The 57,671-nt window shown below is 51.8% G+C and carries 56 protein-coding genes (2 of these 56 only partly in view); 13 read left to right on the top strand and 43 right to left on the bottom strand.

All coding sequences use genetic code 11. From position 1 onward, the window contains the following. Together rbn and OGX98_RS16875 are read left to right on the top strand one after the other, a co-directional pair. Positions 1-796, top strand: partial view of a ribonuclease BN gene (gene rbn / locus OGX98_RS16870; protein ID WP_200010207.1) — the 3' portion only. 122 nt of this gene lie to the left of the window's left edge; only the last 796 of its 918 coding nucleotides appear in the window; its start codon lies beyond the left edge, outside the window; it ends in the stop codon at positions 794-796. 63 nt (positions 797-859) lie between these two features. Then, a complete protein-coding gene (locus tag OGX98_RS16875; RefSeq protein WP_286595620.1) occupies positions 860-1,864 on the top strand; it encodes a chemotaxis protein in 1,005 nt (334 codons plus the stop codon). 55 nt (positions 1,865-1,919) lie between these two features. Here the strand turns inward: OGX98_RS16875 and nuoN are convergent, their stop codons facing one another. From nuoN to lrhA, 14 genes are all read right to left on the bottom strand, one after another. Further along, positions 1,920-3,377, bottom strand: a complete 1,458-nt coding sequence (nuoN, locus tag OGX98_RS16880; RefSeq protein ID WP_045445559.1) for an NADH-quinone oxidoreductase subunit NuoN — start codon at positions 3,375-3,377, stop codon at positions 1,920-1,922. Between the two features lie 6 nt (positions 3,378-3,383). After that, positions 3,384-4,913 (bottom strand): NADH-quinone oxidoreductase subunit M, encoded by a 1,530-nt coding sequence (gene nuoM / locus OGX98_RS16885; RefSeq protein WP_045445562.1) that lies wholly within the window; start codon positions 4,911-4,913, stop codon positions 3,384-3,386. 123 nt (positions 4,914-5,036) lie between these two features. Further along, positions 5,037-6,878 carry an NADH-quinone oxidoreductase subunit L gene (gene nuoL, locus OGX98_RS16890; protein ID WP_045445564.1) on the bottom strand — a complete coding sequence of 614 codons (1,842 nt, stop codon included), beginning with the start codon at positions 6,876-6,878 and terminating at the stop codon, positions 5,037-5,039. Continuing rightward, the gene (nuoK, locus tag OGX98_RS16895) at positions 6,875-7,177 is read right to left on the bottom strand and encodes an NADH-quinone oxidoreductase subunit NuoK (RefSeq protein ID WP_000612644.1); all 303 of its coding nucleotides are present in this window, start codon (positions 7,175-7,177) and stop codon (positions 6,875-6,877) included. The genes nuoL and nuoK overlap by 4 nt, the downstream gene beginning before the upstream one ends. Beyond that, complete coding sequence (gene nuoJ, locus OGX98_RS16900) at positions 7,174-7,728, bottom strand: NADH-quinone oxidoreductase subunit J (RefSeq protein WP_045445570.1); 555 nt, start codon at positions 7,726-7,728, stop codon at positions 7,174-7,176. The genes nuoK and nuoJ overlap by 4 nt, the downstream gene beginning before the upstream one ends. Before the next feature lie 11 nt (positions 7,729-7,739). After that, on the bottom strand, positions 7,740-8,282 hold the full coding sequence (nuoI, locus tag OGX98_RS16905; RefSeq protein WP_005129470.1) for an NADH-quinone oxidoreductase subunit NuoI: 543 nt from the start codon (positions 8,280-8,282) through the stop codon (positions 7,740-7,742). 14 nt (positions 8,283-8,296) lie between these two features. After that, positions 8,297-9,274, bottom strand: a complete 978-nt coding sequence (gene nuoH, locus OGX98_RS16910) for an NADH-quinone oxidoreductase subunit NuoH (protein ID WP_003028063.1) — start codon at positions 9,272-9,274, stop codon at positions 8,297-8,299. Beyond that, a complete protein-coding gene (gene nuoG, locus OGX98_RS16915; RefSeq protein WP_045449731.1) occupies positions 9,271-11,997 on the bottom strand; it encodes an NADH-quinone oxidoreductase subunit NuoG in 2,727 nt (908 codons plus the stop codon). Before nuoG ends, nuoH begins: the two co-directional genes overlap by 4 nt. Before the next feature lie 204 nt (positions 11,998-12,201). After that, positions 12,202-13,539 (bottom strand): NADH-quinone oxidoreductase subunit NuoF, encoded by a 1,338-nt coding sequence (nuoF, locus tag OGX98_RS16920; RefSeq protein WP_003839356.1) that lies wholly within the window; start codon positions 13,537-13,539, stop codon positions 12,202-12,204. Further along, positions 13,536-14,036 (bottom strand): NADH-quinone oxidoreductase subunit NuoE, encoded by a 501-nt coding sequence (nuoE, locus tag OGX98_RS16925; protein WP_003028069.1) that lies wholly within the window; start codon positions 14,034-14,036, stop codon positions 13,536-13,538. The genes nuoF and nuoE overlap by 4 nt, the downstream gene beginning before the upstream one ends. A gap of 2 nt (positions 14,037-14,038) precedes the next feature. After that, positions 14,039-15,841 carry an NADH-quinone oxidoreductase subunit C/D gene (gene nuoC / locus OGX98_RS16930; protein WP_075261760.1) on the bottom strand — a complete coding sequence of 601 codons (1,803 nt, stop codon included), beginning with the start codon at positions 15,839-15,841 and terminating at the stop codon, positions 14,039-14,041. Between the two features lie 85 nt (positions 15,842-15,926). Beyond that, positions 15,927-16,589, bottom strand: a complete 663-nt coding sequence (gene nuoB / locus OGX98_RS16935; protein WP_003028075.1) for an NADH-quinone oxidoreductase subunit NuoB — start codon at positions 16,587-16,589, stop codon at positions 15,927-15,929. A 15-nt stretch (positions 16,590-16,604) separates the two neighbouring features. Continuing rightward, on the bottom strand, positions 16,605-17,048 hold the full coding sequence (gene nuoA, locus OGX98_RS16940; RefSeq protein WP_003028077.1) for an NADH-quinone oxidoreductase subunit NuoA: 444 nt from the start codon (positions 17,046-17,048) through the stop codon (positions 16,605-16,607). A gap of 626 nt (positions 17,049-17,674) precedes the next feature. Then, positions 17,675-18,613, bottom strand: coding sequence for a transcriptional regulator LrhA (lrhA, locus tag OGX98_RS16945; protein WP_045445582.1), 939 nt, complete (start codon positions 18,611-18,613; stop codon positions 17,675-17,677). 926 nt (positions 18,614-19,539) lie between these two features. On the opposite strand from lrhA, the gene alaA reads away from it, so the two are divergent. After that, on the top strand, positions 19,540-20,757 hold the full coding sequence (alaA, locus tag OGX98_RS16950) for an alanine transaminase AlaA (protein WP_003028082.1): 1,218 nt from the start codon (positions 19,540-19,542) through the stop codon (positions 20,755-20,757). 84 nt (positions 20,758-20,841) lie between these two features. Then, positions 20,842-21,441: a 5'-deoxynucleotidase gene (yfbR, locus tag OGX98_RS16955; protein WP_045445585.1), complete on the top strand. Its 600-nt coding sequence runs from the start codon at positions 20,842-20,844 to the stop codon at positions 21,439-21,441. Positions 21,442-21,532: 91 nt separating this feature from the next. Here the strand turns inward: yfbR and OGX98_RS16960 are convergent, their stop codons facing one another. The 4 genes from OGX98_RS16960 to yfbV all read right to left on the bottom strand — a co-directional run bounded on the left by OGX98_RS16960 (position 21,533) and on the right by yfbV (position 25,145). After that, positions 21,533-23,365: an SLC13 family permease gene (locus OGX98_RS16960; RefSeq protein WP_286595623.1), complete on the bottom strand. Its 1,833-nt coding sequence runs from the start codon at positions 23,363-23,365 to the stop codon at positions 21,533-21,535. 77 nt (positions 23,366-23,442) lie between these two features. After that, positions 23,443-24,120 (bottom strand): sugar phosphatase, encoded by a 678-nt coding sequence (locus OGX98_RS16965; RefSeq protein ID WP_075261759.1) that lies wholly within the window; start codon positions 24,118-24,120, stop codon positions 23,443-23,445. After that, a complete protein-coding gene (locus tag OGX98_RS16970; RefSeq protein ID WP_045445594.1) occupies positions 24,113-24,607 on the bottom strand; it encodes a YfbU family protein in 495 nt (164 codons plus the stop codon). The genes OGX98_RS16965 and OGX98_RS16970 overlap by 8 nt, the downstream gene beginning before the upstream one ends. A gap of 82 nt (positions 24,608-24,689) precedes the next feature. Further along, positions 24,690-25,145, bottom strand: coding sequence for a terminus macrodomain insulation protein YfbV (yfbV, locus tag OGX98_RS16975; RefSeq protein ID WP_045445597.1), 456 nt, complete (start codon positions 25,143-25,145; stop codon positions 24,690-24,692). Positions 25,146-25,484: 339 nt separating this feature from the next. Here yfbV and ackA point away from each other — a divergent pair, with 339 nt between their 5' ends. The 3 genes from ackA to yfcC all read left to right on the top strand — a co-directional run bounded on the left by ackA (position 25,485) and on the right by yfcC (position 30,645). Beyond that, on the top strand, positions 25,485-26,687 hold the full coding sequence (gene ackA / locus OGX98_RS16980; protein ID WP_045445600.1) for an acetate kinase: 1,203 nt from the start codon (positions 25,485-25,487) through the stop codon (positions 26,685-26,687). A 76-nt stretch (positions 26,688-26,763) separates the two neighbouring features. Continuing rightward, on the top strand, positions 26,764-28,908 hold the full coding sequence (gene pta / locus OGX98_RS16985; RefSeq protein WP_045445603.1) for a phosphate acetyltransferase: 2,145 nt from the start codon (positions 26,764-26,766) through the stop codon (positions 28,906-28,908). A gap of 216 nt (positions 28,909-29,124) precedes the next feature. After that, on the top strand, positions 29,125-30,645 hold the full coding sequence (yfcC, locus tag OGX98_RS16990; RefSeq protein WP_286595624.1) for a putative basic amino acid antiporter YfcC: 1,521 nt from the start codon (positions 29,125-29,127) through the stop codon (positions 30,643-30,645). Between the two features lie 38 nt (positions 30,646-30,683). On the opposite strand, the gene OGX98_RS16995 is transcribed toward yfcC, so the two are convergent. The 5 genes from OGX98_RS16995 to OGX98_RS17015 all read right to left on the bottom strand — a co-directional run bounded on the left by OGX98_RS16995 (position 30,684) and on the right by OGX98_RS17015 (position 34,714). Beyond that, positions 30,684-31,637, bottom strand: coding sequence for a transketolase family protein (locus OGX98_RS16995; protein WP_045445608.1), 954 nt, complete (start codon positions 31,635-31,637; stop codon positions 30,684-30,686). Further along, positions 31,630-32,460, bottom strand: coding sequence for a transketolase (locus OGX98_RS17000; protein ID WP_048220984.1), 831 nt, complete (start codon positions 32,458-32,460; stop codon positions 31,630-31,632). The genes OGX98_RS16995 and OGX98_RS17000 overlap by 8 nt, the downstream gene beginning before the upstream one ends. Further along, positions 32,457-33,848: a PTS ascorbate transporter subunit IIC gene (locus OGX98_RS17005; RefSeq protein WP_048220983.1), complete on the bottom strand. Its 1,392-nt coding sequence runs from the start codon at positions 33,846-33,848 to the stop codon at positions 32,457-32,459. Before OGX98_RS17005 ends, OGX98_RS17000 begins: the two co-directional genes overlap by 4 nt. A 72-nt stretch (positions 33,849-33,920) precedes the next feature. Beyond that, entirely contained in the window at positions 33,921-34,193 is a 273-nt protein-coding gene (locus tag OGX98_RS17010; protein WP_045445618.1) for a PTS sugar transporter subunit IIB, read from the bottom strand. A 77-nt stretch (positions 34,194-34,270) separates the two neighbouring features. Then, the gene (locus tag OGX98_RS17015) at positions 34,271-34,714 is read right to left on the bottom strand and encodes a PTS sugar transporter subunit IIA (protein WP_045445621.1); all 444 of its coding nucleotides are present in this window, start codon (positions 34,712-34,714) and stop codon (positions 34,271-34,273) included. A gap of 249 nt (positions 34,715-34,963) precedes the next feature. On the opposite strand from OGX98_RS17015, the gene OGX98_RS17020 reads away from it, so the two are divergent. Further along, positions 34,964-35,983, top strand: a complete 1,020-nt coding sequence (locus OGX98_RS17020; RefSeq protein WP_045445624.1) for a LacI family DNA-binding transcriptional regulator — start codon at positions 34,964-34,966, stop codon at positions 35,981-35,983. A 4-nt stretch (positions 35,984-35,987) separates the two neighbouring features. Here OGX98_RS17020 and yfcD read toward each other — a convergent pair whose 3' ends face one another. The 3 genes from yfcD to yfcF are packed head-to-tail and all read right to left on the bottom strand — an operon-like array spanning position 35,988 to position 37,868. Then, positions 35,988-36,560: an NUDIX hydrolase YfcD gene (gene yfcD, locus OGX98_RS17025; RefSeq protein WP_045445627.1), complete on the bottom strand. Its 573-nt coding sequence runs from the start codon at positions 36,558-36,560 to the stop codon at positions 35,988-35,990. A gap of 56 nt (positions 36,561-36,616) precedes the next feature. Beyond that, a complete protein-coding gene (gene yfcE, locus OGX98_RS17030) occupies positions 36,617-37,168 on the bottom strand; it encodes a phosphodiesterase (protein WP_045445630.1) in 552 nt (183 codons plus the stop codon). 55 nt (positions 37,169-37,223) lie between these two features. Continuing rightward, complete coding sequence (gene yfcF, locus OGX98_RS17035) at positions 37,224-37,868, bottom strand: glutathione transferase (protein WP_286595627.1); 645 nt, start codon at positions 37,866-37,868, stop codon at positions 37,224-37,226. A gap of 130 nt (positions 37,869-37,998) precedes the next feature. Between yfcF and yfcG the strand changes: the two genes are divergently transcribed. The 4 genes from yfcG to OGX98_RS17055 all read left to right on the top strand — a co-directional run bounded on the left by yfcG (position 37,999) and on the right by OGX98_RS17055 (position 40,565). Then, a complete protein-coding gene (gene yfcG, locus OGX98_RS17040; protein ID WP_045445636.1) occupies positions 37,999-38,625 on the top strand; it encodes a GSH-dependent disulfide bond oxidoreductase in 627 nt (208 codons plus the stop codon). Positions 38,626-38,689: 64 nt separating this feature from the next. Next, entirely contained in the window at positions 38,690-39,052 is a 363-nt protein-coding gene (gene folX, locus OGX98_RS17045) for a dihydroneopterin triphosphate 2'-epimerase (RefSeq protein WP_284096341.1), read from the top strand. 19 nt (positions 39,053-39,071) lie between these two features. Continuing rightward, positions 39,072-39,965, top strand: coding sequence for a TIGR01777 family oxidoreductase (locus tag OGX98_RS17050; protein ID WP_286595628.1), 894 nt, complete (start codon positions 39,072-39,074; stop codon positions 39,963-39,965). An 84-nt stretch (positions 39,966-40,049) separates the two neighbouring features. Further along, complete coding sequence (locus OGX98_RS17055; protein ID WP_286595677.1) at positions 40,050-40,565, top strand: GNAT family N-acetyltransferase; 516 nt, start codon at positions 40,050-40,052, stop codon at positions 40,563-40,565. Between the two features lie 46 nt (positions 40,566-40,611). On the opposite strand, the gene hisP is transcribed toward OGX98_RS17055, so the two are convergent. From hisP to pdxB, 15 genes are all read right to left on the bottom strand, one after another. Beyond that, entirely contained in the window at positions 40,612-41,385 is a 774-nt protein-coding gene (gene hisP / locus OGX98_RS17060) for a histidine ABC transporter ATP-binding protein HisP (RefSeq protein WP_003028114.1), read from the bottom strand. Positions 41,386-41,398: 13 nt separating this feature from the next. Beyond that, on the bottom strand, positions 41,399-42,106 hold the full coding sequence (hisM, locus tag OGX98_RS17065) for a histidine ABC transporter permease HisM (RefSeq protein WP_045445661.1): 708 nt from the start codon (positions 42,104-42,106) through the stop codon (positions 41,399-41,401). Then, positions 42,103-42,789, bottom strand: a complete 687-nt coding sequence (locus OGX98_RS17070; protein ID WP_045445664.1) for a histidine ABC transporter permease HisQ — start codon at positions 42,787-42,789, stop codon at positions 42,103-42,105. The genes hisM and OGX98_RS17070 overlap by 4 nt, the downstream gene beginning before the upstream one ends. A 187-nt stretch (positions 42,790-42,976) precedes the next feature. Then, positions 42,977-43,759 (bottom strand): histidine ABC transporter substrate-binding protein HisJ, encoded by a 783-nt coding sequence (gene hisJ, locus OGX98_RS17075; RefSeq protein WP_045445667.1) that lies wholly within the window; start codon positions 43,757-43,759, stop codon positions 42,977-42,979. 246 nt (positions 43,760-44,005) lie between these two features. Continuing rightward, on the bottom strand, positions 44,006-44,788 hold the full coding sequence (gene argT / locus OGX98_RS17080) for a lysine/arginine/ornithine ABC transporter substrate-binding protein ArgT (RefSeq protein WP_045445670.1): 783 nt from the start codon (positions 44,786-44,788) through the stop codon (positions 44,006-44,008). A 287-nt stretch (positions 44,789-45,075) separates the two neighbouring features. Continuing rightward, positions 45,076-45,645: a UbiX family flavin prenyltransferase gene (locus OGX98_RS17085; RefSeq protein WP_045445673.1), complete on the bottom strand. Its 570-nt coding sequence runs from the start codon at positions 45,643-45,645 to the stop codon at positions 45,076-45,078. Between the two features lie 95 nt (positions 45,646-45,740). Then, positions 45,741-47,258, bottom strand: coding sequence for an amidophosphoribosyltransferase (purF, locus tag OGX98_RS17090; RefSeq protein WP_045445676.1), 1,518 nt, complete (start codon positions 47,256-47,258; stop codon positions 45,741-45,743). A 35-nt stretch (positions 47,259-47,293) separates the two neighbouring features. Then, on the bottom strand, positions 47,294-47,782 hold the full coding sequence (cvpA, locus tag OGX98_RS17095; protein ID WP_045445679.1) for a colicin V production protein: 489 nt from the start codon (positions 47,780-47,782) through the stop codon (positions 47,294-47,296). A gap of 269 nt (positions 47,783-48,051) precedes the next feature. Then, positions 48,052-48,720, bottom strand: a complete 669-nt coding sequence (gene dedD, locus OGX98_RS17100) for a cell division protein DedD (RefSeq protein WP_286595629.1) — start codon at positions 48,718-48,720, stop codon at positions 48,052-48,054. Next, on the bottom strand, positions 48,710-49,978 hold the full coding sequence (gene folC, locus OGX98_RS17105; protein WP_286595630.1) for a bifunctional tetrahydrofolate synthase/dihydrofolate synthase: 1,269 nt from the start codon (positions 49,976-49,978) through the stop codon (positions 48,710-48,712). Before folC ends, dedD begins: the two co-directional genes overlap by 11 nt. Positions 49,979-50,169: 191 nt before the next feature. Next, a complete protein-coding gene (accD, locus tag OGX98_RS17110) occupies positions 50,170-51,084 on the bottom strand; it encodes an acetyl-CoA carboxylase, carboxyltransferase subunit beta (protein WP_045445687.1) in 915 nt (304 codons plus the stop codon). A 149-nt stretch (positions 51,085-51,233) separates the two neighbouring features. Continuing rightward, complete coding sequence (locus OGX98_RS17115; protein ID WP_045445690.1) at positions 51,234-51,893, bottom strand: DedA family protein; 660 nt, start codon at positions 51,891-51,893, stop codon at positions 51,234-51,236. A gap of 23 nt (positions 51,894-51,916) precedes the next feature. Further along, entirely contained in the window at positions 51,917-52,729 is an 813-nt protein-coding gene (gene truA / locus OGX98_RS17120) for a tRNA pseudouridine(38-40) synthase TruA (protein ID WP_045445694.1), read from the bottom strand. Beyond that, positions 52,729-53,742 (bottom strand): aspartate-semialdehyde dehydrogenase, encoded by a 1,014-nt coding sequence (locus OGX98_RS17125; protein ID WP_045445697.1) that lies wholly within the window; start codon positions 53,740-53,742, stop codon positions 52,729-52,731. Before OGX98_RS17125 ends, truA begins: the two co-directional genes overlap by 1 nt. Positions 53,743-53,809: 67 nt before the next feature. Beyond that, a complete protein-coding gene (gene pdxB, locus OGX98_RS17130) occupies positions 53,810-54,946 on the bottom strand; it encodes a 4-phosphoerythronate dehydrogenase PdxB (RefSeq protein ID WP_286595632.1) in 1,137 nt (378 codons plus the stop codon). Between the two features lie 108 nt (positions 54,947-55,054). Here pdxB and flk point away from each other — a divergent pair, with 108 nt between their 5' ends. Beyond that, positions 55,055-56,056, top strand: coding sequence for a flagella biosynthesis regulator Flk (flk, locus tag OGX98_RS17135; RefSeq protein ID WP_045449733.1), 1,002 nt, complete (start codon positions 55,055-55,057; stop codon positions 56,054-56,056). Here the strand turns inward: flk and OGX98_RS17140 are convergent. Both OGX98_RS17140 and fabB read right to left on the bottom strand, forming a co-directional pair. Then, on the bottom strand, positions 56,053-57,231 hold the full coding sequence (locus OGX98_RS17140) for an MFS transporter (RefSeq protein ID WP_045445703.1): 1,179 nt from the start codon (positions 57,229-57,231) through the stop codon (positions 56,053-56,055). The genes flk and OGX98_RS17140 overlap by 4 nt on opposite strands. A gap of 240 nt (positions 57,232-57,471) precedes the next feature. Beyond that, positions 57,472-57,671: the final stretch of a beta-ketoacyl-ACP synthase I gene (fabB, locus tag OGX98_RS17145; RefSeq protein ID WP_045445705.1), read on the bottom strand. The gene runs 1,021 nt beyond the window's last position; 200 of the gene's 1,221 nt are visible here — the last part of the coding sequence; the start codon falls outside the window, past its right edge; the stop codon is at positions 57,472-57,474.

Consider the following 57,671-nt stretch of genomic DNA (forward strand, 5'->3'; position numbering starts at 1 on the left):
AGGGACGCAGCACCAGATGCTTAGTACACCGTTTAATCCGGGAAAGCTCGAGCGAATTTTTATCAGCCATCTGCATGGCGATCACCTCTTTGGCTTACCCGGGCTATTGTGTAGCCGTTCGATGGCCGGAAACGTTCAGCCACTGACACTCTACGGTCCGAAAGGATTACGGGAGTTTACCGAGACCGCATTACGCCTTAGCGGCTCCTGGACCGATTATCCGCTGGAGATTGTGGAAGTTACCGCGGGTGAAATTCTGGATGATGGCTTGCGGAAAGTTACCGCGTTCGCACTGGAACACCCTGTGGAGTGTTACGGCTATCGGGTCGAAGAACATGACAAACCCGGCGCGCTTGACGCTAAAGCACTAAAGGCTGCGGGTGTGAAACCGGGTCCCTGGTTTCAGGAACTGAAAGCCGGAAAGAGCATCGTGCTGGAAGATGGCCGCTCGATTAACGGTGCAGATTTTCTCGCGCCGGCAATACCGGGCAAATCTGTTGCTATTTTCGGCGATACCGCACCGTGTGCTACCGCCATCGAGCTGGCAAAAGGTGTGGATGTCATGATTCATGAAACCACGCTGGATTCGTCGATGGAGGAAAAAGCCAACAGCCGTGGGCACAGCTCTACCCGACAAGCCGCTCAGTTGGCTCTGGAGGCCGGAGTGAGCCGTTTGATAATAACCCACGTCAGCTCACGCTACGATGAAAAAGGCTGCCAGCGTTTGCTCGAAGAGTGCAGAACCCTGTTTCCGGCGACCGAACTGGCTCACGATTTCGCCATTTTCACGGTTTAGTGCTCTATTTTTTCGCCTCAGTGCCGATAACAGAGAAAAGCTGGCTTTCACACTGAGGACAGGATGAACAATTTTCAAAAAGACATCGACGACAGGACAAACCTAACCCTGTCTAACCGCTTTGAACTGTTGCTGTTTCGTCTGGGCACATCACTGGATGAGCAAAAATCGGAGCTGTTTGGCATCAACGTATTCAAGCTGCGTGAAATCGTCCCGATGCCCACGTTTACGCGTCCGGCTGGCATGAAAGCCCCGCTGTTAGGTATGGTGAATATCCGTGATCAGGTGATCCCGGTAATTGACCTGCCAGCCGTTGCCGGATGTAAACCAGAAACCGGTCTTAATATCCTGTTGATTACTGAATACGCCCGCAGCGTGCAGGCATTTGCGGTGGAATCCGTGGAAAACATTATGCGCCTGGACTGGCAGCAGGTGCATACTGCGGAGAAAGCTGTTAACGGTCGCTATATCACCAGTATCGCCTGTCTGGACGACAATAAAGAGACCAACAACCTGGCGCTGGTACTCGACGTTGAACAAATCCTGTATGACATCGTGCCGTCAAATCACGATCTGCGTGCCACCAATCTTAAAACCAGTAAGTTCAATATCACACCGGGTGCGGTAGCGATTGTTGCAGAAGACTCAAAAGTCGCCCGCGCGATGCTGGAGAAAGGGCTTAATGCCATGGAAATCCCCCATCTGATGCATGTGACGGGCAAAGACGCGTGGGAAAAAATACAGCAACTGTCTCAGGAGGCCCTGGCGGAAGGTAAACCCATCAGCGAGAAAATCGCCCTGGTGCTCACCGATCTGGAAATGCCGGAGATGGACGGTTTTACACTCACCCGCAAGATTAAAACCGATGAGCGTCTGAAAAAGATCCCGGTAGTGATCCACTCTTCACTCTCCGGTAGTGCAAATGAAGATCACGTTCGCAGAGTAAAGGCAGATGGCTACGTGGCAAAATTTGAGATTAACGAGCTGTCTTCTGTGATTCAGGAACTGATGGAGCGCGCGGCGAAAGACGTCAGCGGACCGCTGGTAAGTCGTCAGCTTTCAGCCTGATATTTGCTGCATAAAAAAACCCGCCGAGGCGGGTTTTTTCGTTTCAACTTTTCGCTTACATCAGCGGTGCTGCCAACTGCACGATGCTGATCAACGGTTGCGGGTAGACACCGAGGATCAGAACCAGCAGAGCAGAGATCAGTACCACGATACCACCAGCACTGTACTGCCAGTTAGACGGTGCATCACGGTTAAGCTGCTGCGGTGCGCTCAGGTACAGGCTCACGGCAACACGCAGGTAGTAGTACAAACCAATCGCGGACCCGACGACTACTGCGGCAACCAACCACCACAGGTTGGCCTGCACACCAACTGCCAGTACGTAGAATTTACCGATAAAGCCCAGCGTCATCGGGATCCCCGCCAGAGACAACATCATCACCGTCATCACTGCCGCAAGGATCGGACGATGCCAGAACAACCCACGGTAAGAGAACAGAGAATCGGCATCCGGGCCGCGGTACGGGCTGGACATCAGGCTGACCACACCAAACGCACCCAGGCTGCTGAACAGATAACCAGCCAGGTAAACGCCGACCGCTTCCATCGACATCTCACCGCTTTGCAGAGCAATCAGCGCCACCAGCAGATAACCGAGGTGAGAGATAGAAGAATAACCCAGCAGACGTTTGATGTTGGTCTGGCTCAGCGCCATCAGGTTACCGAAGATAATAGAAGCAAAGGCGATGACACCCAGCACGATACGTACCGCTTCGCTGTCACCCACCGGCGCGTACAGGAACAAACGCATTACCACGCCGAAGATAGCGATTTTGCTCGCCGTCGCCAGGAAGGTGGATACCGGAGCAGGAGCGCCCTGGTATACGTCTGGCGTCCACAGATGGAACGGCACCAGCGAGAGTTTAAAGCCCAGACCAACGATCATCAGACCAAAACCGGCCAGCAGCAGCGGTTCGTTCAGCATACCATCGCCGAGACTCTTACCGAGCGCAACAAACGACAGGTTGCCCGACTGCGCGTACACCAGCGCCATACCGAACAGCAGGAATGAAGAGGCTGCGGCAGACAGGATGGTGTATTTGATACTGGCTTCCAGCGAACGCTTCTGACGGAACGCATAGCCAACCAGACCAAACAGCGGCAGAGAGATCAGTTCGATACCGAGGAACAGCGCCGCCAGATGGTTGGCGTTCGCCAGCAGAATGCCACCTAGCGCGGCAATCAACACCAGCAGGTAGAACTCTTCCCGGTTATCGTCATAGCCTTCCAGCCACGGGTAGGCAAAGGTACAGGTGGCAAGGCTCGCCAGCAGCACCAGCCCGGTGTAGAGCATAGCGAAACCGTCAACCCGCATCAGCGGGGTGACATCCATTGCGCCCGCCTGGCCAACAAACCAGAGCGAAACCAGCGCGGCGTTAAGCCCAATGACCGACAGCGTGGCATTGAGGAAGTGATTGCGTCGCCACGCAATGGAGAGCATCACAACCACCACCGTCAAGCCGACGATCAGCAGCGGTAGCAGCGCAATCAGGTGTTGTGGAGTTATTGTCATGGCGATTTACGGCCTTGTAGTAGTAACGGAATTAACAAACCACTGCTGGATGTTGCTCATCGCAGAATGCGAGGTATCCAGAATCGGCTGCGGATAGAAGCCAAGCAGTACCAGAAGCACGACCAGCAACAGGATGATAAACAGCTCACGCAGCGACATCCCTGGCAGTTCAACACTGGCAATCTGGCTTTTCGCCTTACCGAAGTAAGCGCGATGCAGCATCGCCAGCGAGTAAACAGAGGCAAATACCAGACCAAAGGTCGAGATCACCGTAATGACCGGAACCACCTGGTAGCTGCCGAACAGAATCATGAATTCGCCAACGAAGTTACCGGTGCCTGGCATACCCAGCGTACATACCGCGAAGAACATCGACAGCGCTGGCAGCCATTTCATTTTGCCCCACAGACCGCCCATCATACGCATATCACGCGTATGCAGACGTTCGTACAACTGACCACACAGAATGAACAGACCGGCTGCGGACAGGCCGTGAGCGATCATCTGGATCACCGCGCCCTGGTAAGCCAGTTGGCTGCCGGTGTAGATAGCAATCAGCACGAAGCCCATGTGCGATACAGAGGTGTAGGCAATCAGACGTTTGATGTCGTACTGATTAAAGGCCATCCACGCGCCGTAGAAAATACCGATAACGCCCAGCCACATGGCGATAGGTGCGAACTCCGCCGACGCGTTCGGGAACAGCGGCAGGGAGAAACGCAGCAGACCGTATGCCGCTGTTTTCAGCAAAATCCCCGCCAGGTCAACGGAACCTGCGGTCGGTGCCTGGGAGTGCGCGTCCGGCAACCAGCCGTGCAGCGGAACCACCGGCATTTTCACCGCGAAGGCGATGAAGAAGCCCAGCATCAGCAGATATTCCACGCCGTGGGACATCGGGGTATTCAGCAACTCTTCATAGTTGAAGGTCCAGACACCGGTTGCTTTGTAGTGCACAAATACCAGAGCCAGGATGGCGATCAACATGACCAGGCCACTCGCCTGGGTATAGATGAAGAACTTAGTGGCCGCCGTGATACGCGTTTTACCGTCAGAAGCTTTATGCCCCCACAGCGCGATCAGGAAGTACATCGGCACCAGCATCATTTCCCAGAAGAAGAAGAACAGGAACATGTCGATGGCAAGGAACACGCCAATTACGCCGCCGAGGATCCACATCAGGTTCAGGTGGAAGAAGCCCTGGTATTTTTCGATTTCATTCCAGGAACACAGTACCGCCAGAACGCCGAGCAGACCGGTCAGCACTACCATCAGCAGCGACAGACCGTCGATAGCCAGATGAATAGAGATGCCAAAGCGCGGGATCCACGGCACGACGAACTCAGACTGCCACTGCGGAATGCCAGCAGATTGCGTCAGTGAATAGCCGCCCTGCAACCACAGTTGCAGGCCAAGCGCCAGCGTCAATCCCATGGTAACCAGCGCGATCCAGCGCGGCACCTTCACGCCAAAGCGTTCGGTCTGCCAGCACAGGAAGCCACCGATAAAGGGAATTAATATTAGCCAGGGTAGTAACATGGCGATCTTTATTCCTTGTTAAAGTCCCAACAGGACCTGATTTTCAACGAATTCTCACGACAGAAAATTCACTTCGGATTGCGGTTTTAACGCCACCGGGCAAAACAACCGCAATCCTCAAACTCAACGCAGTACCATCAACAGTGCCAGCACGACAACCGCGCCAATGCTCATGGATGCAACATACCAGCGCAAATAGCCATTTTCGCTCAACAGCAGGCCTTTACCTGCGAAGCGAGACAGGATCGCCGGAATGTTCATCATCGAGTTCATTGGATCGCGTTTCAGCAACCAGGCTATGCCCAGGAACGGCTTGACGAATACTTTGTCATACAGCCAGTCAAAGCCCCAGGCGTTATACCACCAGGTTCCCAGCAGGCGACCCGGCGCACTGTTGGCAATTGAGGTCACCAGAGTACGTTTACCCAACCACAGCCAGGCTGCAATCAGGATGCCCGCAATCGCTACGATGCCGGAGGTAATTTCCAGCGTCATCACGCGACCATGCTCAAGCTCAGTTGTTGCCGGGAGCACGCCATGCAGCGGAGGCACAATCAACGCACCAACGAAGGTGGACAGGATCATAAGTACAATCAGCGGCAGGTGGTGGGTAATCCCCTTCCCTGCGTGAGCGTGAATTTGTTCTTTCCCGTGGAACACGATGAAAATCATACGGAAGGTGTACAGAGAGGTCATAAACGCGCCGACCAGACCTGCAACCATCAGATTGATATGACCGTTCGCCATCGCACCGGCAAGAATCTCATCCTTACTGAAGAAGCCCGCGGTAATCAGCGGCAGAGCCGACAGCGCTGCGCCACCGACCAGGAAGCAGAGATACACCAGCGGAATAGACTTACGCAGGCCGCCCATCTTGAAGATGTTCTGTTCGTGGTGGCAGGCAAGGATAACCGAGCCGGATGCCAGGAACAGCAGTGCTTTAAAGAAGGCGTGCGTCATCAGATGGAAAATCGCCGCATCCCACGCCTGAACACCAAGCGCCAGGAACATGTAGCCAATCTGGCTCATGGTGGAATAGGCGAGAACGCGTTTGATGTCGGTCTGCACCAGCGCCGCGAAACCTGCCAGCACCAGCGTAATAGCTCCGATAATCCCAACCAGGTGCAGGATTTCCGGCGTCATCAGGAACAGGCCGTGGGTACGCGCAATCAGGTAAACACCCGCGGTAACCATCGTTGCGGCGTGGATCAACGCGGAAACAGGCGTCGGGCCAGCCATCGCGTCAGCAAGCCAGGTCTGCAACGGCAACTGCGCCGATTTACCTACCGCACCGCCCAGCAGCATCAGCGTTGCCCACATCAGCATGTTATTGCCATCTGCAAAGTGCGCAGGCGCCAGTTCAACCATTTCGCGGAAGTTCAGCGTGCCCAGCTCGTTGTAGAGGATGAACAGCGCGAACGCCAGGAACACGTCACCGACACGGGTCACCACGAAGGCTTTCATTGCCGCAGCGCCATTCTTCGGATCGGTGTAGTAGAAACCGATCAGCAGATAGGAGCACAGGCCCACGCCTTCCCAACCGAGGTACATCAACAACAGGTTATCAGCCAGTACCAAAACAACCATACTGGCGATAAACAGGTTGGTGTAGGCGAAGAAACGAGAGTATCCCTCTTCACCGCGCATATACCAGGAAGCAAACATGTGGATCAGGAAACCCACGCCGGTCACAACAGAAAGCATGGTCAGTGACAGGCCGTCCAGCACCAGGTTGAAACCGATGTTAAAGTTGCCAACAGACATCCACGTCCACAGCGGAACGCTAAATGCCTGTTTACCGTTGGCGAAGAAATCCACGCCAACAAACGCAGTCACCAGCGCTGCCAGGCCAATCGACCCAACCCCTACGGTAGCGGACAGATTTTCTGACCAACGACCACGAGAAAACGCCAGTAATACAAAGCCAATAAATGGCAGAAGAATGGTTAAGGCAAGCATGTTCATCCACGCATCTCACTTACTGAATCGATGTTCAGGTTCTGGCGACGGCGATGAAGTTGCAGTAACAGCGCAAGTCCGATGCTCGCTTCAGCAGCCGCGAGACTGATGGCGAGGATATACATCACCTGACCATCGGTCTGGCCCCAGTAGCTACCCGCGACCACAAAGGCCAGCGCAGAAGCGTTAATCATGATTTCCAGCCCGATCAGCATAAACAGCAGATTGCGGCGGATAACCAGACCGGTTAAGCCCAGCACGAATAAAATCGCAGCGAGGATCAATCCATGTTGTAAGGGGATCATGCGTGCTCCTCCGTTTTTCTTTTCGCGCGATCGTCGGTGCGGTTGCTCAGCACTTCACCCATACGCTCTTCGCGACCGACGTGGAAGGCCACAACCAGACCAGCCAACAGCAGCATCGAAGCCAACTCAACCGCCAGAACATAAGGTCCGAACAGGGAAATACCGACTGCTTTCGCGCTGATTGGCGTACCGTCGATGCCCTGATCATTAACACCCAGAATGGCGTAAACGATGACCACCAGCATGATGGCCGACAGAATTGCCGGACCAATCCATACTTGTGGTTTCAGCCACTGACGTTCCTGTTCAATTTCAGAACCGCCGAGGTTCAGCATCATTACCACGAACACGAACAGCACCATGATGGCGCCCGCATAAACGATAATTTCCAGCGCACCCGCAAAGTAAGCACCTAACGAGAAGAACACCCCAGAAATCGCCAGCAGCGAAATAATCAGATACAGCAGTGCGTGTACCGGATTGGTATGGGTGATCACCCGCAAGGTTGCGAGAATGGCTATCAGGCCACAGATATAAAAAGCGAACTCCATTGCCCCTCTCCTTACGGTAACAGGCTCTTGACGTCGATAGGCTTGGCTTCGTTCTCAGCTTCGCCTTTATCTTTGCCGTCGATTGCCATACCTGCCATCCGGTAGAAGTTATATTCCGGGTATTTGCCCGGACCGGAGATCAGCAGATCCTCTTTCTCGTAAACCAGGTCCTGGCGCTTGTACTCACCCAGTTCAAAGTCTGGGGTAAGCTGAATTGCCGTTGTCGGACAGGCTTCTTCGCACAGGCCACAGAAAATGCAGCGTGAGAAGTTAATGCGGAAAAACTCCGGATACCAGCGGCCATCTTTGGTCTCCGCTTTTTGCAGAGAGATACAACCTACCGGACAGGCTACCGCACACAGGTTACAGGCAACGCAACGTTCTTCACCGTCAGGATCGCGCGTCAGCACGATACGTCCGCGAAAACGGGGTGGTAGATAGACCGGCTCTTCCGGGTACATCTGCGTTTCGCGTTTCGCGAACGCATGCAGGCCGATCATCCAGATACTGCGTACCTGGGTGCCGAAGCCTACTAACAATTCTTTTAAGGTCATGGTCTTTGTGTCCCTTATTGCGCCTGCCAGAGAATGACAGCCGCCGTTACCAGCAAGTTGACGAGCGTCAGCGGCAGGCAGACTTTCCAGCCGAAGGACATTACCTGGTCATAACGAGGACGCGGTAACGACGCACGAATCAAAATGAACATCATCATGAAGAACGCGGTTTTCAGCGCGAACCAGACGAATGGCGGTAAGAACGGGCCATGCCAGCCACCGAAGAACAAGGTAACCATCAGCGCAGAAATGGTGACGATACCGATGTACTCACCCACAAAGAACAGACCGAATTTCATACCGGAGTATTCAATGTGGTAACCATCGGCCAGTTCCTGCTCGGCTTCCGGCTGGTCAAACGGATGACGGTGACACACCGCCACACCCGCGATGGCAAAGGTGACAAAACCAAAGAACTGCGGAATAACGTTCCAGATATCAGCCTGGTTATTGACGATGTCGGTCATATTGAATGAACCGGCTTGCGCCACCACGCCCATCAGGGAAAGTCCGAGAAACACTTCGTAACTGAGCGTCTGCGCAGAAGCACGCATCGCACCCAGCAGCGAGTATTTGTTGTTGCTTGACCAACCGGCGAACAGTACCGCGTAAACGGCCAGACCTGCCATCATCAGGAAGAACAGGATCCCGATGTTCAGATCAGCAACCACCCAGTTCGGGCTGACTGGCACAATTGCAAAAGCCAGCAACAGAGAGGTGAAGGCGATCATCGGTGCCAGAGTAAAGATGACGCGATCCGAGAATTTCGGGATCCAGTCTTCTTTAAAGAACATTTTGATCATGTCCGCGACCAGCTGGAGCGAACCGCCCCAGCCAACACGGTTCGGTCCGTAACGATTCTGGAACAGACCCAGCAGACGACGTTCACCAAAGCTCATGAATGCCCCGCAGGTGACCACCACCAGCAGGATCACTACCGCTTTGAGAATGCTCAGCAGGATCTCAATCAGATCGGGGGTAATCCAACTCATTGTTGTGCCTCCTGCAGATCCTCAAGACGCGCGCCTGCCAGTACCGGTGCGATGCCAGGCATACCCATCGGCAAACCAACCTGCCCTGCCGATAATCCTTCAGAGATTTCAACCGGCAGTGTCACCGTATTGCCATCGTAGCTAAAGGAAACTCGCGTACCGACATTTACGCCCAACTTCGCGGCATCCGCCGGGTTGAGTTTGATGTACGGCTGCGGCATGCGCGTCTGGAAGACCGGTGCGCGCTGGGACATTTCGTCGCTGCCAAACAGATGATAGTAAGGTGCAATACGCCACTGACCATCCTGCGCCTGGAAGCTCGCCGGAACGGTAGTGAAGTAGTCCAGACCGCCTTCTGACGCTTCAATCAGACGCACACCCGGATCGCCATGACGCAGTTTACCGCCCACTTCATCCTGGAACTTGTTCCACGCTTGCGGGGAGTTCCAGCCTGGAGCCCAGGCAAACGGAATCTGTGAACGCGGCGCATCCGGCTGGTTGTTCCCTTCCATTGAGAAAGCGAACATGGTGTCTTTATCCTGCGGCTGACGCGGTTCGTGTACGCTGATGTTGGCGCGCATTGCGGTACGACCGCTGTAACGGTGCGGCTCACGTGCCAGTTTCTGTCCACGGATGCGGAAGCTCGCGTCCGGCGCAGCATCTTTGATACCTGCCAGCTGCGGCAGTGCGGCAACGGCAGCGTCAATAACGTGATCGAGTTGCGTCCAGTCCACTTCGCGGTTTTGCACAGTGCTGTGCAACGAATGCAGCCAACGCCAGCTCTCCAGCATAATCGTTTTGCTGTCGTAGTAGGACGGGTCATACACCTGGAAGAAGCGCTGTGCGCGACCTTCGTTGTTGATGACCGTACCATCGCTCTCAGCAAAGCTTGCGGCAGAAAGCACCAGGTGAGCATTTTCCATGATCGCCGTACGTTGATGGTCAACAACCATCACCAGAGGCGCTTTCGCCAGTGCGGCGTTAACGCGAGTCGCACTTGCATGACGATGCAGGTCATTTTCCAGCACCACCACCGCGTCAGCACGACCGGTTTCCAGCTCAGTCAGCGCATCCTCAAGAGATCCGCCGCCAATCATGCCCAGACCCATACTGTTCACGGAGCGAGCAATCATGGTAATGCCTACGTCAGCGCCGCGACCTTTCAGCGCCTTCGCCACGTTAGCCGCCGCCTGAATCACTTCTGCGCTACCGGCGTTAGTACCGGAGATAATCAGCGGTTTCTTAGCACCAGCCAGAGCCTGAACGATGACGTCGATTTTGTTCTGCAGGTCACGGTCGATGCCCTCAACCGCTGGCGCGTTGTTATCCAACGCATGAGCGATAGCAAAACCTAACCGCGCCTGATCTTCAACCGGCGCACGGTAAGTCCATGCTGCGATATCATCCAGACGAGTGCTGTCAACGTTGGTCACGAACAGCGGATGCTTGGCTCGCTGACCGATATTAAGGATTGCCGCAATCTGCCAGTCAGCGACTTTTTGCGCCGCAGCCATCTCACGGGCTTTGCCTTTCACAGCCTGACGAACCGCCAGCGCAACACGCGCGCCGGTCTGGGTAACATCTTCGCCCAGTACCAGTACCGCATCATACGATTCGATATCGCGCAGTGCAGGCGTATGAATACCACCGTCACGCAGCACGCTCAGTGCCAGTTGCAGACGTTCCAGTTCGCCCTGAGCAATACCGGTATAAAAGTTTTCCGCACCCACCAGTTCACGCAGCGCGAAGTTGCTCTCGACGCTGGCTCGTGGGGAACCGATGCCGATGACTTTCTTCGACTGACGCAGAATATCCGCCGCGCCCTGCATCGCCTGCTCGGCATTAAGGGTAATCAGATCATCGCCGCGACGCTGTACCGGCTGACGCGGACGGTCTTTCAGGTTCACGTAACCATAGCCAAAACGACCACGGTCGCAGAGGAAGTAGTGGTTAACGGTACCGTTGTAGCGGTTTTCGATTCTACGCAGTTCACCGTAGCGCTCACCCGGGCTGGTGTTACAGCCAATGGAGCATTGCTGGCAGATGCTTGGCGCAAACTGCATGTCCCATTTACGGTTATAACGCTCGGAGTGCGTTTTATCAGTGAATACGCCGGTCGGGCAGATCTCTACCAGGTTGCCGGAGAATTCGCTTTCAAGCGTACCGTCTTCCGGGCGACCGAAGTAGACGTTGTCATGTGCGCCATATACGCCCAGATCCGCGCCATCTGCATAATCTTTGTAGTAGCGTACGCAGCGGTAGCAGGCAATGCAGCGGTTCATTTCGTGAGAGATGAATGGCCCCAGATCCTGGTTGCGGTGAGTACGCTTAGTGAAGCGGTAGCGACGGAAGCTATGACCTGTCATTACAGTCATATCCTGAAGGTGGCAGTTCCCCCCCTCTTCGCAGACCGGACAGTCATGTGGGTGGTTAGTCATCAACCATTCCACCACGCTCTCACGGAACTGTTTCGCTTCTTCGTCGTCAATAGAAATAAAGGTGCCTTCGGTGGCCGGTGTCATACAAGACATCACCAGGCGACCACGCGTGTCTTCCGCGTTTTGGTATTGCTTCACCGCACACTGGCGGCAAGCACCGACGCTTCCCAGCGCCGGGTGCCAGCAAAAGTACGGAATATCAAGGCCGAGAGACAGACAAGCTTCCAGCAGGTTGTCCGCTCCGTTGACCTCATATTCTTTGCCGTCTACATGAATCGTAGCCATAGTCAGCATGCTTCCAGTTGGCCTAAATAACCTTCATCCTTCACACTCTGGCTGTATTGGCTGCCATCGCTCCCCCAGTCATTTAGTTCACTAAACTCCTGGGACTCGCTCTGTTGCTGCCTTGCCACAGCGCGAAGGTCTCGGTTATTTTTTAGGCATTAATCGAAATTTTTTCTCAGGTATCGCAAAACGCCAATACCGCTATTACCAGCGCTCTTTAAGCAGGTTCGGCTGAATACCACCAATTGCATGGGTATTGCTGAAGGTCTGCTTAATGCCAGCTTCGAATTCTTCGCGGAAATATTTAATGGCGCTCTGCAGCGGTTCGACCGCACCCGGTGCGTGTGCACAGAAGGTTTTACCCGGACCGAGGAAACGACACAGTTGCTCAAGTGTCTCGATATCCCCAGGCTGGCCTTCACCACGCTCCAGCGCACGCAGAATTTTCACACTCCACGGCAGACCGTCACGACACGGCGTACACCAGCCGCAGGATTCACGGGCAAAGAACTCTTCCAGGTTACGCACCAGCGGTACCATGCCAATCTCGTGATCGACAGCCATTGCCAGCGCGGTACCCAGACGACTCCCCGCTTTACCGATACTTTCGAATTCCATCGGCAGGTCAAGGTGTGCTTCGGTCAGGAAGTCGGTTCCCGCGCCGCCCGGCTGCCAGGCTTTAAACTTCAGGCCATCACGCATGCCGCCAGCGTAGTCTTCAAGAATTTCACGCGCGGTGGTGCCGAAGGGCAGTTCCCACAATCCCGGGTTTTTCACGCGACCGGAGAACCCCATCAGCTTGGTGCCAGCGTCTTTGCTCTTCGAAATGTTCTGGTACCACTCCACGCCGTTGGCGAGAATTGCCGGCACGTTACATAAGGTTTCGACGTTGTTAACGCAGGTCGGCTTACCCCATGCGCCAGAGCTTGCCGGGAACGGCGGCTTCGAGCGCGGATTAGCACGGCGACCTTCGAGGGAGTTAATCAGTGCGGTTTCTTCACCACAGATGTAACGCCCTGCCCCGGTGTGCACGAACAGTTCGAAGTCGAAACCGGTGCCCATGATGTTCTTGCCAAGCAGACCCGCTTCGGTTGCTTCGGCAATCGCACGGCGCAGATGCACAGCCGCTTCAATATATTCACCGCGCAGGAAGATGTAACCACGGTACGCTTTCAGCGCAAACGCAGAGATCAACATACCTTCCACCAACAGGTGCGGCAGTTGTTCCATCAACAAACGGTCTTTATAGGTACCCGGCTCCATTTCATCCGCGTTACACAGCAGGTAACGGATGTTCATGGATTCGTCTTTCGGCATCAGGCTCCACTTCAGCCCAGTGGAAAAGCCCGCGCCGCCGCGCCCTTTCAGGCCAGCGTCTTTTACCTGGTTGACGATTTCATCCGGTGACAGCCCGGTCAGGGCTTTACGCGCACCTTCGTAGCCGTTTTTGCTACGGTATTCGTCCAGCCATACTGGCTGTTTGTCATCACGCAGACGCCAGGTCAGCGGATGTGTTTCGGGAGTACGGATAATGTCTTTCATTTATACCGCTCCAGCAGTTCGGGGATGCCTTCCGGGGTCAAGTGAGCGTGAGTGTCCTCATCGATCATCATGTTTGGCCCTTTATCGCAGTTCCCCAGGCAACAGGTTGGCAGCAGCGTAAAGCGACCGTCAAAGGTCGTCTGCCCCGGCTTGATGTTGAGTTTTTTCTCAAGCGCGGCCTGGATCCCCTGATAGCCGTTGATATGGCACACCACGCTGTCGCAATAGCGGATCACATGGCGGCCAACTGGCTGGCGGAAGATCTGGCTGTAGAATGTCGCAACACCTTCAACGTCGCTTGCCGGGATACCCAGCACGTCAGCGATCGCATAGATCGCCCCATCCGGCACCCAGCCACGCTGCTTCTGAACAATTTTCAGCGCTTCAATGGACGCCGCACGCGGGTCTTCGTAGTGGTGCTTCTCGTGCTCAATCGCTTCACGCTCAGCCGCACTCAGCTCAAAAGCCTCGGTTTGTGGTTGTTGATTCTCGTGCATAATTAGCGGTCCACATCTGACATAACAAAATCGATACTACCCAGATGGACGATCAGGTCGGACACCAGGCTGCCACGTACCGCTACCGGGATCTGCTGCAGATGCGCAAAGCTCGGCGTACGGATACGAGTACGGTAACTCATGGTGCTGCCATCGCTGGTCAGGTAGTAACTGTTGATACCCTTGGTCGCTTCAACCATCTGGAAGGACTCGTTCGCCGGCATGACCGGACCCCACGATACTTGCAGGAAGTGGGTGATCAGGGTTTCGATATGTTGAAGCGTGCGCTCTTTCGGTGGCGGCGTGGTCAGCGGGTGATCCGCTTTGAACGGGCCTTCCGGCATGTTGTTGAGGCACTGCTCAAGGATGCGCAGACTCTGACGCAGTTCTTCAACTTTCAGCATTACGCGGGTATAGCAGTCGGATACACCACCACCAACCGGCACTTCAAAGTCAAAGTTTTCGTAGCCAGAGTACGGACGTGATTTACGCACGTCGAAATCAACACCTGTCGCACGCAACGCGGCACCGGTACAACCCCAGTCCAGCGCTTCTTTCTTGCCGTAAGCGGCAACGCCCTGCGAACGACCTTTCAGGATGGTGTTACGCAGCGCCGCTTTCTCGTAAGAATCCAGACGCTTCGGCATCCAGTCCAGGAAATCACGCAGCAGTTTGTCCCAACCGCGCGGCAGATCGTGCGCAACACCGCCAATACGGAACCAGGCCGGGTGCATACGGAAACCCGTGATCGCTTCCACCACGTCATAGATTTTTTGACGGTCGGTAAAGGCGAAGAATACCGGAGTCATTGCGCCGACGTCCTGAATAAACGTCGAGATATACAACAGGTGGCTATTGATACGGAACAGTTCGGAAAGCATTACGCGGATCACGTTGACACGATCCGGTACGGTAATGCCCGCCAGTTTTTCTACCGCCAGCACATAAGGCATTTCGTTGACGCAGCCGCCGAGATATTCGATACGGTCAGTGTACGGAATGTAGCTGTGCCAGGACTGACGTTCACCCATCTTTTCAGCACCACGATGGTGGTAACCGATGTCAGGCACACAGTCGACAATTTCTTCGCCATCAAGCTGCAGAACAATACGGAATGCACCGTGAGAAGACGGGTGGTTAGGACCGAGGTTGAGGAACATAAAGTCCTCATTTTCGGTACTACGCTTCATGCCCCACTCTTCAGGTTTGAAGGTCAGTGATTCCATTTCCAGATCCTGCTTGGCTTTGGTCAGCTCAAACGGATCGAATTCAGTGGCACGCGCCGGATAATCTTTACGCAGCGGATGTCCCTGCCAGGTATGAGGCATCAGCAGGCGCGTCAGGTGCGGGTGGCCTTCGATATCGATGCCAAACATTTCCCAGGTTTCGCGCTCATACCAGTTAGCGTTCGGGAACAGTTTGGTGAAAGTCGGTACGCGTAGATCGTTTTCAGACAATGCCACCTTGAGCATGATATCGCGATTGCGTTCAATGGAGATCAGGTGATAGAAAACGGAAAAATCCGCGGCAGGTAACCCTTCGCGGTGCGTACGCAGACGTTCGTCCATGCCGTGTAAGTCAAACAGCATGACGTAAGGTTTCGGCAGTCTCTTTAAGAAATCGCCAACTTCCAGTAATTGTTCACGCTTGACCCAAACAACGGGTACCCCGGTGCGAGTCGCCTGAACGGTAAAGGCATCCGGCCCAAAACGGTTGCGCAGTTCGCCAATGACCGGGTCATCGAGATGATCCCGTGTCTGCCATGCAGCTTCTTGCGCGGTTAAGTCGGTCATATTGTTCACCATTGCAAATGGTCCGTGGTGGTCGGCAGTGCTTCGCGCTATTTATGTAGTAATAAGCGAAGGAAGTGCTGCTGCCGACAGGCGCATATTAAATCTCGTCTGGTGTACGAAGATTCGTTACAGCAATACGTTCGCCGCGCTTACGCTCGCGCTCTGACTGCATATTGGCGCGATAAACGCCCTGATCGCCAACCACCCAGGAGAGCGGACGGCGTTCTTTGCCAATGGAGTCTTGCAGCAGCATTAGCGCCTGCATATACGCTTCCGGGCGCGGCGGACATCCCGGGATGTACACATCTACCGGAATAAATTTATCAACGCCCTGCACGACAGAGTAGATATCGTACATACCGCCGGAGTTAGCGCATGCGCCCATGGAAATAACCCATTTTGGTTCCAGCATCTGATCGTAGAGGCGCTGAATAACCGGGGCCATTTTGGTAAAGCAAGTTCCGGCCACAACCATCAGGTCAGCCTGACGCGGAGAAGCACGCAGTACTTCCGCACCAAAGCGGGCCACATCATGCACGGCGGTAAACGAGGTCACCATCTCAACATAGCAGCAGGAAAGGCCAAAGTTGTATGGCCAAATTGAGTTTTTACGGCCCCAGTTAACCATGTCATGCAGTTTGCCCATGAACACGTTTTTGTTAACTTCTTGCTCCAGGGGGTCGGTTACGATCTCCTGTTTTTGCAGGGGGTAACGGTCGTTCTCACCGTTAGGATCTATGCGGGTGAGCGTATAATCCATCTTAATGCCTCGCGGTTAGCGTTGACGATTAGCGATACTGTTCGTTTCCGGGTTCATACGCTCGCGGCGTGAACGCGCGGGCGTCCAGTCCAGCGCGCCAATACGCACCAGATAAACCAGACCTGCCAGTAACACAAAAATAAAAATTGCAGCTTCCACAAAGCCAATCCAGCCGCTTTCACGGATAGAAGTTGACCATGCGAACAGATACAGCGCTTCAACGTCGAAGATAACGAAGAACATGGCTACCAGATAAAACTTGGCAGACAGGCGCAGGCGGGCAGTGCCGACCGAGTCGATACCTGATTCAAACGGCACGTTTTTAGATCTCGCGCGCGCGCGACCACCTAAAAACCAGCCGCCAACAAGCATCAGGCAGCACAGGCCAATGGCAACAATAAGAAAGATAGCGAATGCCCAGTGATGAGCGATGATTTCAGTGGATGTTGACATACTCATTGCTTACTCATCAAAAGTAGCGCCAAATTCTCTGCTCTTTTCGGCAGATGAACGCCACATCGATTCATGGGGAGGAATAAAAAAAACCTTACAATCACTGTAGAAAATCATTTAAACAGCCAATTGATGGGGTTTTTTACTCCTTTCTATAACCTTTTGTCAACTTTAACAAAAGTTCCCTCACATTATTTTACACCAATCCAATTTCATTAACATAAAGTGCTGTTTAGACTAATTTCGATCGTTTCATTAGTCATTTTCAATGTTGTTGAATCGTGTCCGTAGTGAAGTAAAAAAGATAATACTGCTCTATTTTGACAGGATTTCACTCAGATGCCTCCCCCTAAATGGGAGTATTTTCTTGATCTGTGACACGCTTTTGTTAATTCACCATAAAAAACAGCAACAATTTCTCTAGTTTTTTAACATAGAAACAGATGACACTCCTGTTGTTTGTTTTTCATTCAATTTTAAGGCAAGTTTTTTACCGGCTGATTTTGTTAAGTTTTAGTATACAAAATGGTATCAAGCGCCATTATTTGTATAAAAAAAGAGCCGCTGGATGTTTTTTCACCATTAGCGGCTCTTTTTTACACTTACATTTTATAACGATTATTTGTGACACATTACTCAAAGTCACCTTCAACGATCAGCGAATCATCTCCCCCTTCGGGAGTAAACTGGTTGTATTGCCAGGGGTTTTGATATGTCTGCATCGACTTAAAGATAACCTGAGCCAATTCATTTTTCGTGGTGGGATCGCAGCACAACAGGTATTCCGTTTCAGGTAACGGCGGTAGCCCGTCCACAGCCCCGAGAACGCGCAGGTCCGGACTCATCATTTCTACCGGACGAGCAGTGACGCCCAGTCCCGCTTTCACCGCAGCACGAACCGCTGGTAATGTTGATGCTACATAGGCCAGACGCCACGGGATCTGTGCGGCATTCAGTGTCTCCAGTACGATATCCCGAAACGGACTAGGATCGTCGAGCAGAACCAGAGGAACTGGTTCGCCTTTTTGCAGGATATACTCAGCCGCGCAATACCAGTGTGTCGGTGAGGTGCGCAGATTCAGGCACTCAAAATCACCTGGACGGTTGGTGGTGACCACCAGATCCACTTCCTGCGACTTCAACATATCCACCATGTAAGCGTTACGCTTCACTCTCACATCAAGAGCAAGCTTCGGATATACCGAGCTTATTCGATTGAGCAGGAAAGGCAGTATTGTATCGGCCGATTCATCGGAAGCGCCGATAGTTAACACTCCCTGAAGATTGTTAAACATTAATGATGAGCAGGCCTCATCATTAAAACGCAGTATTTTTCTGGCGTAACCCAAAAGCTGAATACCATGTTCAGTCAGCAGTTTGTTGCGACCATGGCGCGCGAACAACTCTTTCCCCACTAGTTGTTCAAGGCGTTGCATTTGCTGACTCACCGCAGACTGTGTGCGACATACCGCAGCAGCCGCAGCCGCGAAGGTATTCAGGTCGGCAACAGCAACGAAGGTTCTCAGCAGATCGAGGTCGAGGTTAATTATCGGACGATTTGCATTTATCATAATTTTTCACTTACTCGCGGGTCATACCGGGTTAATGCTGTGCATTCAGAAACAAACAATTCCATTTGTAATGTGCTTCCCTCGCAGTTTCACTTAGTGTAACCAAGTGAAAATAAGGATGTATTTGGTGTACAAACGAAACAATTCTCTTTCTGCGCTTTATAATATCCGGGACTCTAATCGGAATATAGTAACGAGAAACAGTCAATTTTTTAGCTTTTGAATGATTCTGACTAATGGGGAAACATGTAAATTTTGTAAATATTGAAAATAGTTAGCAAACATTAATTTACACATTAAAAGCCAAATTTTCAGTATGTTAGAAACAATCAACCAACATGAGAATTATCGCAAAACACGTACCGCACACCATTTCATGAGACTTATCTTAACCTAAAACCACTATATTTATAAGTGTTATCGTGAATAATTCGAAGCAAAATGGTGTTATCTTGAACTTGCGCTTTTACTATTATTAACGCATTCAATAAATGCTGTTTAAATATTAAATAATAATTAATTAAGACTGACACTATTCATTAATTATACTTAACAATAGATTCACACCCTGCCGTTGGCGGATCATACCGATAACAGTCGGACAGCATCAGGACTCAGTATTTTCGAATTACGCCATTTGAGTGATGAGACGATTGCAGACCGCCTGGCCCATCTAACTATTTTTAACCAGACAAATCACCATCACCAAAGGATAACTACAAAATAAAAACCCATTAAATACATTATTAATAGAATTAAGCACTATAATTAATATATTAATTAGTCGTTAACAGTGAATTATAACTTCATGCCGGATCGAAATCTTCTACTAAAGACCCTTCAAAACTCACCGTCGTGGGAGTACATTGTTCTGTGCTGACTTCCACGGCAGGGAGTGGCATTCACAGCTAAAAAGGTCAAGATTCATGTCCCCCATTGAAAAATCCAGCAAATTAGAAAATGTCTGTTATGACATTCGTGGCCCGGTTCTGAAGGAAGCAAAGCGCCTGGAAGAAGAAGGCAATAAAGTTCTAAAACTGAATATCGGCAACCCCGCGCCATTCGGATTTGAAGCGCCAGATGAGATTCTGGTTGATGTGATCCGCAATTTACCAACAGCGCAGGGATATTGCGACTCCAAAGGCCTTTATTCCGCCCGTAAAGCGATCATGCAACATTACCAGGCTCGTGGAATGCGCGATGTTACCGTCGAAGACATCTATATTGGTAACGGCGTTTCCGAGTTGATAGTCCAGGCGATGCAGGCGTTGTTGAACAGTGGGGACGAAATGCTGGTACCTGCGCCCGATTATCCGCTGTGGACAGCTGCGGTATCGCTCTCCGGCGGTAACGCCGTGCACTACCTGTGCGATGAGTCTTCAGACTGGTTCCCGGATCTGGATGATATTCGCGCCAAAATCACCCCACGCACGCGTGGGATCGTCATCATCAACCCGAACAACCCCACCGGTGCCGTTTATTCCAAAGAACTGCTGATGGAGATTGTTGAGATTGCTCGCCAGAACAATCTTATTATCTTTGCCGACGAAATTTACGACAAGATCCTCTATGATGACGCCGAGCACCATTCGATCGCCGCAATGGCTCCGGACCTGCTGACCATCACCTTTAACGGCCTGTCAAAAACCTACCGTGTTGCTGGTTTCCGCCAGGGCTGGATGGTGCTGAATGGACCGAAGAAACATGCCAAAGGGTATATCGAAGGTCTTGAAATGCTGGCATCTATGCGTTTGTGCGCCAACGTTCCTGCACAGCATGCCATCCAGACCGCACTGGGAGGCTACCAAAGCATTAGCGAATTCATCATGCCGGGCGGACGCTTGTACGAACAGCGCAATCGTGCCTGGGAATTGCTGAACGATATTCCCGGCGTCTCCTGCGTCAAACCGCGCGGCGCACTGTATATGTTCCCAAAAATTGATGCGAAGCGGTTCAATATTCATGACGACCAGAAGATGGTGCTCGATTTCCTGCTCCAGGAAAAAGTCCTGCTGGTACAGGGAACCGCATTCAACTGGCCGTGGCCGGACCACTTCCGTATCGTAACGCTGCCGCGCATTGACGATATCGAAATGTCGCTGAGTAAATTCGAACGTTTCCTGTCAGGCTATCGTCAATTGTAATAACGTTGAGCGCCGCCGGGATTTGCATCCGGCGGCACTCTCTGCGCACAATACCTTTACTGAAGTCACTGAGTAAGGGTCGTTATGAAGCAGAGCCATTTTTTTGCCCACCTCTCCCGTCTGAAGCTCATTAATCGCTGGCCATTGATGCGCAACGTGCGCACCGAAAATGTGTCTGAGCATAGCCTGCAGGTTGCGATGGTTGCTCATGCGCTGGCCGCTATCAAGAATCGTAAATTTGGTGGTCAGGTTAATGCCGAACGCATTGCCCTGCTGGCGATGTACCACGATGCTTCCGAAGTGCTGACCGGTGATCTCCCTACCCCGGTTAAATACTTCAACTCGCAAATTGCTCAGGAATATAAAGCCATCGAGAAAATTGCCCAGCAGAAGCTGGTCGATATGGTTCCAGATGAGCTGCGTGATATTTTTGCGCCATTAATTGATGAACACGCCTACAGCGACGAAGAGAAATCTATTGTTAAACAGGCCGATGCCCTTTGCGCTTATCTGAAGTGTCTGGAGGAACTCTCGGCCGGTAACAACGAATTTTTGCTGGCGAAAACACGACTGGAAAAAACGCTGGAGTCACGTCGTAGCGAAGAGATGGATTATTTTATGGATATGTTCGTGCCAAGTTTCCACTTATCTCTTGACGAGATTAGTCAGGATTCTCCGCTATAAGACGCGTTGCCAGATAGCGTCTAAGGCCTGACCGGCTTACAGGAAGGCGTTGTTGGCCCGGTAGCGCAACGCCACCGGGCCATACCATCCGTCAAAACGGGAACAGCATCGGGATCATTACTACGCACACCGCCATGACAATAACCGTAAATGGCACACCAATCTTCACGAAGTCGCTGAAAGTGTAGTTTCCCGGTCCCAGCACCAGCGTGTTGACCGGTGAGGAGACCGGCGTCATAAAGGCCGCGGATGCAGCCATCGCAACCCCCATCGCAAAAGGATACGGCGAAACCCCCATAGACTTCGCTGCCGCCAGCGCAATTGGTGCCATCAGAACTGCCGTCGCGGTATTTGAGATAAATAATCCAATGGTTGCACACAGTACGAACAGGCAACCCAGCATCATGTACGGGCCATACCCTCCACCGACATCCATCAACCCTTTCACCACCAGATCGACACCGCCTGTTTTTTGCAGGGCCAGCGCAAAAGGCATCATCCCGACAATCAAGATAATACTCGGCCAGTGAATCGCTTTATACGCGCTCTCAGCATCAATACAACGGAATTTGCCCATCAGCAAGCACGCGATGAGAGCGGCAACCGTGTTAGGTATTTCATCGGTCAGCATCAGAGCGACCATAAGAACCAGGCAGAAAATCGCATGCGGTGCCTGACTGTGTGCCGGGGAAGCTTCACTCACTTCCACTGGCATATTCAGCACCACAAAGTCACGCCCCTTTTTCCCCATCAAGGCAATGACCTTCCAGTTTCCCACTACCAGAATAATATCCCCCATCAGCAGCGGCTCATCCACAACCGCCCCGGCAAGCGCAGTACCATCACGCTTTAATCCAACAACATTCAGCCCATAACGGGTACGAAATCCTATTTCCCGTACCGTTTTACCAATTAACTCCGATTCCGGGATCAGTGAAATCTCAGCCATGCCAACATCAAGCGCCTGTTCGGAGAAATATTCACCACGCAGCACCATTGGCTCCAGCAGTTGTTCGCTACAAAATTCACGCAAATCCACATCGGCAGCGGACATGTCTATCAACAAAACGTCACGCGCCCGAAACTCAGAAACCCCGTTAACATCCACGATAACGCGACGAAAGCGACGCCAGCGTTCAACGCCAATCACATTCGCCCCGTAACGTTCACGTAATTTAAGGTCATCCAGACGCTGGCCAATCATCGGCGATCCAGGACGAATAGCCAGCCGACGGGCACGCCCGGTGAGGCGATATTCTTTAATGAGATCGCGAAAGGTACGGCGTTTCCATCCGTCACCCTGCTGCCCGGCAACGTCTCCTTTGAGCATAAAACGCATCAACAGCATATAAATAATGCCAAGTACGAGAACAACCATCCCCAGAGGCGTAACGCTGAAGAAACTGAAGCCGTTAAGCCCTTCACGCAGCAACTCACTGTTAACGACCAGGTTAGGTGGTGTTGCCACCAACGTCATCATCCCGCTGATCAATCCGGCAAAGCTCAGCGGCATCATCAGGCGTGAGGGGGATATTTGCATGCGCATGGATACGCTTAAGACAACCGGAATAAAAATGGCGACCACGCCGGTAGAGCTCATAAATGCCCCGAGACCGGCAACGGTTATCATCAACAGCACCAGCATTTTGACTTCGCTACTGCCGGCGACCTTAACCAACCAGGCCCCCATCACCGTCGCCACCCCGGTACGCACCAGGCCGTCGCCAATAATAAATAAGGCCGCTATCAAAATAACGTTAGGATCGCTGAAACCGGAAAAAGCTTCTGTGATGCTCAGTGTTCCACTCAGAACAAAGGCAATAATAACCAGCAAAGCGACCGCGTCCATACGCACTCTGCCAGTTGCAAACAAAACGACGGCGATAGCCAACAATGAGAGAACCCATACCAATTCACCGTTCACAACATATCCTTGTTAAATGAGAGGGATAGACCGATTCTGCCATAAAAAAGCCCCAACAATCTGGGGCTAAATCACGATCAGGTATTTCTTACAACGCTCACATTTCCGTTAGGTTGTTTGGTCACGGAAATATGTTCCAGACTGGTCAGCGAAAAGTCGACCTCATCCAGACGCGGTGTGTCTGCGGGGGCATTCACGGCAATAACATGACACCCTGCCGCCAGACCAGAGAGCACACCAGCTGGCGCATCCTCTACAACAGCACACTCTCGCGGTGCAAGGCCGAGCAGTTGCGCTCCCAAAAGATATGCATCTGGCTCCGGCTTACCTCTTTTTACCCGTTCGGCAGTGACAAACACTTCAGGGGCCGGCAGACCCGCGACACGATGACGTGCCCGCGCCACCGGCATTGATCCGGAGGTCACTATCGCCCACGGGATCCCCGCTTTATTGAGGTGATTCAGTAAATCAACCGCCCCGGGTAGTGCGATGATCCCGTCAGTCTCAGTCGCCTCTATTTGCTCCAGGCGCGTAAACTCCGCTGCGATCTCCGCTTCGGATTTCCCGACCATAAAGTGCCGCAGAGAGGTTATCGCCTGCTTGCCATGAATAAAGCCCAGCACTTCGTCGTGATCAAGGCCAAAACGATCGGCCCAGTTACACCATGCACGTTCTACTGCTGGTAAGGAATCGACAAGCGTTCCATCCAGATCAAACAGAAAGCCTTTGCACTGCACGCTCGCCCCCTCAGGCATTAATGATTTGGTTAATTTCGTTCGCGCTCAGGTGATACTGACGCGGGCAAGAGTGCCAGACATTCAGCATGCGCTGATATTTTTCCCACATTGGCGTCTGGGCGTTGAAGCCATGCGTACCCGCATCAAAATGGGTATAACGCCCTTCTACATTGACCATAAAACGAACGTATCCCAGGAAGCGCGCTTCCGTTGCGGCATCAAAGCCGAGGAACGTGACGCGACGTTCGTCAATAGTCTGCGCGTCTTTAAGGTTAGTCCAGGAGACGTGCAATGCATGATACATCTCCATAATATCGATAATTGTGCGACAGGTTTCTTCCGTCAGCTCGCCAAACTCACGATCAAGCTCGCGCATCTGTAAACCGTAACCGCGTTCAATAATCGTCTGCAAACGACGATAGCGTTCGGCATTACCAGGATCGAGCATAGTCATCATTTTGTACTGGTTGGACAAAATAAGACGTTGAGCGTTGGTCATTTCCATTTGGGACTCCTGTATCACTACTGCTGCAATGAAAAAAAGAAGGCATCTTGTGCCTTCTTTTATATGCGTAATCCGGGGTCAATTACAAATCATCAAGAAAAGTTTTATCCAGTTGTTTGAAGGCGCGCTTAAGCGTGTCAGCTAGCGCCTGATAATCCGGCTTTCCTTCCACCGGTGCCAGCGCTTGTCCGGCCTCTTGTAATTTTCCCCGAACCTCATAGAACCAGTTGAGTATGGATGGTGGCAACGGCGTGACAGAACGTTTACCTAACCACCACATACCCTGCATCGGCAGGCTAAGCGCAAACAATGCGGTCGCCACAGCCGGTCCCAACTGCCCCCCCAGCGCAATTTGCCAGCATAAGGTAAATACGGCTATAGGCGGCATAAAACGGGTAGCATAACGCGTCATGCGAATCACGCGGTTCTCAACAAATACTGGCGCAAGGCGCTTTTCCATCGGCCACGTCTTTGCGTAGTGCTGCCCCCGGCGAAACAAACTGAAAAAATTTACGGAGCGATTATCCGGTGTCGACATGGCGGTTACCTCAACTTCACATATAAAATTTAAAAAATTTGTGCAAAACAACAACTACAGAGGACATCGTTCAAAACATTTTGTCTTCGATACCCACAATCAGGTATCCTGTGTCGGCCTGTAAGGCCTTTAGTCCAAAATCATTGAGTCGTCAAACTGGCATACAGTATGCCATTGGCTGAAAATTACGCAAAATGACATAGACTCAAAGGTATTTATTCCATCGTGCCCAAAAAGACAATGGCGCATGATGTTAATCATAAACGTCGGTGTCATCATGCGCTACGCTCTATGACTCCCTGACGTTTTTTTAGCCACGTATCATAAATAGGTACTTCCATGTCGAGTAAGTTAGTACTGGTTCTGAACTGCGGTAGCTCCTCACTGAAATTTGCCATCATCGATGCAGTAAACGGTGAAGAATACCTTTCTGGTTTAGCCGAATGTTTCCATCTCCCAGAAGCACGTATCAAGTGGAAAATGGACGGCGGTAAACAAGAAGCGGCTTTAGGTGCAGGCGCCGCTCACAGTGAAGCGCTGAACTTCATCGTTAACACTATTCTGGCACAAAAACCGGAATTGTCTGCGCAACTGACCGCAATTGGTCACCGTATCGTACACGGCGGCGAGAAGTATACCAGCTCCGTGGTTATCGACGATTCCGTTATCCAGGGCATCAAAGATTCTGCCTCTTTCGCACCGCTGCATAACCCGGCTCACCTGATCGGTATTGCTGAAGCGCTGAAATCCTTCCCGAATCTGAAAGATAAAAACGTGGCTGTGTTTGACACTGCGTTCCATCAGACTATGCCGGAAGAATCTTACCTCTACGCCCTGCCGTACAGCCTGTACAAAGAACACGGCGTTCGTCGTTACGGCGCGCACGGTACCAGCCACTTCTTCGTAACTCAGGAAGCGGCAAAAATGCTGAACAAACCGGTTGATGAACTGAACATCATCACTTGCCACCTGGGCAACGGCGGTTCTGTTTCTGCTATCCGTAACGGTAAATGTGTTGATACCTCCATGGGTCTGACCCCGCTGGAAGGTCTGGTGATGGGTACACGTTCCGGTGACATCGACCCGGCGATCATCTTCCACCTGCACGACACGCTGGGCATGAGCGTTGACGCTATCAACAAAATGCTGACTAAAGAGTCCGGCCTGCTGGGCCTGACCGAAGTCACCAGCGACTGCCGTTATGTTGAAGACAACTACACCACCAAAGAAGACGCTAAACGTGCAATGGACGTTTACTGCCACCGTCTGGCGAAATACATCGGTTCTTACACTGCGCTGATGGATGGTCGTCTGGATGCAGTTGTCTTCACCGGTGGTATCGGTGAGAACGCAGCGATGGTTCGCGAACTGTCTCTGGGCAAACTGGGCGTTCTGGGCTTTGAAGTTGACCACGAACGTAACCTGGCCGCACGTTTCGGCAAATCTGGTTTCATCAACAAAGAAGGTACCCGTCCTGCGGTGGTTATCCCAACCAACGAAGAACTGGTTATCGCGCAAGACGCGAGCCGTCTGACTGCCTGATTTCACACCGCCAGCCTAGCTGGCGGTGCTGTTTTGTAACCCGCCACATGTCGGCGGTAACGAAAGAGGATAAACCGTGTCCCGTATTATTATGCTGATCCCTACCGGAACCAGCGTCGGCCTGACCAGCGTCAGCCTTGGCGTTATCCGCGCAATGGAACGCAAAGGCGTTCGTCTGAGCGTCTTTAAGCCGATTGCTCAACCGCGTGCCGGTGGCGATGCGCCAGACCAGACCACCGCTATCGTACGTGCTAACTCTTCTTTGCCAGCTGCTGAGCCGCTGAAGATGAGCCACGTTGAATCTCTGCTCTCCAGCAATCAGAAAGATGTGCTGATGGAAGAGATCATCGCGAATTACCACGCGAACACCAAAGATGCAGAAGTCGTACTGGTTGAAGGCCTGGTCCCAACCCGTAAACATCAGTTCGCACAATCTCTGAACTACGAAATCGCGAAAACGCTGAATGCGGAAATCGTATTCGTTATGTCTCAGGGTACTGACACCCCGGAACAGCTGAACGAGCGTATTGAACTGACTCGCAGCAGCTTCGGCGGCGCAAAAAATACCAACATCACCGGCGTTATCGTTAACAAACTGAACGCACCGGTTGATGAGCAAGGCCGTACTCGCCCGGATCTGTCCGAGATTTTCGACGACTCTTCCAGAGCGAAAGTGATCAAAGTTGATCCGGCTAAACTGCAAGAGTCCAGCCCGCTGCCGGTTCTGGGCGCGGTGCCATGGAGCTTTGACCTGATCGCTACTCGTGCAATCGATATGGCGCGTCACCTGAACGCTACCATCGTTAACGAAGGCGATATCAACACCCGTCGCGTGAAGTCTGTGACTTTCTGCGCACGCAGCATTCCACACATGCTTGAGCACTTCCGTGCTGGTTCTCTGCTGGTGACTTCTGCCGATCGCCCTGATGTGCTGGTTGCAGCATGCCTGGCGGCAATGAACGGCGTTGAAATCGGTGCCCTGCTGCTGACTGGCGGTTACGAGATGGACGCGCGCATCACCAAACTTTGCGAACGTGCATTCGAAACCGGTTTGCCGGTATTTATGGTGAACACCAACACCTGGCAGACCTCTCTGAGCCTGCAGAGCTTCAACCTGGAAGTTCCGGTTGACGATCACGAGCGCATTGAGAAAGTTCAGGAATACGTTGCTAACTATATCAACGCTGACTGGGTTGAATCCCTGACTGCGACCTCTGAGCGCAGCCGTCGTCTGTCTCCGCCAGCTTTCCGCTATCAGTTAACCGAACTGGCTCGTAAAGCCGGTAAACGCGTTGTTCTGCCGGAAGGCGACGAACCGCGTACCGTTAAAGCGGCAGCCATCTGTGCTGAACGTGGTATCGCAACTTGCGTACTGTTGGGTAACCCGGATGAAATCACCCGTGTTGCAGCCTCTCAGGGCGTTGAGCTGGGTGCTGGCGTAGAAATCGTTGACCCGGATGTGGTTCGCGAAAGCTACGTTGCTCGTCTGGTCGAACTGCGTAAAAACAAAGGGATGACCGAAACCGTTGCCCGCGAACAGCTGGAAGACAACGTGGTTCTCGGTACCCTGATGCTGGAACAGGACGATGTTGACGGTCTGGTTTCTGGTGCTGTTCACACCACAGCGAACACCATTCGCCCACCGCTGCAGCTGATCAAAACTGCACCGGGTAGCTCTCTGGTATCTTCTGTGTTCTTCATGCTGCTGCCGGATCAGGTGTACGTTTACGGCGACTGCGCGATCAACCCGGATCCGACTGCAGAGCAGCTGGCAGAAATCGCAATTCAGTCTGCAGATTCCGCAGCTGCTTTCGGTATCGAACCGCGCGTAGCGATGCTTTCCTACTCCACCGGTACTTCTGGTGCAGGTAGCGATGTTGAGAAGGTACGTGAAGCAACTCGTCTGGCGCAGGAAAAACGTCCAGACCTGATGATCGATGGCCCACTGCAGTACGATGCCGCTGTTATGGCTGACGTTGCGAAATCCAAAGCGCCGAACTCTCCGGTTGCGGGTCGCGCTACCGTGTTCATCTTCCCGGATCTGAACACCGGTAACACCACCTACAAAGCGGTACAGCGTTCTGCCGACCTGATCTCCATCGGGCCGATGCTGCAGGGTATGCGCAAGCCGGTGAACGACCTGTCTCGTGGCGCGCTGGTAGACGATATCGTCTACACCATCGCACTGACCGCGATCCAGTCTTCTCAGCAGCAGCAGTAATCTGCTTTGTACGCCAGATGGTGACGTGAACGCGTCCAGTCTGGCCTACAGATAGTGGTTCTTTAAACCGGAAATAGCTGATATTTCCGGTTTTTTTATGCCTGTTATTCCAATTAGTAATTTCTGAAATATTTGCTTAACTGCGCTGCATCAATGAATAACTATTCTCCTGTTTGCATACTTAGCCTCTTTGCTTTGCAACAGGGATAGCTCTTCATGTCTGCAGTAATAGAATCACAACCCGCTAAGAAATGGGCAATGCCCGATACGCTGGTGATCATATTTTTCGTTGCCATTTTAACCAGCCTGGCGACCTGGGTTGTACCCGTCGGCATGTTCGACAGCCAGGAGGTGCAGTACCAGGTTGATGGGCAGACCAAAACCCGGAAAGTGGTCGATCCCCACTCGTTTCGTATACTGACCAACGATGCGGGTGAAGAGCAGTACCATCGGGTTAAGTTTTTCACCACCGGCGATGAAAGTCCCGGACTGATGAACTTTCCGTTTGAAGGTTTAACCTCCGGCTCAAAATTTGGCACTGCCGTTGGCATCATTATGTTTATGCTGGTAATTGGCGGCGCATTTGGCATTGTTATGCGTACAGGAACCATTGATAACGGCATCCTGGCGCTTATCCGTCATACGCGGGGTAACGAGGTCTTGTTTATCCCGGTGCTGTTTATTCTCTTCTCATTAGGTGGTGCTGTATTTGGCATGGGAGAAGAGGCTGTCGCTTTTGCCATTATCATTGCACCGCTCATGGTACGCCTGGGTTACGACAGTATCACCACTGTGCTCGTTACCTACATCGCCACCCAAATTGGCTTTGCCAGCTCGTGGATGAATCCGTTCTGTGTGGTTGTCGCGCAAGGCATTGCGGGTGTACCGGTGCTCTCCGGCTCTGGCCTGCGTATCGTGGTATGGGTCGTTGCGACCCTGATTAGTCTCACTTTCACCCTCGCCTACGCATCACGCATCAAAAAGAATCCTCTACTTTCACGCGTTCATGAATCCGATCGTTTCTTCCGCGAGCAGCAGGATGACGTCGTGGAGCGGCGTTTCACTCTGGGCGACTGGCTGGTATTGTTAGTACTTGCCGGCGTGATGATTTGGGTTGTCTGGGGCGTGATTGTCAACGCATGGTTCATTCCTGAAATCGCCAGCCAGTTCTTCACCATGGGTCTGGTGATAGGCATTATTGGCGTTATCTTCCGGCTCAATGGTATGACGGTCAACATTATGGCCTCGTCGTTTACCGAAGGTGCGCGGATGATGATTGCCCCTGCCCTGCTGGTTGGTTTTGCCAAGGGTATTTTACTGCTTGTGGGCAATGGAGAGGCGGGGGATGCCAGTGTGTTAAATACTCTCCTGCACAGTATTGCCAACGGTATCAGCGGTCTGGACAATGCTATCGCTGCATGGTTTATGCTGCTATTTCAGGCAGTATTTAACTTCTTTGTCACCTCCGGCTCAGGCCAGGCGGCGCTGACTATGCCGTTATTGGCGCCTCTCGGTGATTTAGTCGGTGTAAACCGCCAGGTTACCGTTCTCGCTTTCCAGTTTGGTGATGGTTTCAGCCATATTATCTATCCAACATCCGCGTCACTTATGGCGACATTGGGCGTTTGCCGGGTGGACTTCCGCAACTGGTTGAAGGTGGGAGCAACGCTGCTGGGGCTGCTGTTTATTATGTCCAGCGTGGTGGTGATAGGCGCGCAGATAATGGGATATCATTAAAAATAAGCCCCTTGTCACCTATGACAAGGGGCGTTCCTTCACATTAATGATTTCGCTGCCTCAACAATCGCCGCGGCGGTGAGTCCATATTCTTCCTGTAAAAAATCCTGTGTCCCAACCTGACCATAACGTTCTTTGACACCAACCCGACGCATCGGTACCGGGCACGTTTCCACCAGCACTTCAGCCACTGCTGACCCCAGTCCATTATGAATACTGTGGTTTTCACAGGTCACAATTCGTCCCGTTTTCTCGGCATAGTTCTTCACCAACATCCTATCAATAGGCTTCAGAGTAAACATATCGATGACTGCCGCATTTACCCCTATGTGTTCCAGTTGTCGTGCGGCTTCCAGCGCTTCTGCAACCATAATCCCGTTGGCTATTAGCGTGACATCTTCGCCTTCGCGCAGAACATTCCCTTTGCCGATCGTAAATGTCGATCCTGGCGCGTAGATACTCGACGCCTGCTTACGGATTGTGCGTACCCAGTAGAAGCCCTCAAGCTCCAGAAGCTGGCGTAAGATATCGTCGAACATCACAGCATCCGTCACTTCCAGTACCACCGAATGCGCCAGGCCGCGCACAATCCCCATATCTTCAAAGGACATGTGCGTACCTCCGTTGTGACAAGCGGTAACCCCGGCATCTGAAGCGATCACCTTCACGTTATTACGCTGATAGTCCAGTGACATAAACAGCTGATCGAAACAACGACGGCTGGCAAATGCAGTGAAAGTGTGCACAAACGGTTTACGCCCCGTTAATGCCAGTCCAGCGGCAGTACCAATCACATTGGCTTCCATGATGCCGCAGTTAATAACGTGCTGTGGGTAATCCCGCGCCACACTGTCCATTGCCATCGAACTCATCAGATCGGCTTCAAGAGCAATAATCGGGCTTCCTGCTGCCACTTCTTTCGCCACGAATCCGGCATATACCTTACGCATCTCTACGTTATCTTTTTGCCCTGCGGGCGCGAGCTTAATCATGCGTGGCCTCCAGATGATGAACGGTTTCATTCAACGCCTGTCTCATTTCTTCCGTCAGACGCAGGTGATGGGAATTGCTGAGATGTTCCAGATATGGCACACCCTGTCCTTTGATACTGTCGAGAATAACAATCCGAGGTCGAGTCTCTTCATTCAGACGCGACTGCACTGCAGTCAGCAGGCCTGCAATATCATCCCCTTTCACCGTGATCGCCTCAAAACCAAAGGCCGTGAATTTGTCCTCCAGGCTAAACGGGCGAATGATGTCATCCAGTTCGCCATCTAACTGTTGTTTATTCCAGTCAACAAACACCGTCAGGTTATTCAGCTTATGGTGCGCAATAAACTGAAACGCCTCCCAGCACTGACCTTCGTTCAGTTCGCCATCGCCAACAATGCAAAATACCCGATTCGGACGCTTTGCCAGCTTATGGGATAACGCCATCCCAGCGGCGATAGATATGCCCTGTCCTAACGAGCCAGTGGTAGCGTCTACACCACGCGTTTTAAGCCTGTCCGGATGGCTGGGCAAACGAGTACCGTTTTGGTTCAGCGTGCTCAATTCTTCAATCGGGAAATACCCCTTGATCGCAAGAGTACTGTACAGTGCCGGCCCCGCATGACCTTTGGATAAGACGAAATAGTCACGTTCCGGCCAGTCCGGATCGGCGGGGTCGATTTTCATCACTGCACCATACAGGACGGCCAACGCTTCCACGACCGACATACTGCCGCCAAAATGGCCAAACCCCAGATGCGTCAGCGATTTCAGCGTGGCGATGCGGATCTCTTTCGCCAGTTGTGTAACTTCATTCACATTCATGATTTGGCTCCATTATTTTCCGGCGCATTACCCGCTGCCGTTCTGTTTTTAGCGAACACGTTCCAGGCAACCAGTAACGCAAAGAGCGCGACAACCAGACCAGTGATAGCGAGAGGGGACAAATAGCGAGCAAGGTTGCCAAGGACAATGCCTACCACACCAAAGTCAGCATCTGAAAAGGTCGTGTTGGCAAAGCCGATTGCACCCAGTACAGGTAGAAGAAGTACGGGCAGGAAAGTGATTAGCAGGCCATTAGCAAAAGCGCCAATCATTGCCCCACGACGCCCACCGGTGGCGTTACCAAATACCCCCGCAGTTGCCCCAGTGAAAAAGTGTGGCACCACGCCCGGCAAAATTAACACCAGCTTCATCTGCCCAAGCAAGAACAGCCCCACCAGACCACCGAGAAAGCTGAACAGAAAACCAATTAATACAGCGTTAGGGGCGTAGGGATAGACTACCGGACAGTCAAGTGCAGGGCGGGCATTAGGCACCAGTTTTTCAGAAAAACCGGTAAAGGCCGGCACGATCTCCGCCAGAATCAGGCGCACCCCTTGCAGAATGATAAACACCCCTGCAGCAAAGGTAATTGCCATGATGATGGCGTAAACCAAATAGTTCTGCCCACCACTGAAGGTACTTTCAACGTATTCCCGCCCGGCGCTAATTGCCATAATCAGGTAGATGATCATCATGGTCAGGGAAATAGAGATAGAACTGTCACGCAGAAAGCTTAAATTCTTCGGCAGATTCATCTCTTCTGTTGAGCGAGAGCCTTTACCGCACACGCTTCCAATCCAGCCTGAGAGCACATATCCCAACGTGCCGAAGTGACCGAAAGCAATCTCATCGTTGCCTGTGATACGGCGCATATAACGCTGCGCCAGTGCAGGGAAAAAGGCCATGACCAGCCCGAGAATCAGTGACCCCGTAAAGACCAGCCCCGCCCCGTCAAATCCTGCCACAGTCAGGATTACGCCGATCATACAGGCCATATAAAAGGTGTGATGCCCGGTCAAAAAGATATATTTCAATCGAGTAAAACGGGCGACAATAATATTGGCCACCATCCCAAATGCCATAATAAGCGCCGTCGAGGCACCGTATTTTTCTAGTGCAATAGAGACAATCGCTTCGTTATTGGGAATAATACCCTGGATATTAAAAGCGTGCTCAAACATCCCGCCCAATGGATTTAATGAACCAACCAATACGGTAGCCCCACCACCAAGCACAATAAATCCAAGAATAGTTTTAATAGTACCTTTAACAACATCAGAAAAAGCCTTTTTCTGCGCAACCAGGCCAATTAAGGCAATTAATCCTACCAGCACAGAGGGTACTTTCAGTATATCAACAACAAAATTTAGCGTTTCAAGGATAAACATATCCACCTCGCTTTATGCACATGGGCAGTCAAACTGCCGAAATGCAGTCTGAGTGATTACGCACATATACAGTTATTGTTTATCGAACCATGCGCATAGCTGCGCTTCGAGTTCATTGATATCGATAATATTATTAATCACTACCAGTTGTGCTTCTGGTACGCTGGCGCTGGCAGCAATATCTTTAGCCATGACGAACAGGTCGGCGGCCCCTGGCGTGGCGGAGGAGAGATCGGAGTGTTCGACTTCCGCCTCAATATTGAGTTTTTTGAGGACTTTTTTAATATTCATTTCAACCATAAAACTGCTGCCCAGGCCAGAGCCACAAATAGCCATGATTTTCATTGTTATCACCTTTTTAGTAGAGTACACCCGCATCACGCTCACGCGTAATGTTTCATAACATTCAATCTGGACTTAAATCAGAAGCGTGAAATAATTTTTTTAATTTCCTCCCGTGTTGTAGCACTATGTAATTGCGCAAGTTCTTTATCACTTGAAAATAACTCAGCAAGGGCAGAAATCATGGCAATATGGCTGTGTTTATCTGGAGCGGCCAGCATAATAATAATATCAACTGGATCAAACTCTCCTGCACCAAATGAAACACCTTGCTTTAATTTCAGCAGCGACAAACCTAAGTCTTTCGCTCCTTCTTCTGGCCTGGCATGGGGCATCGCAAGACCCGGAGCCAGCACATAATAAGGGCCTAACTTATGGTGCTGCGCGACAATGGCAGTGAGGTAATCAGACGTAATGACTCCCGCATTCAGCAAGGGTCTGGCACAAAGCTCCAGAGCCTGCGGCCAATCCTCTACGCTTTCGCACAGCATAATGGTTCTATCCGTTAACCAGGTACTCAGCACTTTTCCTCCTTAGCATTCGCTCAATATGGACAAACTTTATTCAACCACTGAAACCATATCTGCGATCGTAGTCACAAAGATAGCGCTATCAAAAGATATCGTTCGGTTATGTGATAGCGCTATCAAAATACGATTACTGAGTGAAATCACAGCAAAAAAAATGATTTAAGGCGTATACTGCCCTTTACGCGAAGCAAAGAATGACAATAAAAAAACAGCTCAACTGGTTGTAATTAAGCAGGAATTTGTATGTCTCTAACTCGAAAACGGCGTAGTACAGGAAAAGTGACCATCGCCGATGTTGCTCAGCTTGCTGGTGTTGGCACTATGACCGTCTCCCGTGCATTACGCACCCCTGAACAGGTATCCGATAAACTCAGAGAAAAAATTGAAGCGGCGGTGCATGAGCTCGGGTATATGCCTAATCTTGCGGCAAGTGCGCTGGCATCAGCTTCATCACGCACAATTGCCATGGTGGTGCCTAATCTGGCTGAGGCAGGTTGTTCAGAAATGTTCGCGGGGTTGCAGGAAATTTTACAGCCAGCCGGATACCAGATAATGCTGGCAGAGTCCCGCAATCGTCTTGAGCAGGAAGAAAAACTACTGGAAACACTGCTTGCCTCAAATATTGCAGCCGCAATATTGCTTAGCGTCGAACACAACGACACCGTGCGGCACTGGCTGAAAAATGCGTCTATTCCGGTTATGGAAATCGGTGCCATTCGTAGCGACCCCATCGATATGAATATCGGCATTGATAACGTCGCGGCTATGTTTGAACTGACTGAGATGCTGATTCAGCGTGGCTACCAGAACATTGGCCTGTTATGTGCCAATCAGGAGCAGTGGATTTTTCAGCAACATTTACAAGGCTGGTATAAAGCGATGTTGCGTCATCATATGTCACCAAATCGGGTGATTAATGCCGCATTACCCCCGGTTTTTTCTACCGGAACGTCACAACTTCCCGAATTTATTCTCGCCTGGCCGGAACTGGACGCGCTGGTCTGTGTGTCAGATGAACTGGCCTGCGGCGTATTGTACGAATGTCAGCGGCGACGTATTAAAGTTCCTGATGATCTTGCTGTCGTGGGGTTCGGCAATAGCGATGTGAGCAAAGTCTGCCAACCGCCACTGACAACAATGGCTGTACCACATCGTAAGATTGGTCTTGAGGCCGGGCGCGCATTGCTGGCGAGAATTCAGGATGGAAACTGGAGCGATCAAAAACAGATCGCCTCCAGTTTATGCATGCGAGATAGCTGTTGAGGTTCTACTCCGCCTCTTCCTGCTTTTCTTGTTGGGTCTCTGACGACTTAGTCGCGGACTCATTCTTGGCGTTGCGGGTCATCCACAACGCCAGCGCCTTCAGTGAATCCGGCGTGAATTCGTCGCAGCGCGCCGTAATTTCTTCCGGTGTCAGCCAGCAAACCTCGCTAACCTCTTCTTCCTGCAACGCGAACGGCCCATGAGATACACAACTAAACAATGCCCCCCAAACCCGACAATTTTTATCTTCAAAATAAAACTGCCCGTGGTCGGCAAACGGTACGCCCGCGATGCCTAACTCTTCTTCTGCCTCGCGACGGGCCGATTCGAGAAGTTGCTCATCTGCCTGAACGACGCCACCTGCTGTGGCATCCAACATGCCAGGCAAAAAGTCTTTTGTCTCGGTGCGGCGCTGAACCAAAATTTTACCCATACCATCATGCACAACGATATACGTTGCACGATGACGTAAGCGTTCCGCCCGCATCTGTTCCCGGCTGGATTGTGCGATGACTTCGTTGTCTTCATTCACAATATCCACCCATTCCGTACTTGCCAAACGACGCTGTTCCACCATCAGGAAACCTTCTTTTTTCTAGCGCTCTTACGGCGCGTTTACGTTTGTGGGGTAAATTACGGATTAATCTCGACCTGCGCAATGATACTTTGATCATTGAGTGCCATTACTCTGAGAACATTATCATCCAGAATCCCGTAGCTTGCCGTAAAACCCCCTTTCGGGATGCTGACCGAACCAGGGTTAAAGTGATAAATCTCCCCACGCTGTTCTGCAACCGGCAAATGAGTATGCCCATAAACCAGCACATCTCCGGCACTCAGGGGCGGAAGATTTTCCGGGCCAAAAAGATGTCCGTGCGTCAAAAAGAGGCGCTGATTATCTGTCAGAATTTGCTGCCACGGCGCAGTTATCGGAAATTGCAGGAGCATCTGATCCACTTCGCTGTCACAGTTGCCGCGCACCGCAATAATACGCGATGCCTGCTCATTCAAACGCTCGGCAACCTGCGCCGGCGCATAGCCTTCCGGCAACGCATTACGCGGCCCGTGGTTTAAAACATCACCCAATATCACCAGCCATTGCGCACCGCTTTGGGTAAACCTCTCAAGTACGCGCTCCGTGGCTGGCAACGAACCATGAATGTCCGATGCGAACATCAGTTTCATCACTCACTCCTCGTTGAAAATTACCTTTCAATGATACTGGATTACGCCCCGATGATCAGCAGGAACGCTTCGCGGAAAGCGCGATAAAACGTTGTACCGATGCACGCTGCCACTGGAACGCTGCATATTCCGCTAACTGCTCAGGAACATCATCTCCGTTAAGGACCAGACGATTAAGCATGAGCGCTAAATCGCAATCTGCAATACACCATTCACCAAATAAATTCTGTTTCCCATGGGCCAGTAAGTTGCCCGCTGTGGCAAACAATTTTTCCGCACTCGCCTTCCCCGCTTCACTCAACGGCGGTTTTTTTACACCGGCAAAGACCACGTCCGTTGAACGCTCTTCACGAATCGGCATGAGATCGCTACGGATCCAGGCCTGAACCTGGCGGGCGCGAGCGCGTTTCTGGATATCGTGAGGGTAAATCCGCTCCCATTGCGGCGGCGCGAAGCTATCTTCAAGAAACTCGGCAATTGCCGATGATTCACTCAGTTCAAAACCGTCGATCTCGAGAACCGGTACACGGCGCGTGAGGGCATACCCTTGCCATGAAGGCTGTAAGTGTTCGCCATGGTTGAGATCTACTGTTTTCAGCGTAAAAGGCAGCCCTTTCTCTTGTAGAGCAACATATACGGACAACACGTACGGGGAGAAAAAGTTTGCATCTGACCACAGCGTAATTGCAGGTTTGCTCATAATATCCTCAGAGATGTATTGGCTTACTTTCAAAATATAGAGTCTTTCTCACTCTGTCACTTGATGAAAACTCACGCTCGTCAGCAGGTTCTATACTTGTAGTGACCAGGTGACAAAACGGACGCTGAAAATGATCGACCTCTACTACACACCAACGCCCAACGGACATAAAATCACGCTGTTTCTGGAAGAGGCGCAGTTGAAGTACCGTTTAATTCATGTGGATATCAGCAAAGGTAATCAGTTTCATCCCGATTTTCTGGCTATTTCGCCAAATAATAAAATTCCTGCAATTGTCGATCATGCCCCGGAAGATGGCGGAAGACCGATCAGTCTGTTTGAATCTGGTGAAATTTTGCTCTACCTGGCGGAGAAGAGCGGAAAGCTGCTAAGTGGTGAATTGCGAGAACGCCATACCACGCTACAGTGGCTTTTCTGGCAGGTCAGCGGATTAGGTCCTATGCTGGGCCAAAATCACCACTTTAATCACTTCGCACCGCAGACGATCCCTTACGCCATTGAACGATATCAGGTTGAGACCCACCGATTGTATAACGTGATGAATAAGCGTCTGGAAACTTCACCCTGGCTGGGTGGCGATCATTATAGTATTGCGGATATCGCTTGCTGGCCCTGGATTAACGCCCACCAGCGGCAACGTATCGATCTCGATACTTATCCGGCAGTCAATAACTGGTACGAGCGTATCCGTACGCGTCCCGCCACGGAACGCGCGATGCAGCAAACTGCTCAGTGAGAAGAAGTAACGCGATTAGGTTCTCGTGTATCATGCAGAGGTTCATACATGGAGGAAACCTGCAATGTCACAACCTGACGCTATTATTCGTATAAAAAACCTTCGTCTGCGCACCTTTATTGGCATCAAAGAAGAGGAGATCCTCAACCGGCAGGATATCGTCATCAATATCGCCATCCACTATCCGGCAGACAAAGCCCGTACCAGTGAAGATATCAACGATGCGTTGAATTACCGCACGATTACCAAGAGCATAATTCAACATGTGGAAAGTAACCGCTTCTCATTATTAGAAAAATTAACTCAAGATGTGCTCGATATCGCACGCGAACATCACTGGGTCACTTATGCTGAAGTAGAGATCGATAAACTTCACGCATTGCGTTATGCCGACTCCGTTTCCATGACGCTGAGCTGGCAGCGCTAATCGTTACCCGGGAGGCGACATGCAGATTCTGATTACTGGCGGTACTGGCCTGATTGGACGCCATCTGATCCCCCGTCTGCTGGAATTGGGGCATCAGATAACCGTAGTGACACGTACCCCCGATAAGGCCCGCCAGATCCTGGATTCACGGGTCACTATTTGGAAAGGGCTTGAGGACCAACACAACCTCAATGGAATTGAAGCTGTCATTAACCTTGCCGGTGAACCTATCGCGGATAAGCGCTGGACTGCTGAGCAAAAAGAGCGACTGTGCCAGAGCCGCTGGGGTATTACGCAGAAACTGGTCGATCTAATCAGGGCCAGCGACACACCACCAACGGTATTGATATCGGGTTCCGCGGCAGGATATTACGGTGACCTTGGCGAGGTAGTCGTCACAGAAGAAGAGCCACCGCATAACGAGTTTACCCATAAGTTGTGCGCTCAATGGGAAAACATTGCCAGCAGTACGCAAAGCGACAGAACACGCGTGTGTTTGCTACGTACAGGGGTTGTGCTGGCTCCTGCTGGCGGGATCCTGGCAAAAATGGTTCCACCATTTCGTCTTGGCCTGGGCGGTCCTATCGGTAACGGACGCCAATATCTTGCCTGGATCCATATTGACGATATGGTGAACGGTATTATCTGGCTGCTGGATAACGATCTGCACGGCCCCTTCAATATGGTTTCACCATACCCGGTACGTAACGAGCAGTTCGCCCACGCGCTGGGTCATGCCCTGAACCGACCTGCTATCGTGCGCGTCCCTGCAACGGCCATGCGGTTACTGATGGGGGAATCATCGGTGCTGGTCCTCGGCGGGCAGCGAGCGTTACCCAAGCGCCTGGAAGCCGCTGGTTTTGCATTTCGCTGGTATGATTTGGAAGAAGCGCTGGCGGATGTCCTTCGATAATCTCTGCTGACTGTTCACTGTCGCTATTGTGGTGGTAAGGTTATAAAACTGACTACCTCAATGGCGACATTTAATAGCGACTTTATGGCGATAATAACGACTCCCCGACTTATCCTCTCTGCATATCAACTCTCTGACTGGTCATTTTTCCTCAGGCTGCGTGAAAGCCCGGAAATAATGCGTTATATGGCTGACATCTCCACGGCAAAAGAAACGCGCTTACTGTTTGCCAGACGCCTTTCCGCTAAGCATTCCTTCGTTATCCGTGAACATAATAACAATACGCCGTTGGGCGATATTGGCTTACAAATTAGTCATCTTTATCCTCAGGAAGCAGATATCGGCTACGCCGTCGTCCCACAGGCACAGGGAAAAGGTATCGCCAGCGAGGCAGTCCGTGCTGTGTGCGATTACGCCTTTCAGCAGGCAGGAGTCACCGCGATAAACGCATATGTGTTAGCCGAGAATACGAGGTCAGTACGCATTTTGGAAAAGACAGGTTTTGTACTCACCCAGGTACTCGAGCAAGCATACGAAGTGAATGGCATACGGTATGACGACTGTGTCTATCGTCTGGAGTGTCCAGCACGGGGTTTATAAGCCCGGAAGTGAGGTGCCCCCGGGCATTTTGGACGGTACAGCAGTACTACTTCAATGACCCTTTCAGGAACTGCTGCAAACGTGGACTCTGCGGGTTGCCGAATACCTGCTCCGGATCGCCTTCTTCTTCGATTTTCCCCTGATGCAGGAAAATAACGTGCGTGGAGACATGCCGGGCAAATCCCATTTCATGGGTGACGACCACCATGGTTTTTCCCTCTTCGGCCAGTTGCTGCATAATGCGCAGCACTTCACCGACCAACTCCGGATCAAGGGCTGAAGTCGGCTCATCAAATAGCAGCACTTCCGGCTCCATTGCCAGCGCGCGAGCAATAGATACACGCTGCTGTTGTCCACCGGACAGATGTACCGGATATTTACCCTGGGCGCGTTCATCAATACCGACTTTGGCCAGATACTTCACCGCGCGATCGCGAGCTTCCTGTTTGCTTAAACCTAACACCTGAATCGGCGCTTCCATGACGTTTTCCAGCACCGTCATATGGCTCCACAGGTTGAAGTGCTGGAAGACCATAGTCAGTCGCGTACGTAACAGACGAAGTTGGTTTTTATCCGCCACCTTGAGCTGACCGTCTTTGTCGCGTACCAGGCCAATATTCTGACCACTGACCACAATCGACCCGGCGCTCGGTTTTTCGAGAAAGTTAATGCAGCGCAGGAACGTACTTTTACCGGAACCTGACGAGCCAATAATACTGATAACATCACCCGCGTTGGCCTGCAGCGATACCCCTTTCAGCACTTCATGTTCGCCGTAGTGCTTATGTAAATCGATAACGTTTAATTTATTTTCAGACATCGTGTTACTCGAATCATTTAGAGGAGACATGCTGCAACCAGCGTTTTTCCGCTTTACGGAACAGACTGATCAGGACATACGAAATCATCAAATACAGTACGGCGGCAATACCGAATGCGGTAAACGGCTGGTAAGTTGCCGAGTTGATATCGCGGGCGATTTTCAACAAATCCGGCACCGTCGCCGTAAATGCCAGCGCCGTTGAGTGCAACATTAAAATGACTTCATTGCTGTATGCTGGCAGCGCAATACGCAATGCTGAAGGCAAAATAATACAGCGATACATTTTAAATGAAGAGAAGCCATAGGCACGCGCGGCTTCAATCTCGCCATGAGGTACCGAACGGATTGCCCCGGCAAAAATCTCTGTGGTATAGGCACAGGTGTTTAGCGTTAGCGCCAGCACGGTACAATTAAGGCCACTGCGGAAAAACGCGTTGAGGAAGTCTGTCCCTTTAACGATTTCCAGCGTGTACATTCCGGAATAAAACACCAGCAACTGAACGTAAAGCGGTGTTCCACGAAAAATATAGGTAAATAGCCAGATGGGAAACTGGATAAACTTATTGCTGGAAACACGACCAATCGCCAAAAACAGCGCCAGGATGCCACCCATTACCACAGATGAGATCAGCAACCACAGCGTTATCGCCACGCCGGTGAAACGATAGCCGTCGGTCCATAGCAGGGATTTCCAGTACTCCTGAATAATCTCAATCACAGGTCAGCCCTCTTCACACCCACGGAGTAGCGGCGCTCAAGGTACAGCAGCACACCGTTAGAAACAGTGGTAAACACCAGATAGATAGCGCCGCACACCACGGCAAAGTAGAACGGCTCCCAGGTGCTCTTACCCGCAAGCTGAGTGGCTTTCACCACGTCTTCAAGTCCGAGCAGAGAAACCAGTGCCGTGGCTTTAAGAATAACCTGCCAGTTATTACCAATTCCCGGCAATGCATAGCGCATCATCGCCGGAAACATAATGCGGCGGAATATCTGTGAACTGGTAAAACCGAATGCAGTTGCCGCTTCAATATGGCCTCTGGGCACAGCCATAAACGCACCGCGAAAGGTTTCGGTAAAATAGGCCCCGTAGATAAAACCGAGCGTGATAATACCCGCCACCATCGGATCGATATCAATCTGGCTGATACCAATTGCGTCGGTTATGGTGTTAAGCGCAATCTGCAACCCGTAGAATATGAGCAGCATTAAGACAAGATCGGGTACTCCACGTATTAACGTCGTGTACCCTTCGAAAATTAGCCCCATTGCCCGACTTTGCGAAAGCTTCGCTCCCGCGCCGACAAGACCTATCAGGACCGCCAGCACTACTGAGCTGAGAGCCAGCTCGAGCGTAACAATCGCGCCCTGTAAAATAACACCTGAAAAGCCATACAACATGCTGCCTGTCCTGTTGTGTGTGGTGAAGTAATGAGCCTCTTTTGATATGTTGTCTCGACACGTTTTATGCCTGATGTCGCTTCGCTTATCAGGCCTACATGCTTTCGTCGTAGGTCTGATAAGGCGCAGTCGCCATCAGGCAATAAGTCGATCAACAATCTACGGGCTTTATCAGCACCTGCGGTGATTAACCGCCGTAAACATCAAAATCAAAGTACTTTTTCGCCAGTTTCTCGTAAGTACCGTCAGCACGCATTTCTGCAAATGCTTTATTCAGTGCTTCGCGCAGTTCGTTATCGTCTTTGCGCAGCCCCATTCCGGTACCCACGCCGAACAGTTTCTCATCTTTCACAGACGGGCCACCGAATTTGTAATCTTTACCTACAGGTTGCTTCAGGAAGCCTTCACTGGCAGCGACTTCATCCTGGAACGCGGCGTCGATTCGTCCGGCAGTCAGGTCAGAATAGATATTGTCCTGCCCCTGATAGGAGACAATTTCAATGCCTTTTGGCGCCCAGTGCTCGTTACCGAATGTTTCCTGGGTAGTGCCCTGCAGAACACCGACACGCTTGCCTTTCAGCGACTCGATTGTCGGCTGGATATCAGAATCTTTAGCAACTACCAGACGAGAATCCGCTGCATAAAGTTTGTCGGTAAAAGCAATTTCCTGCTGACGTTTTTCAGTAATGGAAAGCGAAGACATGATAGCGTCGATTTTCTTCGCTTTTAACGAAGGGATCAGCGCATCCAACGGGTTTTCCACGAAGGTACATTGTGTATTAATGCGTTTGCAGAGTTCTTTTGCCAAATCAATATCAAAACCAACCAGTTCACCCTGCGCATTTTTCGATTCAAACGGGGCATAAGTAGGATCGGTACCGATACGGACTTTTTGCGGAATGGCTGCAAATGCTGCGGTAGCACTGGAGAAAGCCAGGACCAGAGAAAGAGACAACACCAGTTTTTTCATAACTATCCTCAACAGACTGTCTTTTATAGGGGATCTTTACAGGACCAGGTGCAGTTATCGTGCCATTAATCAGGCCGACAAGGCAAAGCATTCTACCTTGCCGGCAATATTTTTTTGCATGAAAAGCGCTTAAGTATGCAATCATGCTCATTAAGACAGCGATAAAAGCACCAAAACAGTGCACTGGATTTATTATGCACCGTAATGGTTAGCCTCTATGGTGCAATCAATTCCCGTTTCAGCGTATCAGTCGCCGTAGACATTAAAGTTAAAATACTTTTTCGCCATTTTGTCGTAGGTGCCATCCTGACGCAGCTCACCCAACGCTTTATCAAAAGCAGCTTTCAGTTCCACGTCATCTTTGCGTAAACCAATTCCGGTTCCGTCTCCGAAATACTTTTTATCTTTTACCGAAGGACCAGCAAACACATAGTCTTTACCTGCTGGCTGTTTCAGGAAGCCTTCGCTGGCAGCAACTTCATCCTGCAATGCCGCATCGAGGCGCCCTGCTGTCAGGTCAGAATAGATAAGGTCCTGGTTCGCGTATGCCACTACATCCACGCCTTTGCTGCGCCAGGTGTCATTGGCATAGGCTTCCTGGGTGGAGCCTTGCAGTACCCCAACGTGTTTACCTTTCAGAGAATCCAGAGTCGGCTGGATTGGAGAACCTTTCGCCGCGATCAGACGTGAGTCTGCTGCGTAGAGTTTGTCTGAGAAAGCAATCTCTTGCTGGCGTTTCTCGGTGATAGAAAGCGAGGAGATGATGGCATCAATTTTTTTCGCTTTCAGCGATGGGATCAGCGCATCAAAGTCACTGGCAACCCAGGTACATTTGATTTGCATACGCTTACACATCTCATTTCCGAGATCGATATCAAACCCGACAAAATCCCCTTTCGCATCTTTAGAGGAAAAAGGGGCGTAGGTTGTATCTGTACCAATACGAACTGTCTGCGGAAGTGCTGCGTAGCTGGCCGCGGTTGCGGAAAGTCCTACCAGCAAAGACAAAGCAAGAACCGTCTTCTTCATACATAACCCTCAAGTGGCGTAATTTTATTATGTTTTACGTTGTGTTGTGTGTTTGCAGACTTTTTCATGCAGGTCTTATGCCATTTTCGCGTCGATGAGGATATTCGACGTTAAATATGTTAATAAAACGTTGCAATATTGTCCTGATTTTGAAGATAGCAGGTATGACGGTTGAACCGCAGCGTTTCGTTGAGTTTTAACGAATTAAATGTTGAGGATATGATCGCGGTTACAAAATTGCCCTGAAACAGGGCAACGAATACAGAGTTGCACGCTGACAGAGCAGCTTATGCCCCCTGCCAGCGGGTAAACAGGTCCTGAGGGAGAGAGATATCAAACTGGTCTAACACACGATTAACCGTTTGATTAATCACGTCATCAAGCGTCTGAGGGCGATGGTAAAACGCCGGTACGGGCGGCATAATCACAGCACCAATTTCCGCCGCCTGCGTCATGAGACGCAGATGTCCCAGATGCAGAGGTGTTTCACGCACGCACAGCACCAGAGGGCGGCGCTCTTTTAGCACAACATCAGCTGCACGGGTGAGCAGCCCATCGGTGTAGCTGTGGACAATGCCAGATAGCGTTTTAATTGAACATGGCAGGATAACCATTCCAGCCGTCTGGTACGAGCCGGATGAAATACTGGCGGCGATATCACGCGCATCATGATTTACATTCGCTAATGCCTGCACGTCGCGTACAGAGAGGTCCGTTTCAAGTGCCAGCGTCTGTCGCGCCGCCTGGCTCATCACCAGATGGGTTTCCACATCAGCAACGTCACGCAACACCTGCAACAAGCGCACGCCATAAATTGCGCCGCTAGCGCCGCTGATCCCTATGATGAGTCGTTTCATGTTTAACCGCCCTTTCTTGTTTCAGGGCTGACTTTGCAGGATTTTACGGGGAGTTGCAAGCAAGGGGACTTCTCCCCCTTGCTTGCTGTAGAGCATTAACCTTCGTTGTGCATCTCGAGGTTTTCAGCTTCGTTCTGACGCAGTACTGCTTTGGCGTCGTCATTACGCAGGGAATCAAGAAAATCGAGGTACTTCTGGTCGACGTCTTTAGTGACATACACACCGTTAAACACCGAGCATTCAAACTGCTGAATATCCGGGTTCTCAGCGCGCACGGCTTCAATCAGATCGTTCAGATCCTGGAAGATAAGACCGTCAGCACCAATTATCTGGCGGATCTCGTCCACTTCGCGCCCGTGAGCAATTAGCTCCGTCGCCGTTGGCATGTCAATACCGTAGACGTTCGGAAAGCGGATTTCCGGTGCGGCAGAGGCCAGGTACACCTTCTTCGCCCCGGCTTCACGCGCCATCTCGATAATCTGTTCTGAGGTGGTGCCGCGCACGATAGAATCATCCACCAGCAACACGTTCTTATCACGGAATTCAGCACGGTTAGCATTCAGCTTACGGCGTACAGATTTACGGCGCAACTGCTGACCCGGCATGATAAAAGTGCGCCCCACATAGCGGTTTTTCACAAAACCCTGGCGATACGGTTTGCCAAGAATACGGGCTATTTCCAGCGCGATGTCACAAGAGGTTTCCGGAATCGGGATGACGACGTCAATATCCAGATCTTCCCACTCGCGGGCAATTTTTTCGCCAAGCTTAGTCCCCATATTCACACGGGCGCTGTAGACGGAAATTTTGTCGATGAAAGAATCAGGACGCGCAAAGTAGACGTATTCGAACAGACACGGATTACTGACCGGATTATCCGCACACTGACGGGTAAACAACTGGCCTTTTTCAGTGATATACACCGCTTCGCCAGGTGCAACGTCACGCAGGAATTCAAAACCAAGCGTATCCAGCGCCACGCTTTCGGAGGCAACCATGTATTCGGTACGACCATCGCCAATATCGCGTTTGCCAAGCACCAGTGGGCGAATACCGTTAGGATCGCGGAAAGCGACCATCCCGTGACCGATAATCATCGCCACGCAGGCATATGCGCCGCGGATCTGGCGGTTAGTTGCGGCGATAGCCGCAAAAATATTATCGGCTTCCAGCGGATAGTGACGGAAGTTATCCAGCTCGCTGGCGAAAATATTCAGCAGAATTTCAGAATCTGAAGTGGTGTTGATGTGGCGACGCTTTTCTTCAAACAGCTTTTTACGCAGCTCATGCGCATTGGTCAGGTTGCCATTGTGGGCAAGCGTAATGCCATATGGTGAGTTGACGTAAAAAGGTTGAGCTTCGGAGGCGCTGGAGCTGCCAGCCGTTGGGTAACGCACATGGCCAATGCCCATATTGCCCTGCAAACGCTGCATATGGCGAGCTTCAAAAATGTCGCTCACCATTCCGTTTGCCTTTCGCAAACGGAAGCAGTTGTTGGCATCAATGGTGATGATGCCAGCGGCATCCTGACCACGATGCTGGAGCACCGTTAACGCGTCATAAATCGACTGGTTTACCGGCATAACACCGGCGATACCGACAATACCGCACATACGTCTTTTCCTCGTTAAGCCACATCTCAGAACCGTTAGGGTCTGGGCAAGAAACTTGACGAGCTTTGCAGATAGTCAAAAAACCATCTGATGATGAAACTGAACTGCGGGATCAACTGTGACTTGCTCCAGTCTTCACTTTTCGACACACCGGTAAACGTATCGAGAAAAAACAGAATGGCGGCGACGATCAACGCTCCTCGCAGAGCACCAAAGCAGATCCCCAACACCCTGTCGGTACCCGACAGGCCTGTTTTCTCCACCAGTTGGCCTATCACAAAATTAACGATAGCGCCGACGATAAGTGTCGCGATAAACAGTATCGCGATAGCAATCCCATTTCGAACCAGTTCGTCTTCAAAGCCCGTAAACCAGACAGACAGGTAAGTGTAGTAATGGCTGGCGACAAAGAAAGCACAACCCCAAGTCACCAACGATAATGCTTCACGAACAAAGCCACGGATCAGGCTAACCAGACAGGAAAAACCAATCACCGCGATAATGGCGTAATCAATCCAGACCATAAGTGTCCCACGATTTTACGCCCTGTCGTCCTGTTCGGGGCGCATTCTAACAGAAAAAGAAAACGTTTGCGTAGGGATTTCCTTTCCACGCGTAAATAAAAATGGCGCTGAAAAAATCATCAACGCCATCGAACTTTTTGCCTCTTCGGGCACTGCCGGATGGCGGTGCAAGCACCTTATCCGGCTCACAACACAGCAACACTGTAAGCCTGCCAGCACACCGCCATCAGGCACAATCCCGTGCAGGATAGCGATGCTGGCACCACGGTTTAGTTCGGGGTGTAACCCATCACGACCCCACTCAAACCGGAGATCTTTTGCAGTTCGCCGAGCGAGTTTTTCAGCTTATCTCTGGAGGCGTCAGGCCCGACAAGAATGCGGGTTATTTTACCCTGTACTGGCGTTGACGGGGAAGTATATACCCGGAAGCCAGCTCCCCGAAGTTTACCAACGATCTCATTGACCTTATCGGCGTTTTTCAGCGCACCGAGTTGCACGACGTACGCTTTCCCGGTTGGGGTCGGAGTCTCCGCAACTGCCGGTTTAGGCGTTGGCGCAGGTGCAGGTGCAGGTGCGGGTGCAACAGGCTGTGGTTGCGGCTTCGGTTTTGGTTTCGGCTGTTCGACAGGCGCAGGTATGGGATCAAACTCCGCACTGTTTGCCGCAGTCAGGCGTGACGGATCCAGTGACGGCGCAGCAGCATCACCTGCACGCACCTCTTCTGCCGCGCCTTCTGGCGGTTGCGTCGGCAGCGCCTGCGTTGCCGCAGGCATCATGTCTGGCTCATCGCGATCGCCAGGTTTAGGCACCAGAGGGATCGCCGCAAACTCATCCTGATAATGTTTTTTTTGCCCGTCAAGCAACCCGGGAAGCACAATCACCCCAAGCGCCACCAGCACAATTGTGCCAACTAATCGATTCTGAAACTTACTCGCCACCGCTTCTCCCCACGTCTATCACTTCCATGACATGTGCGACAGTGTGAAACGATCCACACACCAACACGGTATCTTCTGGTTTTGCATCTGCCAGCGCAGCATGCCATGCCTGAGCAACGCTGCCATAGGCTTCGCCTTTGCCCAAATGCTCCAGCAGTTGTTCTGCTGTCGCGCCCCGCGGACCTTCCAGGGGAGCACAATACCAGGCGTCAACCACGCTTTTCAACCAGGCCAGCGTACCTGCAATATCTTTATCATGTAGCATACCGATAACCGCCAGTACGCGCCCGTTTTTCACTAACTTTTTCAGACACCCGGTCAGATATTCCGCCGCATGAGGATTATGGGCGACATCAAAAATAACACGTGGCGACTCGCTCACAATCTGGAAGCGTCCCGGCAAAATAGCCAACTCGATACCTTCACGAATCGCCTGCTCGCTCACATTAAGTCCACTTGTCCGCAGGGCAGCCAGTGCAGTTGCGGCATTTGGTTGTGGAACCTGTGGTAACGGCAGGTGCGCCAGCGTACCGTGACAGTCCGTAAAGGACCAGTCATTGTCCGTTACAGCATAGCGCCAGTCCACGCCATATCGTTGCAAATTCGCTCCGGTCTCTTGCGCGACATCTGCAATGGTGTAAGGCATTTCAGGTTCGCCAACAATAGCCGGTTTTTCGGCACGGAAAATGCCGGCCTTCTCACGACCAATACTTTCACGATCAGGTCCCAGCCAGTCAGTATGGTCGAGCGCAATACTGGTAACCACCGCGACATCAGCATCGACAATATTCGTGGCATCCAGACGCCCACCCAGGCCAACCTCCAGAATCACCACATCAAGCTGTGCCTGTTTGAACAGCCACAGCGCCGACAGCGTGCCATATTCAAAATAGGTCAGGGAAATGTCACCGCGTGCGGCTTCAATCTCAGCAAATGAGGCTGTGTGGGCCGCTTCCGGTAACTCATTTCCCTGCACACGAACACGTTCTGTGTAGCGCACCAGATGGGGAGAGCTGTACACACCGACTTTATATCCGGCTGCCGTCAGTACGGACTCCAGCGTGCGGCAGGTTGTACCCTTACCGTTGGTTCCCGCCACCGTGAAGATGAATGGAGCCGGTTTAAGAATACCCAGCCGCGCCGCAACCTGGCTGACACGCTCAAGGCCCAAATCGATGGTTTTACTGTGCAGGTTTTCCAGATAAGAAAGCCACGACGCCAGGGGCGACGTGGCTTGAGGGATACGTTTATTGTCCATGATTTATGTAATTCGCTACGGTGAGAAAAGAAAAAGGCAGCGCCGACCGGCCCTGCCCTTTTATACTCGTCGCCTTTCAAGTTGCAGGGATATTGGCTGCACTCGCTCACCCGAATCACTTACCAGTGTAAGTTCATCGGGATTCACTCTCTTGCCGCCTTCCTGCAACTCGAAATCCATAGAGTAAACTATCAGGCCTCTGATTCCTGATCGGGTACCGGAGGTACCACCACGCCTTCACGTGGCTCATCCGGATTCGGCGCAGGAAGATTCATTAGCTTCGCCAGGATGCTCGCCAGTTTCAGGCGCATTTCCGGGCGGCGAACGATCATATCGATAGCGCCTTTTTCAATCAGGAACTCACTGCGCTGGAATCCCGGCGGCAATTTCTCACGTACGGTTTGCTCGATAACACGCGGACCAGCAAAGCCGATCAGTGCTTTCGGTTCAGCAACGTTGAGATCGCCCAACATCGCGAAGCTTGCTGAAACCCCACCCATGGTTGGGTCGGTCAGTACAGAGATGTACGGTAAACCACGTTCCTGCATTTTCGCCAGTGCAGCAGAGGTTTTTGCCATCTGCATCAGTGACATCAGCGCTTCCTGCATACGCGCACCGCCGGAAGCGGAGAAGCAGATCAGCGGGCAGTTGTCTTCCAGCGCCTGTTCAACGGCACGGACAAAACGGGCACCAACCACAGACCCCATGGAACCGCCCATAAAAGCGAATTCGAATGCTGCAGCAACGACCGGCATACCGTGAAGTGTACCTTTCATTACCACCAGCGCATCTTTCTCGCCGGTTTCTTTCTGCGCAGAAGCCAGTCTGTCTTTGTATTTCTTGGAATCACGAAACTTCAGCACGTCTTTCGGCTCAAGCTCGCTACCCAGCTCCACAAGAGAACCTTCATCTAACAGGCTATGCAGGCGATTGCGCGCCGACATGCGCATATGATGGTCACACTTCGGACAGACCTCAAGATTACGTTCCAGCTCAGCACGGTATAAAACCTGACCGCAGCTATCACACTTGGTCCACACCCCTTCAGGAATGCTTGCCTTGCGGGTGGGAGTAATGTTGCTTTTAATTCGTTCAATCCAGCTCATTGGTGACCTTTCTGCCTGAACCTTAGTCAGCTTTGTTATAAGGGGCGCATAATGCCATTTTTGCCCCCAACAGACCATGAATGTTGCACATTAAAACATAACAGCCCGAAACTTTGGATAAAAAAGTGGTCGAACCGCTGAGTTACTTTCTATTTTGCAGCACGTGACGCAGCACGCTTGTGACGAATCACTTCAATAACGCCGGGCAATACGGAGAGGACGATAATCGCCACAATCAATAATTTCAGGTTCTCCTGTACCACCGGCAGATCGCCAAACAGATAGCCTGCATAGGTAAACAGCAATACCCACAGCAGCGCGCCTGCGACGTTATACATTGCAAAATGGCGGTAGGACATATGCCCCATACCTGCCACAAACGGCGCAAATGTACGCACGATAGGGACAAAACGCGCCAAAATAATCGTTTTGCCACCATGACGTGCATAAAACGCATGGGTTTTATCCAGGTAGCTGCGGCGAAAAATTTTGGAATTCGGATTGCTAAAAAGTTTTTCGCCGAACAGTCGACCGATAGTGTAGTTCACCGCATCGCCAACAATCGCCGCCACAATCATTAACGCCACCATCAGATGAACATTCAAATCATTGGTTGGCAACGCAGAGAGCGCTCCGGCGACAAACAGCAGAGAATCGCCCGGCAGGAACGGCGTCACTACCAGTCCTGTTTCACAAAACAGAATCAGAAACAGAATGGCGTAAACCCAAACACCGTATTCCGCTACCAGTTCAGCCAAATGCACATCTATGTGCAGGATAAAATCGATCAGAAAGTAAATCAGGTCCATATTTATGCCTTTTACGACTCGAATTAGTCCGCCAGGAACAGCGGGCCCATTGGCGGTTTAGGCAGGTCAAACCGATCTGGATAATCTACCGCAACCAGATACAGTCCTTCCGCCTTCGCCGTTGCCGCTGCCAGCGTTCTGTCCTTCGCCGCTAACAACTCTGCTATCCAGCTCTCCGGCTGGTTGTGGGCACCTACTTCCATCAGGCTACCGACAATATTCCTGACCATATGATGTACAAAGGCATTTGCTTTGATATCGACCACCACATATGGGCCGTGACGCGTGACGTTGATGTGCATCACGTTGCGCCACGGTGTGCGCGACTGGCACTGCACTGCCCGAAACGAAGTGAAATCATTCTCACCAATCAGACACTGAGCCGCACGATGCATACGTTCAGCATCCAGCGGTTCATAGTAATGCGTCACACCGTTCCCCAGAACCGCCGGGCGTAACCGATGATTGTAGATGATGTAGCGATAACGGCGAGCCGTGGCGCTAAATCGTGCATGAAAATCATCCGGCACAGCCTTCACCCAGCGCACGGCAATGTCACCAGGTAAATTCGCATTTACACCCAGTGTCCATGCCGCATCTTTACGTTGCGCGGTGGTTTCAAAATGCACCACCTGCCCCGTTCCATGAACGCCTGCATCCGTTCGCCCCGCACAAAATACATTAATGCGTTCATTGGCGACTTGTGAGAGCGCTTTTTCCAGTTTTTCCTGAACGCTACGCACTTCGTTCTGGCGCTGCCAGCCATAATATTTGCTGCCATCATACTCTATACCCAGCGCAATTTTATGTGTTGGCAGTTGTTGCAGGTCAGACATTAGTACAGATACTCCTGCACCAGTTTTTCAGCAATTTTTACCGACATTAACGCGCCACCAAAGCGCACATTATCGGCTACAGACCAGAACTGAATCTGCTCCGGCATACCATAATCGTTATGTACGCAGCCGACCGAAAGATGGGGAGTACCAGAAGCATCACCAACCTGAGTAGGATAATCCGTCTCTTCCGACAGAACGATGTCTTCGCCGCGGGTAAACGCATCACGAGCCTCTTCTGCCGCCAGCGGCCGCAGGGCTTCAAAGTTCACCATTTGTGCATGGCCGTAAAACACTGGCGACTGCACTATGCTTGCGGAGACCAGCAGACCATCGTCCTGCATAATTTTCCGCACTTCATCGACGATCCGACGTTCTTCACGCACGCTGCCTTCACGATCCGGCAGTAATGGCAACATATTGAACGCCAGTTGACGCCCGAAGAAATCATCGTCATCGACAGGGATCCCGTTGAGCAGCTTCGCACTCTGCCCTGCCAGCGCATCCACCGCCTTTTTACCGCGTGCAGAAGCTGAAATAATATTGGTGACCGTTATACGAGAAAGCCCGCCGTCATCAATCAGTGGTTTCAGCGCAGTCAGCAACTGGCTGGTCAGACTATCCGGGACGGCAATCACATTGCGGTTGCGATAATCCGCCAGTACGAACGGGTTAACATCCGGTACGACCAGCGGGACATCCGGCTCAAGAGCAAACAGCCCGCTACTGTCAATAACCAGGCAACCTGAGTTGGTTGCTTCTTCCACCCACGCGGCTGTTGCCTCCACTCCAGCGACAAAAAATGCCAGTTGCGCTTGTGTCCAGTCAAAATCAGCAACATCCTGAACAACGATCGATTTACCATTAAAACGCAGGTGCTCACCGGCGCTTTCGTTACGTGCCAGCGCATAAATCTCACCGACCGGGAACTGGCGTTCAGCCAGTGTATCGAGCAGGGCTTCGCCGACGGCGCCCGTTGCGCCCAGAATGGCAATATTCCAGCCTTCAGACATGGTGATTTACTCCAGAAATACATAAGCGTCCCTGTCGTATTATTCGACAGGGAGCATTAAGAAGACATTAATGTGCCGGGTGATGAACAGCGTTAAAACCCAGCTTACACAACAAGGTAGCTGCAGCAGCGTCATCACATATTACGTATAAAGACGACCATTCACGGCGCTCAAGGTAATTCTTACGCAGTTTATCAAACTCACCCGGAATTCCAGCGACTTTACGCAGCGGCGCATCATCGCGGCGCACATCATACACTAAATGCACCAGCCTTTTCAGCGTTGGCTGATCTAACGGACCATGCAATGTGATACGACCAAATTCCGGCGCGGGTAACAGGGTGTTCAGCGCTACGTGCTGTTCGCGGCCAATAAACTTGCTGTAGGCCTCAAAGACCTGCGTGGTCCCACGCGCTTTTCCTTCAAGGGTATAACCGGCAATGTGCGCCGTGCCGATGTCGGCTTTCTCCAGCAACGCCACATTCAGATCCGGCTCACCTTCCCAGACGTCCAGCACAACGCTCAACGACTGCCCGGCATTCAGACGATTCAGTAATGCGCCATTATCAATGACCGGCCCACGGCAGGCATTAATCAGGATGGTTCCCGGCTTGAGTCGGCTTATGAGCGCCTCATCAGCCAGATGCAGCGTCTTGTACGGACCGTCTTTAAACAGCGGCGTATGGAAAGTCAGTACATCAGCTTGCTCAACCAGTTCCTCCAGCGAACGAAAGTCGCCCTCATCCCCCCGGTCAGCACGCGGTGGATCGCAAAGCAAAGTACGAATTCCCAATGCTTCCAGTCGCGCTTGCAAACGCGCCCCCACATTACCGACACCCACGATACCTACGGTCCTATCGCGTAATGCAAAACTGTCGCGTTCCGCCAGCATCAACAGCGCAGAAAAGACATATTCAACCACTGCAATGGCATTGCACCCAGGCGCTGCGGAAAAGCCGATCCCCGACTGCGCAAGCCAGGCTTCATCCACATGATCAGTACCTGCAGTTGCCGTCCCGACAAATTTTACGGGTTTTCCGCTGAGCAGTGATTCGTTTACTTTCGTCACCGAGCGCACCATTAAGGCATCCGCATCTTCGAGTTCTGAGACGGGAATCGGGCGACCGGGAACCGCTTTGACCTCCCCCAAACGACTGAACAGTTCGCGGGCATAGGGCATATTTTCATCAACGAGGATTTTCACGTCTTTCGCACCTGTTTGAGAACGAGAGTTAACCGGGCAAGTGTGCCATAATCTCGCCGCCAGGCATACTGCGAGACCTGGTTAGCTCAGATTTAAGGAATAGAGATGATGCAGCCCATTTCTGGTACTCCCGCGCGCCCTCCCGGTGAAGGCCCAAATGCCCCTGCCGTTGCGGGTGAGCAACCGTTATCCACGCAGCAACGTACTGTGCTGGAACGACTTATCACGCGTTTAATTTCACTCACTCAGCAGCAAAGTGCCGAGGTATGGGCTGGAATGAAGCACGATCTGGGGGTCAAAAGTGATACACCGTTGCAGTCGCGTCACTTTCCTGCCGCTGAGCAAAACCTGAACCAACGGCTTGGCATTGCTCAGCAGAATCATGCTAACCGTCAGGTACTGTCACAGCTCACAGAATTGCTGAGTCAGGGGAATAATCGCCAGGCTGTGAGTGATTTTATTCGCCAGCAGTACGGACAAACAGCGCTCAGTCAACTCACACCAGAACAGTTAAAAAATGTGCTGACACTGTTACAGCAGGGGCAACTTTCGATCCCGCAGCCACAACAGCGCCCGGCAACCGATCGCCCTTTGCTCCCGGCAGAGCACAACACGTTGAATCAACTGGTGACAAAACTGGCTGCGGCCACCGGAGAATCCGGCAAGCTAATCTGGCAATCCATGCTGGAACTGTCCGGCGTAAAAAGCGGAGAACTGATCCCCGCGAAGCAGTTCACCCATCTGGTGACCTGGCTGCAAGCGCGTCAGACGCTAAGCCTGCAAAATGCACCAACGTTGCAAACGCTTCAGGCAGCGTTGAAACAACCGCTGGAACCGAATGAGTTCGCGGCGATAAAAGACTACGCGCAGCAGACCTGGCAGATCCAACCGCAAACAATTTTGACCACTGTGCAGGTACAGGATTTGCTCAATCAGATCTTCTTGCGGCGCGTAGAGCGGGACAAAGAATTAAACGATCCTCGACATCTTCAGCCGATTTACAGCCCGTTCACACCGGTGATTGAAAACATTAAATCACTGTCGGCGCGACCGGGGCTGATGTTTGTGGCGTTGATGATTGCATTAGCCATTTTCTGGCTCGTCACTTAACCTTTTCGCAAGGTAAGCAGCGTAACGACAATTCCGACCACCGCGGAAATCGCCCCGGCAAGAAATACCGAGGGATAGCCATAAGCGGTGGCCAGAACCCCAGCTAAAGGACCGCTTACGCCGTAGGAGATATCCTGGAATGCGGCGTAACCACCCAGCGCCGTACCACGAACCTGTGCAGGAACACGCTTCACGACCTCCACACCCAGTGCCGGGAAAATGAGCGAACACCCTGCCCCGGTTAATGCCGCCCCCAACAAAGCAAACCAGGCCGTTGGTGCCAGCCACAGCAGTACCAGACCCGCTGTTTCAACTAGCAAAGAGACAACCGCGACCTTAACCCCGCCAAACCTGTCCGGCATCCAGCCAAACAGAATACGCATCAGCACAAAAGCACCACCAAACGCGGTCAGGGTGAATCCTGCCATGGTCCAGCCGTTGCTGACAAAATAGAGGGAGATAAAGGTGCCAATCACCGCAAAACCAACGCCCTGTAGCGCCAGACCCACACCAGGTTTCCAGATAAGCCCCACAACGCTCCACAAAGAAGGCCGTTCTCCAGCGTGAGCAGGCACTTTACGGACGGTACCATTGAATGCCCATGCCAGCAGCGGTAATGCCATCGTGGTTCCCGCCAGCGCGGCGAAACCAAAGTGGCTGTGGATCAGCAGCCCCAACGGTGCACCGGCGGCCAGTGCGCCGTAAATCGCCATCCCGTTCCACGACATCACCTTACCAGAACGCGTTGGCCCAACCAGCCCCAGCCCCCAGGTCAGGGTTCCGGTAAGTAACTGGCTTTCACCAAAACCGAGGATCAGACGTCCCACAATTAACAACGCGAACTTAACGGGAACAGAGACTGGTAATAGCGCAGCCAATAGCCACGCCGCGCCCGCCAGCGCACAGGCAAACATCCCCTGTAGCGCAGAACGTTTGGCACCATACTGATCGGCTAACCGTCCCGCGTAACCACGCGTTAATACCGTCGCCAGAAACTGAACGCCCACAGCAATGCCAACCATGGTGTTGCCATAGCCCAACTCATGGTGGACAAACAGCGGGATGACAGGCAAAGGCAGGCCGACCGTCATATAGGTCAGGAAAACTGCAAAAGCGATACGAAATAGCGAAACATTCGCCGAAGATGTTTTTTCTTGTTGGGTTACTGCTGTCATGCGTTACTCCAGAATGCAGAGTAAGGCGAGGAAATGCCACGCCCCCTCTACCTGACTATCAGGATTAAGGTGCGTTGGATAACGTTAAACGCTTACGCATTATCATGAGGATAATGTTGAGCGGGGAGTCTGCCTGTAAATTGCCCCCATTGTCAATGCCATAAAAAAGGGAGCCTGTTGGCTCCCTTTTAACCCGATCAGCGAAACGCCATCAGGCAATGACTGGTATTAGTACCAAACTTACGCTTTCAGCTTACGCATCACCAGCGTGGCGTTAGTCCCGCCAAAGCCGAAGCTGTTGGACATAACGGTAGTCAGTTCTTGCTCAGTCGGCTTGGTCACGATGTTCAGACCAGCAGCTTGTTCGTCCAGCTCTTCAATGTTGATGCTTGGCGCGATAAAGCCATGTTCCAGCATCAGCAGAGAGTAAATAGCTTCCT

It is taken from the genome of Citrobacter sp. Cm046, assembly GCF_030333065.1.
GTDB classification, from domain to species: domain Bacteria; phylum Pseudomonadota; class Gammaproteobacteria; order Enterobacterales; family Enterobacteriaceae; genus Citrobacter; species Citrobacter murliniae.

Bases quoted from the DNA above. Each gene is read 5' to 3' on its own strand.
- OGX98_RS16875 (WP_286595620.1), top strand. From the start codon at position 860: ATGAACAATTTTCAAAAAGACATCGACGACAGGACAAACCTAACCCTG.
- nuoN (WP_045445559.1), bottom strand. From the start codon at position 3,377: ATGACAATAACTCCACAACACCTGATTGCGCTGCTACCGCTGCTGATC.
- nuoM (WP_045445562.1), bottom strand. From the start codon at position 4,913: ATGTTACTACCCTGGCTAATATTAATTCCCTTTATCGGTGGCTTCCTG.
- nuoL (WP_045445564.1), bottom strand. From the start codon at position 6,878: ATGAACATGCTTGCCTTAACCATTCTTCTGCCATTTATTGGCTTTGTA.
- nuoK (WP_000612644.1), bottom strand. From the start codon at position 7,177: ATGATCCCCTTACAACATGGATTGATCCTCGCTGCGATTTTATTCGTG.
- nuoJ (WP_045445570.1), bottom strand. From the start codon at position 7,728: ATGGAGTTCGCTTTTTATATCTGTGGCCTGATAGCCATTCTCGCAACC.
- nuoI (WP_005129470.1), bottom strand. From the start codon at position 8,282: ATGACCTTAAAAGAATTGTTAGTAGGCTTCGGCACCCAGGTACGCAGT.
- nuoH (WP_003028063.1), bottom strand. From the start codon at position 9,274: ATGAGTTGGATTACCCCCGATCTGATTGAGATCCTGCTGAGCATTCTC.
- nuoG (WP_045449731.1), bottom strand. From the start codon at position 11,997: ATGGCTACGATTCATGTAGACGGCAAAGAATATGAGGTCAACGGAGCG.
- nuoF (WP_003839356.1), bottom strand. From the start codon at position 13,539: ATGAAAGACATTATCCGTACTCCCGAAACACATCCGCTGACCTGGCGT.
- nuoE (WP_003028069.1), bottom strand. From the start codon at position 14,036: ATGCACGAGAATCAACAACCACAAACCGAGGCTTTTGAGCTGAGTGCG.
- nuoC (WP_075261760.1), bottom strand. From the start codon at position 15,841: ATGGTGAACAATATGACCGACTTAACCGCGCAAGAAGCTGCATGGCAG.
- nuoB (WP_003028075.1), bottom strand. From the start codon at position 16,589: ATGGATTATACGCTCACCCGCATAGATCCTAACGGTGAGAACGACCGT.
- nuoA (WP_003028077.1), bottom strand. From the start codon at position 17,048: ATGAGTATGTCAACATCCACTGAAATCATCGCTCATCACTGGGCATTC.
- lrhA (WP_045445582.1), bottom strand. From the start codon at position 18,613: ATGATAAATGCAAATCGTCCGATAATTAACCTCGACCTCGATCTGCTG.
- alaA (WP_003028082.1), top strand. From the start codon at position 19,540: ATGTCCCCCATTGAAAAATCCAGCAAATTAGAAAATGTCTGTTATGAC.
- yfbR (WP_045445585.1), top strand. From the start codon at position 20,842: ATGAAGCAGAGCCATTTTTTTGCCCACCTCTCCCGTCTGAAGCTCATT.
- OGX98_RS16965 (WP_075261759.1), bottom strand. From the start codon at position 24,120: ATGCCTGAGGGGGCGAGCGTGCAGTGCAAAGGCTTTCTGTTTGATCTG.
- OGX98_RS16970 (WP_045445594.1), bottom strand. From the start codon at position 24,607: ATGGAAATGACCAACGCTCAACGTCTTATTTTGTCCAACCAGTACAAA.
- yfbV (WP_045445597.1), bottom strand. From the start codon at position 25,145: ATGTCGACACCGGATAATCGCTCCGTAAATTTTTTCAGTTTGTTTCGC.
- ackA (WP_045445600.1), top strand. From the start codon at position 25,485: ATGTCGAGTAAGTTAGTACTGGTTCTGAACTGCGGTAGCTCCTCACTG.
- yfcC (WP_286595624.1), top strand. From the start codon at position 29,125: ATGTCTGCAGTAATAGAATCACAACCCGCTAAGAAATGGGCAATGCCC.
- OGX98_RS16995 (WP_045445608.1), bottom strand. From the start codon at position 31,637: ATGATTAAGCTCGCGCCCGCAGGGCAAAAAGATAACGTAGAGATGCGT.
- OGX98_RS17000 (WP_048220984.1), bottom strand. From the start codon at position 32,460: ATGAATGTGAATGAAGTTACACAACTGGCGAAAGAGATCCGCATCGCC.
- OGX98_RS17005 (WP_048220983.1), bottom strand. From the start codon at position 33,848: ATGTTTATCCTTGAAACGCTAAATTTTGTTGTTGATATACTGAAAGTA.
- OGX98_RS17010 (WP_045445618.1), bottom strand. From the start codon at position 34,193: ATGAAAATCATGGCTATTTGTGGCTCTGGCCTGGGCAGCAGTTTTATG.
- OGX98_RS17020 (WP_045445624.1), top strand. From the start codon at position 34,964: ATGTCTCTAACTCGAAAACGGCGTAGTACAGGAAAAGTGACCATCGCC.
- yfcD (WP_045445627.1), bottom strand. From the start codon at position 36,560: ATGGTGGAACAGCGTCGTTTGGCAAGTACGGAATGGGTGGATATTGTG.
- yfcE (WP_045445630.1), bottom strand. From the start codon at position 37,168: ATGAAACTGATGTTCGCATCGGACATTCATGGTTCGTTGCCAGCCACG.
- yfcF (WP_286595627.1), bottom strand. From the start codon at position 37,868: ATGAGCAAACCTGCAATTACGCTGTGGTCAGATGCAAACTTTTTCTCC.
- yfcG (WP_045445636.1), top strand. From the start codon at position 37,999: ATGATCGACCTCTACTACACACCAACGCCCAACGGACATAAAATCACG.
- folX (WP_284096341.1), top strand. From the start codon at position 38,690: ATGTCACAACCTGACGCTATTATTCGTATAAAAAACCTTCGTCTGCGC.
- OGX98_RS17050 (WP_286595628.1), top strand. From the start codon at position 39,072: ATGCAGATTCTGATTACTGGCGGTACTGGCCTGATTGGACGCCATCTG.
- OGX98_RS17055 (WP_286595677.1), top strand. From the start codon at position 40,050: ATGGCGATAATAACGACTCCCCGACTTATCCTCTCTGCATATCAACTC.
- hisP (WP_003028114.1), bottom strand. From the start codon at position 41,385: ATGTCTGAAAATAAATTAAACGTTATCGATTTACATAAGCACTACGGC.
- OGX98_RS17070 (WP_045445664.1), bottom strand. From the start codon at position 42,789: ATGTTGTATGGCTTTTCAGGTGTTATTTTACAGGGCGCGATTGTTACG.
- hisJ (WP_045445667.1), bottom strand. From the start codon at position 43,759: ATGAAAAAACTGGTGTTGTCTCTTTCTCTGGTCCTGGCTTTCTCCAGT.
- argT (WP_045445670.1), bottom strand. From the start codon at position 44,788: ATGAAGAAGACGGTTCTTGCTTTGTCTTTGCTGGTAGGACTTTCCGCA.
- OGX98_RS17085 (WP_045445673.1), bottom strand. From the start codon at position 45,645: ATGAAACGACTCATCATAGGGATCAGCGGCGCTAGCGGCGCAATTTAT.
- purF (WP_045445676.1), bottom strand. From the start codon at position 47,258: ATGTGCGGTATTGTCGGTATCGCCGGTGTTATGCCGGTAAACCAGTCG.
- cvpA (WP_045445679.1), bottom strand. From the start codon at position 47,782: ATGGTCTGGATTGATTACGCCATTATCGCGGTGATTGGTTTTTCCTGT.
- folC (WP_286595630.1), bottom strand. From the start codon at position 49,978: ATGGACAATAAACGTATCCCTCAAGCCACGTCGCCCCTGGCGTCGTGG.
- accD (WP_045445687.1), bottom strand. From the start codon at position 51,084: ATGAGCTGGATTGAACGAATTAAAAGCAACATTACTCCCACCCGCAAG.
- OGX98_RS17115 (WP_045445690.1), bottom strand. From the start codon at position 51,893: ATGGACCTGATTTACTTTCTGATCGATTTTATCCTGCACATAGATGTG.
- truA (WP_045445694.1), bottom strand. From the start codon at position 52,729: ATGTCTGACCTGCAACAACTGCCAACACATAAAATTGCGCTGGGTATA.
- OGX98_RS17125 (WP_045445697.1), bottom strand. From the start codon at position 53,742: ATGTCTGAAGGCTGGAATATTGCCATTCTGGGCGCAACGGGCGCCGTC.
- flk (WP_045449733.1), top strand. From the start codon at position 55,055: ATGCAGCCCATTTCTGGTACTCCCGCGCGCCCTCCCGGTGAAGGCCCA.
- OGX98_RS17140 (WP_045445703.1), bottom strand. From the start codon at position 57,231: ATGACAGCAGTAACCCAACAAGAAAAAACATCTTCGGCGAATGTTTCG.